Genomic DNA, 57,671 nt, shown 5'->3' with positions numbered 1-57,671 from the left:
TCATGCGGGTCACGAAATCAATCTCCACCGCCCCGAAAGTCGACCCGTTTTTCTCGGTCAAGGTAATCAGGATGCCTTTGCTGGTTTCCATTCGAAGCCTCCTTTCGCAGATGATCCGATGACAGTGCAGGCACTCTATGCCGAGAGGACGAGGCTGTCTGCTGTAAGAACTAACAGGTCTCCTCGCCCAGGCACTACACAGGTCTGGCCTTGAGATTACGCGCATACCAGGGCCGTTGCGGCACCCGACGGAACAGTTTGGAAAGCTTTTTGTCATCGCTGCCGAAGGTGATGCGCAGGGCCAGTTTCATGGTTTCCGGGTCCATCTCTACCGAGCGGCCAACCTGCAACCCAGGCGTGGTACTGCAGCCATGGGTGTCCGGGCCCAGCCAGGGGTCGGCGATTTCCACCCAACGGCCTGGGGCGAACCAGGGCACGCCGTTGACGTCCAACCGGCTCACTTCGCCTGGGTGGAAACGCTCGTGCGCCCGGAACCAGTCTTCGATACGGTCGTCGATCCAGCCATGGAACGCCCAGAATACCGGGTTCACGTGGGAGGAGAACGGATCGCCGAGGAAGTCGTTTTCCACTGCAAACCAACGCTGGGCGAAGTCGGCCTGATCGCGGGCGAACGGCACCGGGTGGCCGTTGGACGGGTCCCGAGGCACCGAGGCCCAGCGCATGTGCAGCCAATCGTGCAGGCCCAGCTCCACCTCCGAACCGAACTGACCCAGGGTCAGTTTCGACAGGTAACGCGGATCCCGGTAACGCGACTCCCAGACCAGGAAGTTGCTGTGGTAGGTCTCCGCGGTCTTGATGTCGCTCACCCATTGGGCGTATTGCTCGTCACCGGCGGCCAGCCAGGTAGGCGGCAGTGCCGTACCGTCGAGGTTGTCGAAATACCGGGCGAAACCCAGGCGATCACGGTCAAGCTCCGGCTGTGGCAAGGGAAAGCGCTGCCAGGACGGCAGCGGCTGGAACGCACGAGCCGTCCTCAGCATGTGCCGGTGCATGAAAAAGAAGTCGATGCCAGAGCCGTTACGGTCCTTGCGTGGGCCACGGGCGTCACGTTCCTGGTCGCGCGGGCCGGGCTGCCATCCAAGACCGCGCAGGGCGTTGCGTTTGTCTTCGTCCAGAGTGTGCCACTTGTCCCGCGAGGCGTGCCAGAGCTGGTGGAACAACCGATGTTCGGGCGACACCAGCCAGGCCAGCAGTGCGGGGCTCAGCGGCGTGCGTTCGCGGGCCTCGGGAAACGCTTGCTTGAGGGCGATGAATTGATTGTCGAGTTCCGGCAGGGCCGCCGACCGGTCCAGTCGCGACACGCGACCGCTGAGCGTGGCGCGACCGGCATTGCCGAAGCCGGCCCAGACCTCGTCCAGGGTCATGATGAATTCATAGTCCGGTGCTTCATGCTCGGCACTGGTAAGTCGCCAACTCAACTGCCTGGGGTCGTCGCCGGCCAGGTCGCCCAGCACCCGGTAACGAGGCTCGTCGCCCGTACGCAAGCGTTCGGCGGTATCCAGGCAACCCACCACCCCACGGCCCTTGTGGGCGATGTCGAGAAACAGCTGCAGCCCGTCGCTCGGCAGACCATCGACGCCGCCGTCGCGCCCGGTGAAACGGATCGTCCAGATACCGCGCAGCTTGTCGGCGCGACGCTGGCCCGCCACATCCGCCACATCGAATGAAGCCTCGCCGGGGGTGATGGTGGGGTCCGGCCGGGTCAGTTCGCGATGCCCGTAATAAACCGCAGGCACGGCGGCACCGGTCAGCGCCAGGCCTGCCATGAACCATCGTCGAGAAATCGTCATTGCCTTACCTGTGTTCGGGCCCTGGGGTGGGCTTTATCCAAGCTAGGACGATGGGTGGGCCGGCAAATTTAAGAACACTGCAGGGGGACTCACCGGCCACCTAAATTTCCCCGCCAACCACTCGTCCTCCCCAGATAGCAAAGGCCCCGCGCCTGTCCTTCCAAGGCGAACCAGATCGAGATCGGCAATGACAACACGACGTTCGAAAAAGGCTCTTTTCACCGGTGTGCCCCTGGCCCTGGCGCTGGTGGTCGGTGGCGGCCTCGCGGCCTGGGACCACTGGTGGCGGGACAACCCCGGCTACCCGGTCAAGGTCATGAAGCAAGCCCGGGAGCTGCACGAACGCCTGCTTTCCTTCGACAGCCACATCACCGTGCCGCTGGATTTCGGCACCGCCGGCAACGAAGCCGACAAGGACGGCAAGGGTCAGTTCGACCTGGTGAAAGCCAACCGCGGGCACCTGTCCGGCGCGGCCCTGACCATCTTCGGCTGGCCGGAATTGTGGAACGGCCCCAACGCCCCCCACAGGCCCACTGCCGGTTTCGTCGAAGAAGCGCGCAACCAGCAGGAGGTGCGCTACAAGATCATCACCGGCATGGTCCGCGACTTCCCCAACGAGGTCGCCATCGCCTACACCCCGGACGATTTCCGGCGCCTGCACGGCGAAGGCAAGTTCGCGATTTTTATCAGCATGCTCAATGCCTATCCCCTGGGCCACGACCTGAACCTGCTGGACCTGTGGACGGCGCGGGGCATGCGCATGTTCGGCTTCAGCTACATCGGCAACAACGATTGGGCCGACTCTTCGCGGCCGCTGCCCTTTTTCAACGATTCCGCCGACGCCCTGGGCGGTCTTTCCGACATCGGCAAGCAAGCCGTGGGCCGCCTGAACGACCTGGGCGTGATCATCGACGTCTCGCAGATGTCGACCCAGGCCCTGGAACAAGTCGCGCAGCTGAGCCGCACACCGCTGGTGGCCTCCCATTCGGCGCCACGGGCGATGGTGGACATCCCACGCAACCTCAGCGACAAGGAAATGCAACTGATCAAGGCCAGCGGCGGGGTGGTGCAGATCGTTGGCTTCTCCCAATACCTGCGCCCACTGACGCAAAAAACCCAGGACAAACTCAACGCCCTGCGCGCGCGCTTCGATTTGCCGCCATTGCCCAACCTGGCGATGGCGCTGATGCCAGGCGACCCGATCATCGCCGCCTGGCCGGAACAGCGGTTTGGCGAATACGCCGCCCAGCTCTACGGCATCCTGGAGGAAGAACCCAAGGCCAGCCTCAAGGACCTGGGCGATGCCATCGACTATGCCGTGCGCAAGATCGGCATCGACCATGTCGGCATCAGCTCGGACTTCAACGAAGGCGGCGGCGTGAAAGGCTGGGAGGACGTGGGCGACATCCGCAACGTCACCGCCGAACTGATCACCCGCGGCTACTCCGAAGCCGACATCGCCAAGCTGTGGGGCGGCAACTTCCTGCGGGTCTGGGACCAGGTGCAGAAAGCCGCCCGGCCAGCCGTGACCTCGAACCAGAAGGCCGTACAGCCATGAATGAACGCCGCACTTTCCTGAAACAGGCCGGGATTCTCGCCGCCGGCCTGCCACTGGTCGCCAGCCTTCCCGCGCCCGCGAGTGCCGACGCTCTGCCACGGTTGCCCCGAGACAAATGGGCACAGCTGCGCGCCTTGTTCGACCAGGACCCGGACTACCTGCATTTCTCCAACTTTCTGGTCACCACCCACCCCCGCCCGGTGCGCGAAGCCATCGAAAAACACCGCGCCGCCCTGGATAAGAACCCCGGCCTGTTGATGGACTGGGACCTGGGCGTCACCGAGGAACGCGAGGAGAACGTGCGGACCTGGGCCGGACGCTATCTGCAAGCGAGCCCGAAACAGATCGCCCTCACCGGCAGCACCACCGAGGGCCTGGCGATGATCTACGGCGGCGTTCAGGTGAACGCCGATCAGGAGATCCTCACCACCGCTCACGAACACTATTCCACCCACACCATCCTCGGCCTGCGCAATCAGCGGGACGGCACGCAGGTGCGCAAGATCAAGCTGTTCGAAAGCGCCCACAACGCCAGCGAGGCGCAAATCCTCGCGACCATCGACCGCAATATTCGTCCGCACACCCGCGTACTGGGCATGACCTGGGTGCATTCGGGCAGCGGCGTCAAGCTGCCCATCGACAAGATCGGCGCTCTGGTAGACAAGCACAATCAAGGCCGCAGCGATGCACAACGCCTCATCTACGTGGTGGACGGCGTCCATGGCTTCGGCGTCGAGGACCTCGATTTCCCGGCCATGAACTGCGATTTCTTCATCGCCGGCACCCATAAGTGGATGTTCGGTCCACGGGGTACGGGCCTGGTGTGCAGCCGCAGCGAAGAGCTCAGGTACGTCACACCGATCATTCCAACGTTCTCCGAAGCCACGGCATTTTCCACCGTCATGACGCCGGGGGGCTTCCACGCCTTCGAGCATCGCTGGGCCGCGGACGAAGCCTTCAAGCTGCACCTGCAACTGGGCAAGGCCGAGGTGCAGGCGCGCATCCATGCCCTCAACACCTACCTGAAAAAGCAGCTGCTTGCGAAGTCGCAAATCGAACTGGTCACGCCTCTGAGCCCGGAGCTGTCCGCCGGTTTCACCTTCTTCCGGGTCAAGGGCCGCGAGAGCGACGAGATCGCCGCCTACCTGATGAAAAACCGGGTGATCGCCGACGCGGTGCATCGCGACGCCGGCCCAGTGGTCCGCACCGCGCCTGGGCTACTCAATACCGAAGCCGAGATCGATCACTTCATGGGGCTGCTGAGCAAGACGCTCTGAACCGAACCTTTTTGATCTAATCGAGAGAGATGGATGAACAGTTTTTCGCTGAAGTTACTCCCGGCACTGACACTCACCGCCCTGCTGCCCTCCGGTGCCCAGGCGTCACAACCGGGCCAGGTATTCCGAGACTGCAAGGACTGCCCGCAAATGGTGGTGCTGCCCAGTGGCACCTTCACCATGGGCACCCCGGACGACGAAGTCGGCCGCGAGCCCGATGAAGGACCGATGCACCCGGTGACATTCGCCAGGCCCGTGGCCATCAGCCGCTTCCAGGTGCTCAAAGGCGAATGGTTCGCCTACCTCAAGGACACCGGCTACACGATGCCCGACGCCGACAAGCGCCCCGGCCGTGCCTGCAAGGCCGGCGTTCCCGACTACCAGGGCAGCGACCCGGGCAAGCAGTACACCGACATGCACCCGGCGGTGTGCATGAATTTCGACGAAGCCACTGCCTACGTGGCGTGGTTGTCGAAAAAGACCGGGAAACAATACCGCCTGGTCAGCGAGTCGTTGCGTGAATACGCGGCCCGCGGCGGCAGCACCGGCCCGTTCCCCTTCCCCTTCGATGACGGCAAGGATTACAGCATCGCCCAGCACGCCAATACCTACGGCGCGGGCGACGGCTACAACTTCACGTCCCCCGCCGGGCGCTTCGCGCCTAACGCTTTCGGGGTGTACGACATGCACGGCAACGTCTACGAATGGACGGCTGACTGCTACAACCCCAACTACGACGGCGCCCCGAGCGACGGCAGCGCCTGGCTCAGCGGCGACTGCAAGGCGCGGCGCATCCGCGGCAATGACTGGGGCGAAGCGCCGGTGTTCTCTCGCTCGGGCAATCGCAACGCGGTCTATCCCGATGCACGGGGCGATTGGCTGGGGTTCCGCGTGGCGCGGGATATGTGAACCATGACCGCCCTGCTCATTGCATTTTTCCCGCCTCGCGCCAACGCCTTGAACCACGGCCATCACCGGCCCTAAAAGGGAATCCCCCATGACCTCGAACTCCCGCGGAGCCCTGCGTGAAGTGCTCAGCCTGCTCAAGCCTTTCCGGCTCATTGTGGTGGCGTCGATTCTGCTCGGCATGCTGGGTGGCCTGAGCATCACCGCCCTGCTCGCCACCATCAACGACGCCTTGAATGCCGCGACCAAGCCCACGCCGCAGGTGCTGGCAACGTTCGTGGGCCTCTGCGCGGCGGCGCTGCTGACCTCGATTCTGTCGGACATCGGCACCAACCATGTCGGCCAGAACATCATCGCCAGCTTGCGTAAATCCCTGGGCAAGAAAGTCTTGCTGGCCCCCATCGAGCAGATCGAACGCTTTCGCAGCCATCGACTCATCCCGGTGTTGACCCATGACGTCAACATGGTCAGCAACTTCGCGTTTTCCTTCGCACCGCTGGCCATCGCCTTCACCGTCACCCTCGGTTGCCTGGCCTACCTGGCCTACCTGTCACTGCCGATGTTCGCGGTGCTGCTGGTGGCGCTGGTGATCGGCACCGTCATCCAGTACGTGGCCCGGGCCCGGGGCATCAGGGGCTTCGAAGCGGCCCGCGAGGCGGAAGACGCCCTGCAAAAGCACTACAGCGCCATCGCCGCCGGTGCCAAGGAACTGCGCATCCACCGTCCCCGCCGCCAGCGCATGTTCAGCCAGCGCATCGAAGCGACCGCCGATGACATCTGCGCGACCAACATCCGTTCGGTCAATACCTTCGTGGTCGCCAAGACCTTCGGTTCGATGCTGTTCTTCGTGGTCATCGGCCTGGTCCTGGCCCTGCAATCGCTGTGGCTGGGCACCGACAAGGCGGTGCTCAGCGGCTTCGTGCTGGTGCTGCTGTACATGAAGGGCCCGCTGGAATACCTGGTGATGACTTTGCCGGTCATCAGCCGGGCCAACATCGCCTTCAAGCGCATCGCCGAACTGGCCGAGCAGTTTTCCTCCCCCGAGTCGCACCTGTTGCTCGATGACAGGAACAGTCCCAGCCCGACGATCCAGCAGCTCGAGCTGCGCGATGTGCATTACGCCTTCCCGGCGGTCGACGGCAGCCAACCCTTCACTCTCGGGCCGATCAACCTGACCATCGCCCAGGGCGATATCGTCTTCATCGTCGGCGAAAACGGCGGCGGCAAGACCACGCTGATCAAGCTTCTGCTGGGGCTCTATCCCCCACAACGTGGCGATATCCTGCTCGATGGCCAACCGGTAACCGCCGCCCAACGGGACGATTATCGCCAGTTGTTCACGACCATTTTTGCCGACTACTACCTGTTCGACGAACTGGTCCAGGGCGACCAGCAGGTGCCTGAAGAAGCCAACCGCTACCTGGAGCGCCTGGAAATCGCCCACAAGGTCAGCATCCACGACGGCCTGTTCAGCACCACCGACCTGTCCACCGGTCAGCGCAAGCGCCTGGCCCTGCTCAACGCCTGGCTGGAAGGCCGCCCGGTGCTGGTCTTCGACGAATGGGCCGCCGACCAGGACCCGGTGTTCCGCCGGGTTTTCTATACGCAACTGCTGCCGGAACTCAAGGCGCTGGGCAAAACCATCATCGTCATTTCCCACGATGACCGTTACTTCGATATCGCCGATCAACTGGTCCGGATGCAGGCCGGTCGGGTCATCAGTGAAAAGGCCCCGCAGGCTTTTGCCTGAGCCGTCCCGACGCAATGCTGTCTACCGCGAGAACACCATGAACGAACTGCTAGATGATGATCTGCTGACGCTACTGCTCGATGAGGCCGAGGATGGCATGCCCGAAGGGCCCCGCCTGGACCGCGCGCCCTTGTCCTTTGCCCAGCAACGCCTGTGGCTGGAGCACCAGCGTGACCCGACCCGTTCGGCCTACAACTTGCCAAGGGCCCTGCGCCTGACGGGCGAGCTCGATGCCGATGCCCTGGAACAGGCGCTCAACCGCGTCATTGACCGCCACGACATCCTGCGCACCGCGATTACCGAAATCGATGGCGCGGCGGCCCAGGTGGTCGAACGCAACGCCAAGCTGGTCCTGCAGCGCGATGACCTCGGCGCGCTCGGCCACCAGGCACGGACCATCGAGCTCGCCCAGCGCATCGAGCAGCACGCCCGGCAACCCTTCGACCTCAGCCATGCGCCACTGATGCGAGCAACGCTGCTGCGACTGGACAGCGCTGAACATGTATTGCTGCTGAACATGCATCACATCGTCTCCGACGCCTGGTCCAACACGATTCTCATGCAGGACCTGACCCAGGCCTACGCCCGCGCCCTGCTCGGCGACGCTTCACCGTTGCCGGCCTTGCCCCTGCAATACGCCGATTACGCAGCCCACCAACGAGGCGAATACCTGCAGAGCACGGCCTGCCAGCGCAGCGGCGACTACTGGCGCCAGTGCCTGGGCCATGACCTGCCCGTTCTCGAATTGCCTCAGGATTTCGCTCGCGCCGCGAGCCAGCAGCACATGGCCGGACGCGTCCAGGTGACACTTGCACCGGCCCTGGCCCAGGCCCTGGAGACGTTTTGCCGACGCCAGGGGCTCACGCCGTTCGTGGTGGCGCTAGGCGCCTGGCAACTGTTGCTGGGCCGGTACGCCAACCAGAACGATTTCACCGTCGGCGTCCCCAACGCCAACCGCAACAGCCCTGAAAGCCAGGAGCTGGTGGGTTTTTTCGTCAGCAGCCAAGTCTATCGGGCGCAGCTCGATTCGACGCGCACCGTGTTGGATTTTCTTCGCGACCTGCGCGTGCAATCCCTGGCGGCGCTTGAACATGCCGACTACCCGCTGGAACTGATCATCGACCAATTGCAACGCCCCGGCACACAGAGTTCCAACCCGCTGTTCCAGGTCCTGTTCAACTGGCGCACCGGTACGCCCACGACATCGATGTCGATCCAGGATGGACTGGCGATGGAATTTCTGCCCACCGGCGACAATCAGGCCAAATTCGACTTGTCGCTGGATATCGATTATTCACCGCAGCAATTACTGGCGACGTTCGAATACAGCCGTGATCTCTACCGGACGGCGACCATCGAGCGCATGGCCGAGCACTGGCAAAACCTGTTGCAGGGCCTGATCGACACCCCGCAATGTGCATTGGGCGAACTGCAACTGCTGAGTTCCCGGGAGCGCCAACAGATCCTGGACGACTGGAACCGGCAACCGACCCAACTGCCCCGCGAGCGATGCCTGCACCACCTGATCGAAAGCCACGCGGCCACCACGGGCGACGCGATTGCCTTGACCTTCGAAGGGCAACACCTGAGCTATGCCGACCTCAACCGGCAGGCCAACCGCTTGGCCCATCGGCTGATCGCCGAAGGGGTCGGGCCCGATGTACTGGTGGGGATCGCCGCAGAACGGACACCCCAAATGATCGTCGGCCTGCTGGCGATTCTCAAGGCGGGCGGCGCCTACGTGCCGCTGGACCCGGCGTATCCTTCCGATCGCCTGGCCTACATGATCCAGGACAGCGGCATCACGCAGGTCCTGACCCAGGCGCATCTGCGTGATTCGTTGGCGTTGCCCGCCGGTACGGTCTGTCTGTCGCTGGATCCGCAGGACGTCGATGACGGATGTCCCGAGCACAACCCGGATGTGCCGGTGCACCCGGATAACCTGGCCTACGTGATCTACACCTCAGGCTCCACCGGCCAGCCCAAAGGCGCGTTGCTGGCGCATCACAACGTCACCCGTCTGTTCCAGGCCACGGACCGCTGGTTCAGTTTCGACCACCGGGACGTCTGGTGCCTGTTCCACTCCTACGCCTTCGACTTTTCCGTGTGGGAGATCTTCGGCGCGCTGTTGCATGGCGGCCGGCTGGTCGTCGTGCCCCATGTCGTGAGCCGTTCGCCGGAAGATTTTCATGCCCTGTTGTGCCACGAACGTGTCACCGTGCTGAACCAGACACCGTCGGCGTTCAAGTCGTTGTCGCAGGTCGCCTGTGCGTCACGGCAGCCCCTTGACCAGCATCTGCGGCAGGTGATCTTCGGCGGTGAAGCCATCGATGTGCAGAGCCTGCGCCCCTGGTTCGAACGCTTCGGTGACCGGACGCCACAGCTGATCAACATGTATGGCATCACGGAAACCACCGTCCATGTCACCTGGCGACCGCTGTCGATGCAAGACCTGGACAGCGAGGCCGCGAGCCCTATTGGCGAGCCCATTGTCGACCTGTCCTGGTATTTGCTCGACGCTCACCTGAACCTTGTCCCCAAAGGCTGCACCGGTGAGCTCTATGTCGGTCGGGCCGGCCTGGCCCGTGGTTATCACGGGCGCGCTGACCTGACCGCCAGCCGCTTCATTCCCGACCCCTTCGATCCGCTGCCGGGTGGACGCCTGTACCGCACCGGCGACCTCGCCCGCTACCGTGCCGACGGCAGCATCGAATACATCGGGCGTCTGGATCATCAGGTCAAGATCCGCGGCTTCCGCATCGAATTGGGCGAAATCCAGGCGCGCCTGCAAACGCTGCCGCCGGTGCAGGATGCCGTCGTGCTGACCCATGACGGCCCCGGCGGCCTGCAACTGGTCGCCTATGTGATTGCCGCGCAGCCCACCCCGGAACTGCGCGAAAGCCTGTTGGCCGCGCTCAAGGCGCAAATGCCGGACTACATGGTGCCCAGCCACCTGCTGTTCATCGACCGGTTCCCCCTCAATGCCAATGGCAAGCTCGACCGCAAGGCCTTGCCGGAGCCCGACGCCAACCTCGGCCAATCGCGCTACGTGGCGCCTCGCACCCAGTTGGAACAGGCCCTGGCGCAGCTTTGGCAGCAATCCCTCAGGGTCGAGCGCGTGGGCATCGACGACAGCTTCTTCGAGCTGGGCGGACATTCGATCCTGGCAATCGAGCTGATCGCCAGCCTCAAGGCACGCCTGGATATCACGGTGCGTCTGCAGGAGTTGCTGAGCCATCCGAGCATCGCCGAACTGGCCCTGTTCATCTCGCAGAAGCATCGCGAGCAAGCCCAGTGCCTGGTCGCCTTGAACAGCGCCCCCGCCAGCGCGCCCCAGTTGTTCTGCCTGCACCCCAGCGGCGGCATCGTGTTCTGCTACCAACCCCTGGCGCGCAAACTGCAGAATCGGGCGCGCACCTTCGGCGTCATGCACCGCGGCTTCAGCGAACCCCATGTGGGGCCCGAGGCCTGGGGCGAGATGATTGCCTACTACAGCCGGGAAATCGTCAAGGCCCAGCCCCAAGGCCCGTACTACCTGATGGGCTGGTCCCTGGGCGGCACGATTGCCCTGGACATCGCCGCGATGCTGGAAAGCCAGGGCCATACCGTCGGTTTCCTGGGCCTGGTGGACAGCACGATCCCTGAGCACCTGTACCCTGAAGCGTTGCCGCGTCATCGGCATTTGCCCGGCCAGGAAAAAACCGACCTGGCGTCCCAGGATCTGATCGAGGCCATCGAGTATTTCGACCTGCTGTTTCCGACACTTACGGAGCGCACGGCGGCGTATCGGCGTGAACATCCCGAGAGCACGGCCAAGGCCTTCCATGACTGGGCCGCCAGCCAGATCGAGCCAGGCCGCAGCGATTTGCTGTCGGTGGTGCAAAGCGTCAAGGAAGAGGTCATGAACGCCCAGGCGTTCTCGGTGCATGATCGTTTGCTGGAAGCTTTCGATGGGTACACCCTCAAGCCGGTGCGGGTCCGTCCCAGCTGCTGGTGGACGCAGGCGGAAAAAACTCCGGAAGAACTGGCCTTCTGCGAAGCCCTGATCCAGGCGCACAGCCTGACCGGTGAGCTGAACGGTTCGGTGCACTCGCCGTTGCGCCACCGTAGCATGATCTTCGATGACGCCTTGCTGGACTCGCTGGTCGAGACCTTCATGGGCAGTACCGTCAGCCCATAAGGCGGGATCGCCACAGCGCTTTGCCCCCTAACCCTTCAGCCATAAAAAAACCGACCTGCACAGGCGGGTAATGCCGGTCAGTTAAGGATCTAATGGCGCAAAATCTGTGGGAGCAAAGCTTGCTCGCGATTGGGGCGGGTCAGTCTACAACTGTGTCGGCTGGTCTACCGCTATCGCGAGCAAGCTCTGCTCCCACAAAGTTGCTGGTGGACGCAGGCGGAAAAAACTCCGGAAGAACTGGCCTTCTGCGAAGCCCTGATCCAGGCGCACAGCCTGACCGGTGAGCTGAACGGTTCGGTGCACTCGCCGTTGCGCCACCGTAGCATGATCTTCGATGACGCCTTGCTGGACTCGCTGGTCGAGACCTTCATGGGCAGTACCGTCAGCCCATAAGGCGGGATCGCCACAGCGCTTTGCCCACCAACCCTTCAGCCATAAAAAAACCGACCCGCACTCAGGCGGGTCGGTTTTTTATTGATGGGATCAGAACTGCGGGGTGTACTTCACGGTGAACATCATATTGCGCGGATCACCGAAGTTGTTGTTGCCGTTGAGCTCATTGTAACCGGGCGCAATGTACGTTTTGTCGAACAGGTTATTGAAGTTGACCGCCAGATCGATCTCCGATGTCAGCTGGTAACCGACGCGGGCGTTCCATACGGTATAGCCGGGGACTTCATAGTCTGCGAGATAACCCAGCGTGTGACTTTGGGTAGTGAAGCCCAACCCCGCACTGACGCGATTCCAATCGCCAGTGAACTTATAGTTCCCCCACATGCGCAGCATGTGTTTCGGCGTCCAGCTACTGAACACTTTGCCTTCTTTGTCTGGATCGTTCAGGTGCTTGGTGGTGTTGTAGGTATAGCCCGCGAACAACTCCAGGTTGTCGATCACTTCACCGCTGATTTCGGCATCGATACCCTGGCTCCGCACTTTTCCCGAGGCAGTGGAGCAGTTGAATCCTGTACAGCCGGGGATCGGGAGCGCACGGTTCTCATGGTCATAGCGGAAGACCGCCAGGGACGTGTTGACCCGACCATCCATCAACTCACCCTTGAGCCCGACTTCATAGTTGGTGCCCACGATGGGCTTGAGTACCGAACCGCTGGAATCGAGGTTGGTTTGAGGCTGGAACACATCGGTGTAGCTGGCGTATACCGCCCATTCACGGCTCAGGTCATAGACGATACCGGCGTACGGTGTAACCACTCCGGTTTCAGTTGCGGTGCTGGGGTCGTTGCGTGTGATCCCGGTTGACCTTTCGTTTTTCGACTTGTAGCTGAAGTCGTACCAGCTGACCCGGGAACCCAGGATCAGCGTCAGGTCATCCACCGGCTTGACACGCCAGGTGCCGTACAGGCCTTTCTGGCGGACATCGTACTTGCTGAGGACGCCCAAGCCACCCGCATTGATCAGGCTGTCATAGCTGATGTCCGGACGGTCATTGTCCAGATCGAAAATGGAGTCGTTGGTGTTGTTGAAGGTACGGGCGTATTTGTCATCGGTCTCCAACTGAGAGTAGTTGCCGCCCAGCATGACTTCCTGCTGCATCGACAGGGCTTCGAATTTGCCGGTCAGGTTCATGTCCAGACCGGACTTCTCGGACTGGAAATCGGTCACGAAGTCGGCATATTGCACACCGCTGCCATCAGGCAACAGACCACCGCCACGCTGGACTCGCTGGTTTTTCGCCTGGTTGTCCTCGGTCATGTGTACGGCGCCCACCTTGAACGCCCAGTCTTCGTTGAAGCGGTGCTCCAGATCGGCATAGGTGGTGGTGACGTTGATGTCGGAGCGGTTCCAGCGCGCGCCGGTGTAGGTCGAACGCGACACGTCCGGCATCGAGCCGTCGGCGTAGCGTGGCAGGCCGCGGATGTTGCCGCGGGATTCGCCCTCGGACCGGCTGACCGCCAGGCCCAGGGTGGTGGCCTCGCTCAGGTCGATGTCCAGCGCGCCGTACAGCGAGTGGGTCTTGTTCCATGCATGATCGATAAAGGAATTGCTCTGGTCTTCGTCGGCGACGATACGACCGCGGATAGTGCCGGCCTCGTTCAAGGGGCCGCCAGCGTCCAGTTGCAGGCCATAGTGGTCCCAGGAGCCGGCCTTGCCGGTCAGGGTCACGGTCGGGGCGCTCTGGCCACGCTTGCGTACCAGGTTGACGGCACCGCCGGGGCTGCCCGTGCCTTGCAGCAGGCCGGAAGCGCCGCGCAGGATCTCCAGACGGTCGAAGAAGATCAGATCCTGGGTCGCCCAGTTGCCCAACGAATAGGTGTTGCGCGGGATCGGTACGCCGTCGTACTGCCAATCGTCGATCTGAAAACCGCGCGACGACAGGATCATGCCCTGGCCAACGCCCTGCAGGCCAACGATGCCGGTGGTCTGGTTGACGGCGTCCTTGAGATCGACCAGGTTCTGGTCGTCCATCTGCTTACGCGTCATCACGGTGACCGACTGGGGGATTTCCTTGAGGGTGTGGGTGCCCTTGCCAATGGTCACGGCGTTGCTGGTGTAGGATTGACTGCCTTCGGTCGTCGCGTCCGGTGCTGTCGCCTTCACTGTGGTCGCCCCCAGCTCCAGGCCTCCCGCCGAGGAACCCCGCACCAGCATCAACGTGCTGCCCTCCACGCTGTAGCTCACGCCCGTGCCCTTGAGCAATTCGGCAATGGCCGCCTGCGGGCTCATCTTGCCGCTGACGCGGTTGCTTTTCAGGCCCGCCATATCGTCGGCGTTGTAGATCACCTGCTGATTGGTCTGCTGGCCGAACGCCTGCAACGCCTTGGGCAGCGATTGCGCGGGAATGTCGATGCTGACGTCTTCCGCCATCACCTGGGCGCTCAGTGGCAGTACGCAAACCAACCCCAGACCGGCCAACATCCGACGCGAACGCAGGCCGCGGGACATGACGAGTGCCTTGAACAGAGGTTTCAACTCATGAATGGATGACATCGTGCTCTCTATTATTGGTAGAAGTGAAAGGTCATGGGGCCGGAGGGCCCACCGCTCGCCAGTACCCGTGAACCCGCCCTGCCGACTGCCTTTGGCAATGGATCAGTGCGCGCTGACCGGCCCCTCCCCGGGCGCGGTCATCCGGCTGGACGACGGCAATTTTCCTGCTGGACAAATCCGCTGCCTGGGCTGCCCTGCCCGACCCGATTTGCCTACACACGTTAGTAAGACGCAGCACCTGGAGAAAACCGGAATGAGTTTATTTATCATTCACGTAACAAAATTTAAAAAAAGGCCGACGCGGTGAGGCGACGGCCTTTTTCCCTGCTTTGCGATCCTGTCGGGTCAGGTGCCTTGCGCGACCCGAGTGGAGTGTTGTAGCCGAGCCTGTTCGGTCAGGCGGGCCTTTTCCTCGGGACTCATCGCCTCCATGCGCAAGCGCACCTGGGCCATTTTTTCCAATTGTCCCGGGCTGCTTTCCAACGCCCGCATGGCCGACGCCAGCGACGCCACCGTCGGATGATCGAAGACCAGCCCCGGATGAATGTCGCACTGCAATAACTTGCGAATGCCGGCCACCAGCTTGATCACCAGCAATGAATGCCCTCCGGCGGCGAAGAAGTCGCGGTCGATGCCCAGACTTTCAAGCCCCAGCAATTGCGCCATGCGCGTGGCAAGCAGTTGCTCCAGCGCATCCCGTGGCGCGGCGTCTTCGTCATTCGCCGTTGCACCGGCCAACTGTTGCAACGCCTTGCGATCAATCTTGCCGTTGGCCAACCGTGGAAATTGCTCGATCAGTTGCAGGTGTGCCGGCACCATCACACTGGGCAGGCGCGCGCTCAGGCCGGCACGCACGGCGTCCAGCAAACCCGCCGACGGCCCCGACTGCGCCACCACAAAGGCCAGCAGCCCCTGTTCGGTCGACGCGGCCGGCAACACCTGCGCTTCGGCCACCCCTGGCAGGCGCAGCAGCTCGGCCTCGATTTCCGCCAGTTCAATACGGAACCCGCGCACCTTGATCTGCTGATCGCGCCGGCCGTGCAGCTGTATCGCACCGTCCGCCCGATAACGCGCCAGGTCACCGGTGCGATACAGCCGCTGCGCCGGATCGAAGGGACTCTGGATGAATGCTTGCCCGTCGGCTTCGGCGTTCAGATACCCCCGGCACAGCTGCGCGCCGCCCAGGTACAACTCGCCCAGCAGGCCCACCGGCGCCAGGCGCAGGTCGGCGTCCAGCACGTACACCTGGTTATTGCCCAGCACTTGGCTGAGCGCCGAACAATCGTCGGCGGCGCCGTCCAGCGATAACGGATGGATCATCACGCCCACCGTGGCCTCGGTCGGCCCGTAGTGGTTGAACACCCGGCAATCGCCACGCACCCGTGCGATGCGCTCGACCAACGTAGCCGCAATCGGTTCGCCACCCAGAATCACGGTCCGCGGCAGGACCGCCCGCTCACTGTCGAGCAGCGCTGCCAGGTGCGACGGCACGATTTTCAGGCAGTCGATGGCGTGGTGTCGCAGGTACTCGGCGAACAACGCGCCGTCCTGCATCTGCTCATCGCTGGCCACATGCAATGCCGCACCGTTGAACAGCGCACCGAACAAGGTCGTGTTGCCCAGGTCCGCCGCTACGGTGGAGCTGAAAGCGACGCTCCTGCACTGCTCGAGCCCCAACGCCTGGCTGGCCTGGGCGGTGTAGTTGAGCAATTGCCGATGCTCGATCACCACCCCTTTGGGCACGCCGGTCGAGCCGGAGGTAAACAACACATAAGCGATGTCGTTGCCCCGAGTGGCAAGTGCGGGCAACGGCACCGTCGACTGGCCGAGCTCAGCCAGGGTCAGCGCCATGTACGATTGTTCTTGCCAGGTCGGCAGACGCGTCGCATCGGTCAGCAACACCGTCGCGCCGGCCTGTTCCAGCATCAACGCCTGGCGCGCCTGGGGCCACTGCGCATCCAGCGGCAGATACGCCGCCCCCAAGCGCCAGCTCGCCAGCATCGCAATCACCAGGTCCGCCGAGCGCGGCAGGGCCAGGGCGACAATCGAACCGGCCTCCAGCCCCCGCGCCTTCAGGCCTCGCGCTACAGACTCGACCCGGGCTTGCAATTGTTGATAGCTCAATTGCCCATGGGCATCGCTCAGGGCGATGGCATCGGGCGTTCGGATCGCCAGATCGGCGATGCGCTGCGGCAGGTAACGGTTATCCGCCAACGCCTGCATCGTCGGGTTGATCGCCCGCAGGCGCTGTTCCTCGGTGGCCCCCAGCAGACTGAGCTGGGCCAGTGCCGTCCGCGGTGCCGCCAGGATCGAGGCCAGCAGCACGCCGTACTGTTCAAGCAGGGCATTGGCCGAGGCTGGCGAATAATGCGAACCGGCGTAACACAGATCGATGGCGGCAAGCCGCTGATCAGCGTGCAATTGAACCTGCAGCAGCAGCTCGAACGCATCGGCCTGGCCCTCGGTACACTCCGATGCGACCCAGTTCAAGCCGCCCATGTGCCCGGCGGGAATAGCCTGTTCCACGGTAAAGCCATAGGCCGGCCGCGCTGCGCCGGGCGACAGTTCCGGCGCCCAGTACTCCTGCCAGGTGCGATGTTCTTCGAGGCGCGCCGCCAGCGCTCCCAACCACTCATCGAACGGCGCGGTGGCAGGCAACGAAAGCCACAACGGTAAGGTTTTCTCGAACATACCCAGGGCATGGGCGAAATACTCATAGTCCTCGCGGCTGTCATGGCGCACGCCCACCAGGGCCTGTTCCAGACCGCTCAAACGGCCCAGCAGAAGCCACCACGCGCCTTGTAACAGCGTGGCCAACGGCTGGCCGAGCTGCTCGGCCAAACGCTGCAAAGCGTCACCCTGAGCAGGCGCCAGTGCCAGCGATACCCGCGTGTCGGCAACCCCCGCCTCTGCACTGGCACCGCGTTCAGCCAGCCATGGCGTGGCGATATCCGCCTGCACGCCTTGCAGATGTTGTTGCCAGTAGGTCCGCGCAGCGGCAGCGTCTTCATCGAGCACCACTTCACTGCGCCATTCCAGGTACTGGGCAAACTCGCCGGGCAGCTCGTCATCCGTTGCCTGGGCCGCGGCATAGGCCTGTTGGATTTGCTCAAGCAGCAGGTTCAAGGTTTGTGCATCGGCACTGTGGCGAGCGATGCCCAACACCAGTTGCCATCGCTGGGGCGCCAGGCGATGGAGTACGGCCTGGACGCCTTCCGATTCACCGACCACGAAGGCACGGCCCATCGATTCCTCGATCTGCACCTGGACGTCCTCGACCCGTTGCTCGCCAGCCTGTATCGCCAGCGGGAAGCGCCCGGCAGTAGCGGCGACCTGACGCCAACCGTGGAAACCGGCGACCTTGACCAGACGCGCCAGCAACATTGGCTGCTGCGCCACCAAGGCATCCAACGCAACCTGCAAGCGCTGCGGATCGAGATCGCCCTCGATGCCCACCTTCAACCAGCGCAATGCCTCGCCACAAGTCGCCGTGTTCGACAACTGCTCCAGTACCCGTTGTTGCTCGGGTGTCAGGGCGAAACCCGGATCCTGTGCGTCCATCATGACCTCGTTCATGCTCCGACTTCCTCGGTATTCAATGCGCCCTGGGCGGTTTGCATAGCGGCCGGCGGATGTTCCAGGCTGCTGCGGTCGTACATGTCGCCCATGGCAACCACGATCTTGCGGGGACCTTCGAACGGATCGCGGGCATGGGCCACCAGCATGTTGTCCAGCAGGATCACATCGCCTTTGCGCCAGTCGAAACGCACCGCGCAGGCTTCGTACAACTGGCCAATGCGCTCCATCACCTCGTCTTCGATCGGTGTGCCGTCGCCGTAGTAGACATGCCGGGGCATCCGCTCCAGGCCGTACATCGACAGCAGGTCCTCCCGCACGTCCGGGTCCAGCCAGTAGATGTGATGCAACTGCACCTGGTTGAAGAACGACTTCTCACCGGTGATCGGGTGCGTGATGATCGCGGGCCCCGGCGTGCGGGTCTGCAATTCGTCGTTGTCGAGCCAGCGCCATTGGATGCCGCCGGCCCGGCAACGGGCCTCGACTTCGCTGCGGTCTTCGGTCTTGAAGAAGTGCTGCCACGACACGTCGAGCTTGTCGGTGAAGGTGCGCACGTAGAGCAGGCCCTTGTCCTCGAATTTCTCGCGAAGGTCGGCCGGCAGTTTTTCGTACATCAACCGGCAATCCACCACCGGGGTCGCACCTCCCACCGGCGCTGCCTGCTCGCAATAGAACATCTGCTTGCGTGGCCAGCGGTCCTGATGGGAGCTCTCGTTATGGAACAGGATCATCTTGCGCTCCGGGTAAGGCGTGGAGCGGTAGGTGTTCTTGCCCCCTTCCTTCTTGGGCAGGTCGCCGTACTGACCGTAAAGGCCCGGCTGTATGGCTTCGGCGAATGCTTCGAAGCCCTGGATGCCATCCAGCTCGAAACCGCGGAAGAGAATGCCGGCATGCTCGGCCAGCTTCTGCTCGATCAACGGCCGGTTCTGCTGGATCCACTCGATGACATCCAGATGGGGCTCTGCCGGCTCCAGCATCAACGGGAATCGCTGCGGCGCCGCCACCAGCGATTCACGCACCCGTGCCGGGCGGGCCTTGGCCAGCGGTGTCACGGAGCGTTTAAGAAACTTGCCCAGTTTATCGGCCTTGGGCCCCGGGACGGTGGCAGGCTTGACGGCTGCCGCCAAGTTGTCGACTGGCATGCTGATAGCTCCCAATTGAATGTCCTGATCAGCGACGATCTGTTCCAACAGGGCCGTCCAGGCCTGGATCAGGTACTGAATGCGCTCGTGTCCGAACAAGGTTGTGGCGAATTGCCAATTACCGCGCAATTGCCCTTCTTCTTCGTCAACGAACAGCGCCATGTCGAATTTAGAATGGGTCTCAAGCGCAGGCAGGAACTCTACGCTCAGCCCCGCCATGGAGCGGGTGCGCACCGGCACGTTGTTCATCACGAACAACACCTGGAGCAACGGGTTCATGCCTTTGTGGCGGGGGACCCCGGACACGTCGACGATCTGATCGAATGGCACATCCTGATGCTCCAGAGCGCCAAGCAGGTCATCCTGGGTCTGCCCCAGGAACCGTGCGAACGTGGCGTCGGCGGCAAGGCGAGAACGCAGCGGCAACACGTTGACGAAGAAGCCGATCAGGCGCTCCAGCTCGGGTCGCTCACGACCGGCCACGTCCACCCCGATTACCACGTCCTGCGCACCGCAGACGCGATGCAACAGTACCTGGAAGGAGGCCAGCAACGTGCTGTACAAGGTGACGCCAGCCGCGCCCGACAACCGGCGCAAGGCCTCGCTCAAGGTCGTGGACAGTTGGAATTGCAGCGCATCGCCGTCATAGGACGCGGCCTGGCCACGCGGGCTGTCAAGCGGCAGGCTCAAACGCCCCTCGTAGCCACTGAGCCGCTGTTTCCAGTACTCGGCCTGGCGCGCCAATACGCCTTGTTCTTCCAGCGCCTGTTGCCACAACGCAAAGTCCTGGTACTGAACCTCCAGGGGCGGCAGCGGCATCGGTTCGCCCTTGAGGGACGCCTCGTAGGCCTGCACCAGTTCGTTGATCAACAGACCCATGGACCAGCCATCGGAGATGATGTGATGCATGGCGAACAGCAACACATGCTCGGTCGGTCCCAAGTGCAGGATTCGCCCACGCAGCAGCGGTGCCTGCTCCAGGTCGATCGGCATGCGCGCGTTTTCCAATGTCGCCTGGGCCACCCGCTCGCGCTGGGCGCTGGGGGAAAGGCCGGACAGGTCGATCACCGGGAAGTCCAGTCGGACCTCATCGGCAATCAACGCCACCGGATCTCCTTCGTCGTCCTGGGTGTACGCGGTGCGTAGCACATCGTGGCGACGGACCACTTCGGCGAAGCTGTCCAACAGACGCGCCACCGACAATTCGCCGCACAGGCGCAACGCCATGGGCATGCCGTACGCCGAGGTGCCGCCGGACAACTGTTCGGCGATCCACAGCCGTCGCTGTACCAACGACAGCGGCGCCGAACGCCGCGGTCCGTGGGCCACCAGCCGGATTCCGTTGGAGTCCCCGGCCCGCACCGGCCCCTCTACGGCGCCAGCCATCAGGGCCGCCAGCGCCTTGAGCTGCGGATGGTCGAACACATCACGCAGGCTCAGCGGATAGCCGGTCAGCTTGCGCAGGCGGGAGACCGCCTGGGTCGCCAGCAGCGAATGACCGCCGCGCTCGAAGAAATGGTCGTGGCGCCCGACCTGCTCCACGTCCAGCACTTCTTGCCAGACAGTGGCGATCCGTTGCTCCAGTTCGCCCTCCGGCATCGCGAAGCCTGGCTGCGCCTGGCTGGCATCGAAGCGCGGCAGGGCCTTGCGCTCCAACTTGCCGTTAGGGCTGACCGGCATGCGCTCCAGCACGAACCAGTGCTGCGGAACCATGTAGTCGGGCAAATGCTGGCTCAAGTGGGCCTTCAACGCCTGCTCCAGCTCTTGGCTGACAGTGCCGTCGCCGCCCAGCCACGCTGGCGACTGCGGCACCACATAGCCCACCAGCAGCGTGCCGTCCTGGGCGATGACCACGCTTTCACGGACCTCGTCATGCTCGGTCAGGCGCGCTTCGATCTCCCCCAGCTCGATGCGCAAGCCACGGATTTTCACTTGATGGTCCATGCGCCCGGCGTACTCGATGACGCCATCTGCGCGATAGCGCGCCAGGTCGCCGGTCCGGTACAACCGCGCACCGTCGCCGAACGGGCTGGTGACGAATCGCTCGGCCGTCAGCGACGGGCGACGATGGTAGCCGCGCGCCAGGCCTTCACCGCCCAGGTACAACTCGCCCGTCACGCCCACGGGCACTGGCGACAGGTCGTGGTCGAGGATAAACGTGCCCAGGTTGGCGATCGGCTGGCCGATCGGCACCGCGTCCCGACCTTCATCGACGCAGGTCCAATGGGTCACGTCGATGGCGGCTTCGGTGGGGCCGTACAGGTTGTACAGGCCGGCAGCCGGCAGTTTGGCGAACACTTGCAGTTGGGCATCCACCGGCAGCGCTTCGCCGCTGCAAATAATCCGCTTCAGGCTCTGGCAACGACCGACCGCCGGATCCTGCATGAATACCTGCAACATCGACGGCACGAAGTGCAAGGTGGTGATCCGCTGCGCGGTGATCAGCTCGATCAACTGCTGCGGATCGCGATGAGCCCCTGGAGGCGCCATTACCAACGTGGCGCCGGTCAGCAACGGCCAGAAGAACTCCCAGACCGATACGTCGAAGCTGAAGGGAGTCTTTTGCAGCACACTGTCGCCTGCGTCCAGCCGGTAGGCGTCCTGCATCCAGCACAACCGGTTGACCAGGGCCGAATGGCGGTTGCCGGCGCCCTTGGGCTTGCCAGTGGAACCGGAGGTGTAGATCACGTAGGCCAGGTTTTCGCCTTGCACGGCGACCTCGGGATTGGCGTCGCTGCACCCGGCCAGCCAGTCGCCCGGCTGATCCAGCACCAGACTGAGCAAACCCGTCGGCACAGGCAGTTGGTCAAGCAGATGACGCTGGGTGAGCAGCAATCCGATGCCGCTGTCTTCGAACATGTAGGCCAGGCGATCCTGAGGGTATTCCGGGTCCAGCGGCACGTAGGCACCACCGGCCTTGAGAATCGCCAACAGTCCGACCACCATTTCCACCGACCGCTCCACGGCGATGCCCACCAGTACATCCGGGCCGACGCCCTGCGCCATCAACCGATGGGCCAGGCGGTTGGCCTGGGCGTTGAGTTCGGCATAACCGAACCGTTGCTGGCCGAAGACCAGCGCGCAGGCGTGAGGGGTTTTATCCACCTGTTCTTCGATCAGACGATGCACGCTGCGGTCGAGCGGGTACGCAGTGGCGGTAGCGTTCCAGCCCTGCTGAACCGCCAGCTGTCCGGCATCGAGCAATGACAATTGCCCCACCCTGCGCTCGCCGCCGAGAACGATCTGCTCCAACAGGTGCACCAGGTGCTGGCCGATGCGGGCAACGTCCCCTGGCGCGAAGCTGGCGCGGTGGTAACTCAAGAGCAGCGACAGCGATTCACCCAGGTTCACCGCCAGGGTCAGCGGGTAGTTGGTTTGTTCATGGTTCGCCACCTCGCCGAAACGCAATGTGGCCGGAGCGCCCTCTTGCAGCGCCTGGGACACCGGGTAGTTCTCGAACACCAGCAAGGTGTCGAACAGTGCCGCACCGCCCTGTCCGGCCCAACGCTGGATATCGAACAGCGGTGTGTGCTCATGTTCACGCAGGCTCAGGTTTCGTCCCTGGACCTCCCGCAACCATTGGCCGACGCTGTGCTCCGCCCGTGGGCTTCCGATTACCGGCAAGGTGTTGATAAACAGCCCGATCTGTTGCTCAACGCCGGCAATGGACGCGGGCCGGCCGGCCACCGTGGCGCCAAAAGCGACCACCGATTGCCCGGTGCAGCGTTGCAGCAACAACTGCCAGGCAGCTTGCACCAGGGTGTTGACCGTCACCTTCTGCTCTCGGGCAAAAGCGTGCAACCGCGTGGTGGCGTGCTCGTCGAGCGATTGTTCGTACTCGCCATGGCCGACGCCTGCCTCACTGCGCGAGTCCCGGGCAAAGACCCCCGCCAGCTGCGTCGGTTCGTCCAGCTCGGCCAGTTGCGTGCGCCAGAACTGCTCGCTCGCCAACGGATCCTGGAGCGACAGCCACTCGATGTAGTCCCGGTAGCGTCCGGCCGGCCGCGCCGGTGCCTGGCCGCTGTAGCGTTGCAGCACTTCACCAAGCAACTGCGATTGGCTCCAGCCGTCCATGAGGATGTGATGGCTGGTGTAGATCAGGTGATAACGGTCCTCTGCCACACGCACCACCACCAGGCGCAGCAACGGCGCCGCGTCCAGCGAGAAACCTTGCTGGCGCTGGTCCAGGGCCAGCGCGTCCAGTTCTGTGGACAGGCTGGGGTTGGATTGCCAGTCATGGAACAGGAACGGGACTTCCACTCGCTTATGCACCACCTGCAAAGCCCGCTTGAAGTCGCCCTCCCAGGTAAAACGGCTGCGCAGCACTTCATGGGCGTCCATGACGGCCTGCCAGGCCTGGCGGAAGCGCTCGACTTCCAGCCCCTCGACGTCCACCCGCAATTGATTGATGTAGTGACCCGCCTCTTGTTCATAGAGGGTATGGAACAGCATGCCCTGCTGCATGGGCGACAACGGATAGAGGTCTTCGACCTGCCGAGGCGCCAGGGCCAGGGCATCCAGTTGGGCCTGGGTCAAACCGGCCAGCGGCAAGTCCGACGGTGTGAAGCCTTGGTGCTGCGCCTGGCAGCAATGCTCGATCAACACCTGCAACTCGTGACCATAATCCGAGGCCAGGGCCTGGACGGTCGCCTCGTCGAACATGTGCGCACTGAAGGTCCAGTCGATGCTCAGCTCGCCCGCGTAGACGCTGCCATTGAGCGTCAGCCAGTTGTCCAGCGGCGCCAGGGGACTTTGTGCCGTGCCCGACGATTCACTGGCCGGGACGAACAGCCCGTCCGTGTCATCGGCGAACCCGTTGTCGAACTGGCCCAGATAGTTGAAGGTGATGCGCGGCACGGGCAGCGCCGCCAGGGTGCGACGGGTCTGCTCATCGCCCAGGTAGCGCAGCACGCCGAATCCGAGCCCCTTGTCGGGGATAGCTCGCAATTGTTCCTTGATGGCCTTGATCGAATCCGCCGCGGTGGCCGCCGGGGTCAGGCGCACCGGGAACAGGCTGGTGAACCAACCCACGCTACGGCTCAGGTCCAGGTCGTCGAACAGCGCCTCGCGGCCATGCCCCTCCAGTTGAATCAAGGTCGAGGCTTCGGCGGTCCAGCGGCCGATGACCCGGGCCAAGGCCGTCAGCAGCAAATCGTTGACCTGGGTGCGATAAGCCGCCGGCGCTTGCTGCAAGAGGCGTTGGGTCTGATGCTTGTCCAGACGCGTCTGGACCTGCGCGGCATGGCATCTGAGCATTTCCCCCTGAGGGCGATCACATGGCAGGTCAGGGCGAGCGCCCTCCAACTGATCTTGCCAATAAGCCATCTGGGCCTGTAGCGCTGCACTGCCGGCATGGGTCTGCAACCGTTGCGCCCAGGCCTGGGTGGAGCTGGTCTTGACGGGCAGCGTCGGCGTCTGTCCGGCTTGCAGTTGGGCATAAGCCTGTTGCAGGTCTTCCAGCAGAACGCGCCAGGAGACGCCGTCCACCACCAGGTGATGGATCACCAGCAACAGCCTCTGGCTGCCATCGGCCAGGTTCGCCAATACGCCGCGCAACAACGTGCCGCCGTCCAGAGCAAGACTGCGCTGGGCCTGTTCGGCCAATGGCTCGAATGCCAAGGCATCGGCCACTTCGGCGGTCCACAACAGAGGCGATCGTTGCCAGACCGTGTGCTGCTCGGCGAGCGTGCGATGGCGAGCGATCCAGCCGTCATCCTCATGGATGAACGCGAGCCGCAAGGCATCGTGATGGGCCACCAGCGCCTGCAACGCCTGCTCCAGATGCCCGGCGTCTACCGGTCGCTTGCCCTTGAGCAGCAGCGACTGATTCCAGTGGTGAGGCTCGGCCATGTTCTGTTCGAAGAACAACTGTTGGAACGGCAGCAGCACCGTATCGCCCGTCACCGGGCCCTGGTCGATGCCCGGACCGCCGTCGCCCCGGCTCGCCACACCCGCCAGGCCCTGGATGGTCTGGTGGACGAACAGGTCCTTGGGACTGAAATGAATCCCGGCCTGGCGGGCCCGACTGACCACCTGAATGGAGATGATCGAATCGCCCCCCAGCTCGAAGAAGTTGTCCTGGATGCCCACCTGGTCGCGCCCCAGCACGCTTTGCCAGATGTCGGCCAGCGCCTGTTCGATGGCTGTGCGCGGTGCGATGTAGGCTTTGGGCGTGGCGCTGGTATCGGCCTTGGGCAGTGCCTTGCGCTCCAGTTTGCCGTTGGGGCTGACCGGCATCTTTTCCAACCACAGCCAGTGCTGCGGCACCATGTAATCGGGCAGGGCACGGCTCAAGTGATCCTTGAGGCGCTCTTGCAATGCCTGGCGAACGGCGTCATCGGCGGCCAGCAGCTCGACGCGGGCCGGCACCACGTAGGCCACCAGCAGAGCACCGTCCTGGGCGATGACGACGGTTTCGCGCACGTCTTCGTGCTCGGCCAGGCGCGCCTCGATTTCGCCCAGTTCGATGCGCAGGCCACGGATCTTCACCTGGTGATCCATCCGCCCGGCGTATTCGATCACACCATCGGCGCGGTATCGCGCCAGGTCACCGGTGCGGTACAGCCGCTGCCCCGGGCCGAAAGGTCCGGTGACGAAGCGCTCGGCCGTCAGCGCGGCGCGGCGGTGGTAACCACGGGCCAGGCCCTCGCCCGCCAGGTACAACTCGCCTATTACGCCCACCGGCACCGGGGCCAGTTCATCGTCCAGGATGTAGGTGCCCAGATTGGCAATCGGCTGGCCGATGGGCACGCTGTCGCGACCTTCCTCGACGCACGTCCAGTGGGTCACGTCGATGGCCGCCTCGGTCGGGCCATAGAGGTTGTACAGGCCGGCGGTCGGCAGCTTGGCGAACACCTGTTGCTGCGCATCCACCGGCAGGGCTTCACCGCTGCAAACAATGCGCTTGAGGCTGGTGCAATCGGTCACGTGAGGATCTTGCACGAAAGCGTGCAACATCGACGGGACGAAGTGCAGCGTGGTGATGCGGTGTGCGGTGATCAGCTCGATCAGTTGAGCCGGGTCGCGATGAGCGCCCGGCGCGGCCACCACCAGGGTGGAGCCGGTCATCAGCGGCCAAAAGAATTCCCACACCGACACATCGAAACTGAACGGCGTTTTTTGCAGCACGCTGTCCGTGGCATCGAGCCCATAGGCCTGCTGCATCCAGCACAGCCGGTTGACCAGCGCCGAATGGCGGTTACCCGCGCCCTTGGGTTTGCCGGTGGAACCGGAGGTGTAGATCACATACGCCAGGTTCTCACCGTGGACGTCGACCTGTGGATCGCTGTCGCGACCGGCATACAGGCCATCGTCAGGTTGATCCAGCACCAGGCTGTGCATCCCTGTCGGGATCGGCAGCGAATCCAACAAGTGTTGCTGAGTCAGCAGCAGGCCGATGCCGCTGTCCTCGAACATGTAGGCCAGGCGTTCACGAGGGTATTCCGGGTCCAGCGGGACGTAGGCACCGCCGGCCTTGAGGATCGCCAGCAGCCCTAGCACCATCTCCACGGAACGCTCCACGGCGATGCCCACCAGCACGTCCGGGCCGACGCCTTGATCGATCAGCCGGTGAGCCAGTCGATTGGCCCGGGCGTTGAGGTCGGCGTAGGTCAGACGTTGCTCGCCGAAGATCAGCGCCGGGGCATCCGGATTGCTGCGCACCTGCTCTTCGATCAACCCCTGCACCGTGCGTTCGAGAGGGTAGCGAACCGTCGTCGCGTTCCAGTCGACGAGCATCCGCCGACGCTCTCCAGCCTCCAGCAAGGTCCATTGCGCCACGGGGCGATGCAGGTCCTGCACCAGACTCTGCAACAGGTTGAGCCAATGCTGACCCATGCGTTCGATGGTGGCCGGTTCGAACAGATCCGTGGCGTAGGTCAGGGCCGCGTGCAAGCCTTGCGGGCTGTCGACGGTGTCCAGGCTCAGGTCGAACTGGGCGGTGCGTTGTGCCCAGCCAATGGGTTCGACCGTCAGGCCCGGCAATGCTTCGGCGAACGCGGCGACGTTTTCGGCGCGATGATTGAACATCGCCTGGAACAGCGGGCTGTGGCTCAAGTTACGCTGCGGCTGCAAGGCATCGACCAGTTGCTCGAACGGCAGGTCCTGATGCATCTGCGCCGCCATGGCCGTCTGCTTGAGCTGTTGCAGCAGGTCGGCCCCGCTCAGATCACCGTGGAATTGGCCTCGCAACACCTGGGTATTGACGAAGAACCCGATCAACCGCTCGGTTTCCAGCCGCTGGCGGTTGGCGATCGGCACCCCGACGCGAATGTCGGACTGTCCGCTGTAGCGATGCAACAAGGCCTGGAAGGTACCGAGCAGGAGCACGAACAACGTGACGTTTTCCCGCCGGGCCAGTGCCTTGAGGGCATCGCTCAACGAAGGATCGATCACAATGGGCAAACGCGCGCCCCGCAGGCTTTGCTGCGCAGGACGCGGATGGTCGGTGGGCAATTCCAGCAACGGCTGTTCGCCGCCCAACTGCCCGGTCCAGTAGGCCAGTTGGCGATCCCGCTCGCCGGCCTCCATCCATTGTCGCTGCCAGACCGCATAGTCGGCGTACTGCACCGACAACGCAGGCAACTGCACAGGTCGCTCCTGAACGAAAGCCGAGTACAGGCTCATCAGGTCATCGACCATCACCTGCAACGACCAGGCATCGGCGACGATGTGATGCACGGTCAGTACCAGGATGTGCTCCCGGTCGCCCAGCGCCAGCAACGCCACACGCAGCAACGCGTCGTTCATGAGATCGAACGGGCCTTGGGTCTGGTGTTCGAGGAACGCCTGGATAGCGGCCTCGTCTTGTTCGTCCAGGCGCTGCTCGACGAAACTGACCTGGCCCTGCGGGCGGATCACCTGGCAGGTGCGTCCATCGTCTTCGACGAATGCCGTGCGCAAGCTTTCATGGCGCTCCACCAGCGCTTCGAAGCTGCGACGCAGGGCGAGCTTGTCCAGCGCACCGCGCAGGCGCAGGGCCGTCGGAATATTGTAGGCGGCGCTGTCCGGGTCCATTTTCCACAGGAACCATTGACGCTCCTGGGCAAACGACAACGGCAGCGGCTTGTCTCGCGGCACTGGCACCATTGCCGGCGCATGTTCGCCCCGGTCGACATCGAGGGCGCCGACAAAATCCTGCAACGTGCTGTGTTCGAACAGGCTGCGCAGCGGCACTTCGATCCCCAGTGCCCGCCGGACCCGCGACACCACTTGGGTGACCAACAGTGAGTGGCCGCCCAGGTCGAAGAAGTTATCTTCCAGCCCTACCCGTTCGAGCTTGAGCATCTCTTGCCAGATCGCCGCCACCTGTTGCTCGCGGTGGCTGCGGGGCGCCACGTAGGCCCGCTGCACATCGCGGGCATCCGGGGCAGGCAAGGCCTTGCGGTCGATTTTGCCATTGGGCGTCAGCGGCAGTTGCGCCAGGAACAGCAGGTGCGCCGGGACCATGTACTCGGGCAACTGCGCCTTGAGCGCAGCCTTGAGTGCAGTGCGCGCAGCGGCCTCGCCTTCGTAATCCGCCCCCGGATTGACGGCAGGTACCACGTAACCCACCAGTTGCGCGCCAGTCGGGCCTTCATGGGCGATCACCACGGTTTCACGCACGCTGTCCTGGGCCAACAGCGCCGCTTCGATCTCACCCAACTCGATGCGCAGGCCACGGATCTTGACCTGATGATCCATGCGCCCGAGGTACTCGACCACGCCTTCGGCCCGATAGCGGGTCAGGTCGCCGGTGCGGTACAGCCGCTCGCCGCGGGTGGAAAACGGGTCCGGGACAAACCGTTCGGCGGTCAAGGCCGGACGCTGGAAGTAACCGCGGGCCAGGCCTTCACCACCGATGAGCAATTCACCCGGCGCGCCGGGCGGGTTGAGGGTCAGGTCGCTGCCGACGATGTACAGCGCTGTGTTGTCCAGGGGTTTACCCAGGAACGGACGGCTGTTTTCGGGGTTCAACGGATGCACCGCCGACCAGATGGTGGTCTCGGTCGGGCCATAGAGGTTCCAGACCCTGGGCGACAGCGTCAGCAGCCGTTGCGCCAGTTCCTGGGGCAACGCTTCGCCGCCGCAGAGAAAGGTACGCCCGGCCAACAGCGGCGCCTGTTCATGATCCAGCAGCATGCGCCAGCTCGAAGGCGTAGCTTGCAACACGGTGACATCGTGACGTGCGATCAACTCCAGTACCGCTTGCGGATCCTGGTGCACGTTCTGACCGGTCAGCACCACGCTGGCGCCGGCGCACAGCGGGCCATAAATCTCCAGGCCAAAGATGTCGAAGGAGAATGTGGTCAGCGACAGCATGCGGTCGTCGGCCGTCAGGCCGGGTTGGGCGATCATGCTGGTGACGAAATTGCTCAATGCCCCGTGGCGCACCATCACGCCCTTGGGTTTGCCGGTGGAACCGGAGGTGTAGATCACGTAGGCCAGATGCTCGCCAGTGAGGGGTACCCTCGGGCATGCGTCGCAGGCCTCCTGTAGCGTGGCGTCGGGTTGGTCCAGCAACAGGGCCGGGAGGGTCGCTGGAATAGGCAACACCGCCTGCAAGCGGGCCTGGGTCAACAGCAACCGGATGCCGCTGTCCTGAATCATGTAGGCCAGGCGATCCTCGGGGTACGCCGGGTCCAACGGCACGTAGGCACCGCCGGCCTTGAGGATCGCCAGCAGCCCGACGATCATCTCGACGCTGCGCTCCAGCGCGATGCCCACTGGCTGGCCGGGCGTCACGCCCAGGGCGATCAAACGATGGGCGAGTTGGTTGGCGCGCCTGTCCAGTTGCCTGTAGGTCAGGGCCTCTCCATCGATTGTCAGCGCCAAGGCGTCCGGGGTCTGGCAGGCCTGCTCGGCGATGCGTTGATGCACGCATTCAAGCTCAACGCCGTGGTCCACCGTCCGACGCCAGTCCTGCTGCGTCTGGCGCTGCTGGTCGCTGTCCAGCAGCGGCAGTTCACCGATCCGTTGCTGCGGCGCCTCGACAATACCTTGCAGCAGCTGCTGCCAGTGCCGGGCCAGCCGTTCGATGGTCTGTGGTTCGAAGAGGTCGGTGGCGTAGGTCAATTCCGCGGCGACACCCTGCTCGGTTTCATACGTGCCCAACGTCAGATCGAACTGGGCGGTGCGCCCTTCCCACACCAGGTCCTCGATGCCCAGTTGCGGCAGTTGCACTTGCCGGTCCTGGACGTCGCGGGCGGTCTGGTGGTTGAACATCACTTGGAAAATCGGGCTGTGGCTGAGGCTGCGCTCCGGTTGCAGCGCCTCGATCAACTGCTCGAAGGGCAAGTCCTGATGGGCCTGGGCGGCCATGGCTGATCGCTTGACCTGATCGAGCAAACGATCGAAAGGCAGTTGTCCGTCGACATGGGCGTTGAGCACCTGGGTGTTGACGAAAAAGCCGATCAGGCGCTCGGTCTCGACCCGGTTACGGTTGGCCACCGGCACGCCGACGCGGATCTGCGGCTGGCCGCTGTAGCGGTGCAGCAAGGCCTGGAACGACGCCAGCAGCACCATGAACAGGCTGGCCCCTTCGCGTTGGGCCAGTTGCTTGAGCGCTGTGACCAATGGCGGCGGCAGGTCCAGGTCCAGCCGTGCGCCACGGAAGCTCTGCACGGGCGGGCGCGGATGATCCAGAGGCAACTCCAGCACCGGCTGTTCATCGCCCAACGTCTCGACCCAGTAGGCCAACTGCCGCTCACGCTCGCCAGCCTCCAGCCAATGGCGCTGCCAGATGGCGTAGTCGGCGTACTGCAAGGGCAATTCCGGTAACGACAGCGGCGTGCCGACAGTCTCGGCGCCATAGTGACGGACCAGCTCATCGACCAGCACCTGCATAGACCAGCCGTCGGAAATGATGTGGTGCTGGATCAGCACCAGCACATGGTCGTCTTCGGCGACTTTCAACAGGGAAACCCGCAGCAACGGCCCCTGGCGCAGGTCGAACGGGCGTGCGGTTTCAGCCTCGACGAAGGCCTTGATGCTGTCGTCCTGACTGGCCGGGGAATTCGCGGGCAAGGATTCGAGGCTGATACGCAGCGGCATCTGTCGGTGGATAACCTGCACGGTCTGCTCGTCCCGCTCGATGAACGTGGTGCGCAGGCTCTCATGGCGTTCGACCAGCGCATTGAAGCTGCGCTCCAGGGCCGGCACGTCCAGCCGACCTTTGAGGCGCAGGGCACTGGGAATGTGATAAGCCGGGCTGAGGGGATCCATCTGCCACAGGAACCATTGGCGTTCCTGGGCGTAGGACAGCGGGATATCCTCGAACCCGGAGCGCACCTCGGGGATCGGCAGGTTGGCCGGCGAGACGCCCTCTTCGAGCATCTTTTCCAGGTACAGCCTGCGTTTGTCCAGCGGCAGAGTGATAAAGCGCTTGGCAATCCTCAAAGCAACACTCTTGTCCATCAGACTTCCTCCATTTCATCAAGCAGGGCTTCCAGCTTGTTCAGTTTCTGTTCATTGATTGGCCCGCCGCCGGAGTCGAGTTGCGCGACGAAATCCTTCAGGACGGGGTGCTGGAAAATCAGTTGCGGGGTCAGGGTCAGCCCCAGTTCGAGCGCCATGCGCGAGACGGCGTTGACCGCCAGCAGCGAATGACCGCCCAGCTCGAAGAAGTGATCGTTCAGGCCGACGCGCTCCACCGTGAGCACCTGGGCCCAGATCGCCGCGACCTGTTGTTCCCGTTCACTGGCCGGGGCCACATAACCGGCCTGCGACAGGCCGCTCTCCACGGCGGGCAAGGCCTTGCGGTCGAGCTTGCCGTTCGGGGTCAGGGGCAGTTGGTCGAGGAACAGCAGGTGGGCCGGGACCATGTAGTCGGGCAGATGCTCCTTGAGTCCGCCCTTGAGTCGGTCGCGCACTGCACGCAGGTCTTCGGCGTCCCGGTCCAGCGCAGGCGCCACCACGTAGGCCACCAGTTGCGGGCCTCCCGGCGCGTCCTGGGCCAGGACGGCCACCTCGCGTACCTCCGGTTGAGCCAGCAGCCGCGCTTCGATTTCCCCCAGCTCGATGCGGAAGCCACGGATCTTCACCTGATGGTCGATGCGTCCCTGGTATTCGAGCACGCCATCGGCGCGGTAACGGCACAAGTCACCGGTGCGGTACAGGCGCTCGCCGGTGGTAGAGAACGGATTGGGGACGTACTTCTCGGCGGTCATCGCCGCTCGCCCGAGGTAGCCACGGGTGATGCCCGCGCCGCTCAGGTACAGCTCCGCCGGTACTCCCTGGGGCACCGGCTGCAGACCGGCATCCAACAGGTAGCTGGCCGTGTGCTTGAGGGGACGGCCGATGTTCGCCGTGCCGTCGACGGAGCGCCGCGCCCAGGTGGAATAGGTGGTGTCTTCCGAAGGGCCGTAGAGGTCGTAGACGTGTTCGACGCGGGTCGACTGATACAGCGCCTCCACCAGGCTCTGCTTCAGTGGCTCGCCCGCCAGGTTGATGATGCGCACGCTGGCCGGGATATCGCCGCTGCGCTGCAACGCGGCGATGGCCGACGGTACGGTGTTGACCAGTCGCACCTGATCCCGCGCCGGCAGGTGCGGCAGCTCCAGGGCATTGCGGGCGATGACCAGTGAGCCGCCATTGGCCAGGGTCACGAACAGCTCCCACACCGACAGATCGAAGCACACCGAGGTCGAAGCCAGTACCCCCTGGATGTCGTCGCGGCTGTAGACCGAACGGGACCAGTCGATCAATGCCAGCACGTTGCGATGGGCAATCGCCACGCCCTTGGGCTTGCCGGTGGAGCCGGAGGTGTAGATCACATAGGCGAGGTTGTCCGGGCTGACCGTGGTACGTGGCGCGCTCAGTGGATACGGCGTCAGGTCGAGCCGGTCGAGCATCAGCACCGTCGTGTCGACCGGCACGCTCAAGGTCATCGCCACGGCCTGCTCGGTCAGCAGCACACGGGCACGGCTGTCGTCGAGCATGTAGGCCACGCGTTCTGCCGGGTAATCCGGGTCCAACGGCACGTAGGCGCCGCCGGCCTTGAGCACTGCCAGCAAGGCGACCAGCAGGTGTTCGGAGCGCGGCATCGCCACGCCCACCCGAACCTCCGGGCCCACGCCCAGTTCGATGAGCTTGTGGGCCAGGCGATTGGCGCGGCCATCCAGCTCGCTGTAGCTCAGGCGGGTATCGGCGAAGATCACTGCCAGGGCATCCGGCGCGGCTTCGGCCTGGCGAGCGATCACCTCGTGCACGCACAGTGTTTGCTCGAACGGTGCGTCAATCGGGTTCCAGTCGTGGGTCAGGCGCTGATGCTCATCGAACCCGAGCATCGACAACTGCCCCAGGCAACGTTCGCCCTGGCCGGTCATCTGCCCCAGGAGTTGGGCCAGATGCGCCGCCAGCCGCGCCACGGTGTCGGGCTGGAAACAGGCGCGCTGATAGCTCATGTGCACCGACAACTGCCGATCCAGGCTCACCAGCAAGGTCAATGGATAACTGGTCTGCTCCCGAGTGGTCGCCGGGCCGAAGCGCAGGCCTTGCGGCGCGCCCTGTTCCAGGGCCTGGGCAATCGGGTAGTTCTCGAACACCAGCAGGCTGTCGAACAGCGCGTCACCGCCCTGCCCGGCCCAGCGTTGGATGTCGAGCAGCGCGGTGTGCTCGAACTCCCGCAGCGCCAGGTTCTGCCCTTGTACCGCTTGCAACCAGCTGTCCAGGGATTGCTCGGCCCGTGGGCTGGCGATCACCGGCAGCGTGTTGATGAACAGGCCGATCTGCTCTTCGATACCCGGCAAGTCCGCCGGACGACCGGCCACGGTCGCGCCGAAGGCCACGGTGGCCTTGCCGGTGTAACGTTGCAACAGCAGCAGCCATGCCGCTTGCACCAGGGTATTGACGGTGACTTTCGACGTACGGGCGAACGCCTCCAGGCGCCGGGTCAGCGGCTCATCGAGCAACTGGACATGATCGCCGTAACCGACGCCACTGTCTTCCGACCGAGGCATGGTGTCGGCCAGCCGCGTCGGTGCCTCCAGGCGTTGCAGCGCGGTTTTCCAGAACGCTTCGCCAGCGGCGGAGTCCTGGCGTTGCAACCAGGCGATGTAATCCCGATAGCGGCTGCTCTGCACGGCGACACGCTGGCCGCTGTAGCGTTGCAACACCTCGCCGAGCAACTGCGAGTTGCTCCAACCGTCCATCAGGATGTGGTGATGGGTGTAGATCAGGTGGTAGCGCTGTTCATCGAGGCGCACGATGGTCAGCCGCAACAGAGCCGGCGAGTCCAGCGTCAATTGCCGACGCTCGGCATCGGCCAGCGCCTGCAAGGTTTCATCGCCCTGCGCAGCGTCCCGCAGGTCATGCAGGCGGTAAGGCAGTTCCAGGTGTTTGCTGACCCTTTGCAGCGGCTCCGGCAGATCCCCCAACCAGACGAACTGAGTGCGCAGAATGTCATGGGCGTCCACCGCCGCCTGCCAGGCCTGGCGGAAGCGCTCCGGATCCAGCCCCTCGACGTCCAGGCGCAATTGGTTGATGTAGTCGCCACCGGCCTCGCTATAGACGCTGTGAAACAGCATCCCCTGCTGCATCGGCGACAGTGGATAAATGTCCTCGACGGCCCGGGATTGCAGAACCAGAGCATCCAATTTCGCCTGGGACAGACGCGCCAAGGGGAAATCCGAGGGCGTTACACCGCCATGAGCGCTGTCACAGCAATGGGCGATCAGCGCGGTCAGTTCCTGCTGGTAGTCATCCGCCAGGCGTTGGATGGTCGCGACGTCGAACCGCTCGCCACTGAATGTCCAGCTCAGCGCCAGCTCGCCATTGAGCACCTTGCCGTCCAGCGCCAGCGGGCTGCCCAGCGGGCCTTGCAGGTTCAGCTCTTCACCGCCGCTTTCACCGGTGGGCACGAACAACGCGTCGTCGCGGCCATTGAAACTGGCATCGAACTGGCCTAGGTAGTTGAACGTCAGTGATGGTGTCGGCAAGCCCTGCAAGGCTCGACGCGTGTCGGCATCGCCCAGGTGCGCCAGGGCTCCGAAGCCGATGCCTTTGTGGGGAATGGCCCGCAGCTGTTCCTTGATCTGCTTCAGCGAACTGCCGAGGTCGGCGACGGGCGTCAGCCGCGCCGGGTACAGGCTGGTGAACCAGCCGACGGTGCGGGTCAGGTCGATGTGGGCAAACAGATCTTCCCGACCGTGGCCCTCCAGTTGCACCAACACACTGTCGTCGCCGGTCCAGCGCACCATCACCCGCGCCAGGGCGGTGAGCAGCAGGTCGTTGACCTGGGTGCGATAGGCTGCCGGGGCGTGTTGCAGCAGTTGTCGGGTCAGGGTTTTGTCCAGTTGGCTGCGCACCACATGCGCGTGGCTATGCTGCTGCCCGCCCTCAGGGTGGTCCCAAGGCAACGCAGCCCCAACACCGTGTAACTGCTGTTGCCAGAAGCCCGATTCGGCCTGCAACGTGGCGCTGGCGGCATAGTCCCGCAACGCTTCGGTCCAGCGCTTGAGAGCGCTGGTCCTGGCCGGCAGGTGCAGCGCTGCGCCGGCCTGAAGCTGCCGATAAGCGCTTTGCAGGTCTTCGAACAGGATTCGCCAGGACACACCGTCCACCACTAGGTGATGCACGATCAGCAGCAGCCGTTGAGTGCCATCGGCGAGGTTCGCCAGCACCGCCCGCAGCAGCGTATCACCGCTCAGTTGCAGGCTGCGTTGGGCCCGGTTGCCCAGATCTTGGAGCGCGGCAAGGTCAGTCACTTCGGCCTGCCAGACCAACGGTCCGGCGGCCCGTGTGTCCACATCACGGTAGCGCGCGGTCCAGCCTTCGCCTTGCTCGATGAATTCCAGGCGCAGGCTGTCGTGATGGGCGACCAGCGCCTGCAAGGCCTGCTCCAGCACAGAAGCGTCCAGCGCCTGGGTCGGCTTGAGCATCACCGACTGGTTCCAATGGTGGCGGTCGGGAATCGGTTGGGCGAAGAACCATTGATGAATCGGCAGCAGCGCGGTTTCGCCGGTTGCCGGCTGCTGGTCGATCACTGGCGCCGCCGCGCCGGTCTGCGCCACGGTGGCCAGTGCTTCGAGGGTCTGGTGCTGGAACAGATCCTTCGGTGTGAAGTGAATGCCGGCCTGACGGGCGCGGCTGACCACCTGGATCGACACGATGGAATCGCCGCCCAGCTCGAAGAAGTTGTCCCGCAGCCCCACCCGACCGAGCTTGAGCACGTCCTGCCAGATGGACGCCAGTTGCCGTTCCAGCGCACTGCGTGGCGCCACATAGTCCTGCTGCAATTGGCCGACGTCGGGTTTGGGCAGGTTCTTGCGGTCGAGCTTGCCGTTGGGGGTCAGGGGCAGGCATTCGAGCACCAGCAGATACGCTGGGACCATGTGCGCCGGTAACGTCGCCTGGAGCTGTTCGCGCAGTTGCCCGGCGAACGCCTCAGGCGCGCTGACCGACTCGTCTGCCACCACATAACCCACCAGGCGCTTGCCGCTGCCGGCAGCGCCTTCCTGGGCCACGACCACCGCTTCGCGCACGCCCACCAGGGCTTGCAGGCTGGCCTCGACCTCGCCCAGCTCGATACGGAAACCGCGGATCTTCACTTGGTTATCGATGCGGTCCAGATAGTCGAAGGTGCCGTCGGCCCGTTGGCGCACCAGGTCGCCGGTGCGATACAGCAAGCCACCGACACTGAACGGGTCAGCGACAAAACGCTCAGCCGTCAATCCCGGACGGTTCAGGTAACCCCGGGCCAGGCCCGTGCCGCCCAGGTAAAGCTCACCGGCCATGCCTTGGGGCAGCAGGTTCAAGTCCGCGTCCAGCACGTAGGCGCTACGGTCGCCGATGCGGCTGCCGATGGGCGCATACGCGGCGCCGCAGGTCACGTCTCGACCGGCTTTCCAGATCAGCGGGGTGACCACGGTTTCGGTCGGGCCATAGCCGTTGATGATGAAGTCCGGGTCGAGGGCGCGCTTGACCCGTTCGAAACCGGCGTTGGGCACCGCGTCGCCGCCAAAGCAATAGACGCGCATCTTGGGCGGGTTGCCCTCGCGTTCGGCCTGTTCGGCCAACTGTTGCAGGTACACCGGTGGGAAGGCCGCCACGGTCACGCCGTACTCGCGCATCGCCTGACAGGTCTGTTCCGGGGTCCACAAACTGTCGTCGCGAATCAACAGCGAAGCGCCATGGGTCAGGCTGGTGAGCCAGCGCTCATGGGCGCCATCGAAGGCGAAGGACATGAAGTGGAATTCGCAGTCGCTGTCACGCATTTCATAGCGTTCGCCGATGGCCTGGCAGTGCATTGTCAGCGGACCATGGGCCACGCTCACGCCCTTGGGGTTGCCGGTAGAGCCGGAGGTGTAGATCACGTAGGCCAGGTTTTGCGGATCGACCTGGACATCGGGCGCATCGAGAGGGTGTTGACGCAGGTCCAGGCTATCGAGTTCCAGCACCTGGGCGGCCCCCTCAAGCGGCAGCTGCGCCGACACCCGCGAATCGGTCAGCAACAGCGCCAACCCCGAATCATCGATCAAGTACGCCAGTCGTTCGCGAGGATACTGGGTGTCCAGCGGCACATAGGCACCGCCGGCCCTGAGCACCGCCAGCAGCGCGACGATCACCCCTTCGCTACGGGGCAAGGCCACGCCGACGCGGGTTTCCGGGCCGACGCCTCGGGCGATCAGCGCGTGGGCCAGTTGATTGGCCCGACGCTCGATCTCGCCATAGCTGAACCGTTGTCCGTCGAAAATAACCGCTGTGCGGTGGGGCTTGAGCGCCGCCCATTGGGCGATTCGTTGATGCACGGAGAGATCGGTCGGGTATGGCTGCGGATGGTTCGCAACCTGCTGACGGGCCTGTTCTGCGTCGCTGACCAGGGCGATCTGCCCCAGGTTGCGGGTCGCCGATTCAGCGAAGGCTTCCAGGAGGTGGGTCAGATGCACGCTGATCTCGTCGATGGCCGTCGGGCTGAAATATGCCCGTTCGAAGCTGTAGTGCAGCGCCAACGTCTGGCCGAGGGTCACGGCTACGCTCAACGGGTAATGGGTCTGCTCCCGATGAACGACCTCGCCGAACACCAGCCCCTGCCCGGCGCTGTCCTGCAGGGCCTGGGCAACCGGATAGTTTTCGAACACCAGGATGTTGTCGAACAGCGCCTCGCCGCCCTGCCCGGCCCAACGCTGGATGTCCGCCAACGGCGTGTGCTCGAACTCCCGCAGGCTCAGATTCTGCGCCTGCACCGCTTGCAACCATTCACCGACCGATTGATCAGGACGCGGCGCAGCGATGACCGGCAAGGTGTTGATGAACAACCCCACTTGCTGCTCGACGCCCGGCACATCCGCCGGACGCCCCGCCACGGTGGCACCGAAGGCAACGCTGTCGTGGCCGGTGTAGCGTTGCAGCAACAGCAGCCATGCCGCTTGCACCAGCGTGTTGAGGGTGACTTTCTGCTGGCGGGCGAACAGCTCCAGTGCCTGGGTCCGGGTGGCATCCAGGGTCTGGAAATGATCGCCATGGCCATGCTGGCTTTCGCCGGCGGACATCACCCGCGCCAGGCGGGTCGGCTCTTGCAGGGTCGCCAGTTGCGCGTCCCAGAACGCCTCGCTGCGTTGAGGGTCCTGGCGTTGCAGCCAGGCGATGTAGTCGCGGTAGCGACCGACACCGGCGGCGGGCACGCGACCGCTGTAGCGCTGCAGCACTTCGCCCAGCAGTTGGGCGTTGCTCCAGCCGTCCATCAGGATGTGATGGTGGGTGTAGATCAGATGCCAACGGTCGGCTTCGGTCCGCACCAGCACCAGGCGCAGCAACGGCGCCTGACTCAGATCGAAGCCTTTCGCTCGCTCATCCTCGGCTAGCGCGGCAAGGGCCTGCGGCTGCTCGGCACGGTCACGCCAGTCCAGCACCGTGAAGGGTACCGGGACCTGCTTGTGGACCATCTGCAACGGTTGCTGCAAGTCGCCCTGCCAGACGAAGCCGCTGCGCAGGATGTCCTGCGCATCGACGCACGCCTGCCACGCCCCGCGGAAACGCTCGGCATCCAGGCCTTGCACGTCCACCCGCAGTTGGTTGACGTATTCGCCTGCGGCCTGCTCGTAGAGGGTGTGGAACAGCAGCCCTTGCTGCATGGGCGACAGCGGATACAGGTCGTCGAGTTGACCGCTGGGTACAGGCAATCCGTCGAGTTGCGCCTGGGTGATGCGCGCCAGCGGGAAATCCGACGGTGTGGCTTGCGGCACGACCAGTTGGGCACAATGTTCGATCAGTGCCTTCAGCTCGACGGCGTACTGGTCGACCAATTGCTGCACGGTCGCATTGTCGAACATCTCGCGGCTGAACCCCCAGCTCATCGTCAGCTCGCCGCCATACACCTGCCCTTCCACGGTCAGCCAGTTGGCCAGTGGCGCCGTGGGATCCTGCGCGACGCCACTGCCTTCGCCGGACGGCACGAACAGCGCCGACTCATCGAACTGGCGGTCGAACTGGCCCAGGTAGTTGAAGGTGATGCGCGCGGGCGGCAGATCCGTCAGTTCGGCTTGCACCGCAGGCGCGGCCAGATAGCGCAGCACGCCGTACCCCAGACCTTTGTCCGGAACACCGCGCAACTGCTCCTTGATCGATTTGATCGAACCGCCGAGATCATCGGTGGCGGTCAGCTTCACCGGGTACAGGCTGGTGAACCAACCCACCGTCCGGGTCAGGTCGATGTCATCGAACAGGTCTTCACGGCCATGACCTTCCAATTCCACCCGCGTGCCCGGCTGCCCGCTCCAGCGGCTAACGGTGCGAGCCAGCGCGGTCAGCAGCAGGTCGTTGACTTGGGTGCGGTAGGCCGCGGGTGCCTGTTGCAGCAATTGCCGGGTCAGGCCGGCGTCCAGACGCCATTGGATCTTCGCACCATGGACATTTTCCAGGCTGCCTTGCGGGCGGTCGCATGGCAGGTCCTGCGCGCCCTGGTGCTGGGCTTTCCAATAGGCCAACTGGTCGTCGAAACGCGACGCTTCGGCGCTCAGGCGGGCGGTCCAGTCCTGGAACGCACTGGTCTTGGCCGGCAGCGTAACGCCGCCACCCGCCGCCAACTGCTCGTAGGCCTGCTGCAAATCTTCCAGCAATACACGCCATGACACGCCGTCCACCACCAAGTGATGGATGACCAGCGCCAGCCGCTGGCTGCCATCGACCAGATTGACCAGCATGGCCCGCACCAGCGGCCCTTCTTCCAGGGAGAGGCTGCGCTGCGCGTCGTCGCACAGGGCATTCAACTGCTCGACGGATTGGGCATCGCGCAGCCACAGGCCGGCGCTTTGCAGCAGCGGCCCATGGACTTGCCGCCAACCGTCCGCGCCTTCGACGAAGCGCAGGCGCAGGGCGTCGTGATGATTGATCACGCAGGTCAGCGCCGCATCGAGCCATTGTTCATTCAAGGGCTCGCGAGGGCTCAGCAATAACGATTGGTTCCAGTGCTCGCGGGCCTGCATCGACCGCGAGAAAAACTGCTGCTGGATTGGGCCGAGCAGGGCATCGCCGGTGACCGGTCCCTGGTCCACGGCGCTCTGATGATCGACGCTCGCGACCCGCGCCAGGGTGCGCACGGTCTGGTGCTGGAAAAGATCCCGTGGGTTGATGTGAATACCGAGCTGTCGCGCACGGCTCACCACTTGGATGGAAATGATCGAATCACCGCCCAGCTCGAAGAAGTTGTCTTCGAGGCCGACCCGCTCCAGCCCCAGGACGTCCCGCCATATCTCTGCCAACGCGATTTGCAGCGCATCCTGTGGCGCGACGAAGACTTGCTGCGGTGCGGCATCCGGTTGCGGCAAGGCCTTGCGGTCCAGCTTACCGTTGGCCGTGACCGGCAGCCTGTCCAAGGGCATCAGGTAGGTCGGCACCATGTATTCCGGCAGGCTGCCCAGCAACCAGGCCTTGACGTCCTGTTGCCACTGCTCCGGCGGCTCGGGATTTTCCAGCACCAGATAACCCACCAGGTGCTTGCCGTCCTGCACCAGCACCACTGCCTCACGTACCAGCGGGTGTTGCGCCAGCCGGGTTTCGATTTCGCCCAGTTCGATGCGCAGGCCGCGCAATTTGACCTGATGGTCGAGGCGGCCAAGGTATTCGATCACGCCGTAGGCGCGCTGGCGTACGCGGTCACCGGTGCGGTACAAGCGCTCGCCGGCCTGGAAGGGGCACGGCACGAAGCGCTCGGCGGTCAGCGCCGCACGTCGGTGATAACCACGCGCCAGCCCTGCCCCACCCAGGTACAACTCGCCTGACACACCCCAAGGCACGGGTTTCAATTGAGCATCGAGCACGTGGGTGCGCAGGTTGGCGATCGGCTGCCCGATCGGCACGATGGAGGCGCCTTCGTCGACACAGGTCCAGTGGGTCACGTCGATGGCCGCTTCGGTCGGACCGTAGAGGTTGTAGAGCCCCACGTCAGGCAATTTGGCGAAGACCTGATGCTGGGCATCCAGCGGCAAGGCTTCACCACTGCAAACGATGCGCTTGAGTCCTGCGCAGGCTTCGACCCCCGGCTCATGAATAAACGCCTGCAGCATCGACGGCACGAAGTGCAGCGTACTGATGCCGTATCGGTTGATGGTCTCGATCAACTGCAACGGGTCGCGGTGTGCCCCTGGCGCGGCCATCACCAGACGCGCACCGGTCATCAGCGGCCAGAAGAACTCCCACACCGACACGTCGAAGCTGAACGGGGTTTTCTGTAATACCGCGTCGCTGCCGTCGAGGCCGTAAGCCTGCTGCATCCAGCACAAGCGGTTGACCAACGCCGCGTGGCTGTTGCCCGCGCCCTTGGGCCGACCGGTGGAGCCGGACGTGTAGATCACATAGGCCAGGTTCAGCGGATCGACCGCCACCTCGGGCCGACCCTCGCTGTAGCCATCGAGCCAGCCGGCCGGTTGATCGAGCAGGATCACGGCCACGCCCTCGGCGGGCAGCTCCGCCAACAGCGAGCCCTGGGTCAGCAGCAAGGCGATGCCACTGTCTTCGATCATGTAGGCCAGGCGCTCCCGTGGGTACTCCGGGTCCAGCGGCACGTAGGCGCCGCCAGCCTTGTGAATCGCCAGCAGCCCGACCACCATCTCCACCGAGCGTTCGACGCAGATCCCCACCAGGCTGTCAGGCCGTACGCCGCGCTCACGCAGCAGATGGGCCAGTTGATTGGCGCGGGCGTCGAGCTGGGCGTAGGTCAGGCTGTGCTCGCCGAACGACACCGCCACCGAGTCCGGAGTGCGCGCCACCTGCGCTTCAATCAACTGATGCATGCACCGGTCGGTCGGGTAGCGCTGGGCGGTGGCGTTCCAATCGTGCACCAGTGCCTGGTGCTCGTCGGCATCGAGCAGCGGCAGTTCGCCGATGCGTTGCAACGGGTCGGCAACCATCGCCGCCAGCAAGCGCAGCCAATGCCGCGCCATGCGTGCGATAGTCGCGGCTTCGAACAAGTCGTTGGCGTACGTCAGCGCGGCGTGCAGCTTGCCGGCCTTCTCGAAGGTGTCCAGGGTCAGGTCGAACTGGGTGGTTCGGCCTTGCCAGTCGATCATGCCCAATTCCAGCCCGGACGCGGTGCTGATCGTGGTGATGTCGGCCACGTGCGGCTGGTGGTTGTACATCACCTGGAACAGCGGCGTATGGCTGAGGCTGCGCTCCAGTTTCAAAGCCTCGACCAGACGTTCGAAAGGCAGGTCCTGATGGGCCTGGGCACCGAGGGCCGCCTCTTTGACGGTTCGAAGCAAATCGACAACCCGCGCCTGCCCGTCGAGCGGGGTGCGCAGTACCTGGGTGTTGACGAAAAAGCCGATCAAGCCTTCGATTTCATCACGATTGCGGTTGGCGATTGGCACGCCGACACGGATGTCGCATTGGCCGCTGTAGCGATGCAGTAGCACATTGAACGCACCGAGCAGGAACATGAACAGGGTGACGCCCTGCTGCTGGGCAGCACTGCGCAGTTGATCGGCCAGGACGCCATCGATGGCGAACTCATGACGGCTGCCGCGATAGCTCGGCATCACCGGGCGCGCATGATCGGTGGGCAGTTCGAGGACCGGATGCTCGTCGCCCAGTTGCGCCTGCCAGTATTCCAGTTGCCGCGCCTGTTCGCCCGCTTCGAGCCAGCGGCGCTGCCACAGGGCGTAGTCGCTGTACTGGACCGGCAACGGCGCGAGTCGCGGTGCCTGCCCCGCTTCATGGGCGTCGTAGCAGCGAATGAATTCGTCGATCAGCACGTTCATCGACCAGCCGTCCGAGACGATGTGGTGCAAGGTCAACAGCAACACATGCTCTTGCTCAGCGAGCTTGAGCAGCTTGACCCGCAACAGCGGCCCGACCGCCAGATCGAACGGCAGCAGCGACTGTTGCTGAGCCGCCTGGGCCACCGCCCGCTCGCGCTCGTCGGCGGGTAACGCAGCGAAATCCTCTTGCTCGATCACCAGCGGTGCCGTCATGGGCACTTGCAAAAGACTGTCATCGGCCTGGCGCTGGAACACCGTGCGCAGGGTTTCGTGACGGGCCATCAGGGTGGCGAACGCCTGCTCCAGTGCCGGCAGATTCAAGCCCCCCTTGAGCCGCACCGCTCCCGGCAGGTTGTAGGCGCCGCTGTGGGGGTCCAATTGCCAGAGAAACCACATGCGCTGCTGGGCATAGGACAGGGCCCGGCGATCCTCGGCCTCGACGCCCTGAGGAATCGGGAAACCGCTGAATTCCACGCCCTCCTTCTCCAGCGCCGCCAGGAACATCCGGCGCTTTTCCAGGGGCAACCCGATAAACCGGCGAGCAAGTTTCAAGGCGTCTTCAGCATTCATTTTCTAGGTATCCGGGATCAGTGGGCACAAGGCACAAAGGCAAGTCGTCCCTTTAAAACGAATGCAGACCGGAAAAATTAGCGTTTGAGAATGAGTGTCAGAAGAGGGGTGGAACGAGGATTTTGAAAACGATGCAGATACTCCATGTGGGAGCAGGCTCGCTCCCACACAGGCTTGTATGCCTGGGCATCAAATCACGCGCTGATCGCCAAGCCATGGCGCCGATGATGCACGCTCAGTTGCTCCTTGATCAGACGCAGCACCCTGACCTCATGCTCATGGATGAAGAAGTGTCCGCCGGCCAGCATATCCACGGAGAAACTGCCCGAGGTTTCCCGGCTCCAGCCGATCAACTGTTCAGTGGTGGCTTTGTCGGCGGTGCCGCCCAACACATGTACCGGGCAGTTGAGCGGTGGCCGCACCCTGGGCTGGAAACGACCGCACATGAGAAAGTCCGCCCGCAGGACTGGCAAGGTCAGCGCCATCAGTTCTTCGTTCGCCAGCACCTCCTCGCTCGTGCCGTTGAGGGTACGCAACTGGTCGATCAGTTCGGCATCGGTCTTCGGTTCGGCAAAGCCACGGTCGTAATCGGCCCGCATCGTCGGCGCAGCGGTGCCCGAGGCAAACAGCGCCACCGGCTCAGGGCAGCCTAGCTCGCGCAAGGCATGGGCGATCTCGCACGCCAGCAATGCGCCCAGGCTGTGACCGAACAGGGCATAGGGAGCCTGGAGCGTCGGGCGCAGCTCCCGCGCCAATTGCAGCGCCAGCGGGCCCATGTCGGTGTGCAACGGCTCGGCGAAACGCGCCCCGCGTCCCGGTAGCTCGACCGGTTGCACGCGCAGCCATTCGGGCAACTTGCGCCGCCAGCGGTTGTAAACCATCGCGCTGGCGCCGGAATAAGGCAGGCACAGCAGGGTCAGTGGGGTCACAGCAGTTTTCTCCGAACGGTGGTGTATGAAAGATAACGAAATGGCAATACATTGAATTAGTCACATGCGCCGTCGACGCGCCATCTTATATCGACTGCTCCTATACTGGCGGCACCTCGTCCTGCCCACTCTGAAGGAGCCCGTCATGAGCTGGTCCGCCAAACAATATGTCACGTTTGAACAGGAACGCACCCGCCCGGCCCGGGACCTGCTCGCTGCCATCCCTGCGACGCAGGCGCGCTCGGTGATCGACCTGGGCTGCGGCCCCGGCAATTCAACCGAACTGTTGGTGCAGCATTTCCCCGACGCCACGGTGCGCGGCCTGGACAGCTCCGCTGACATGGTCGAGGCTGCCCGCCGACGCTTGCCCGCCGTTGCGTTCGACACCGCCGACATCGGCCAATGGGACGAAGCCGGCCCGTTCGACGTGATCTTTGCCAACGCCGTGCTGCAATGGCTGCCCGATCACGCCACGTTGCTGCCGTCACTGGTGAACAAGCTGGCGTCGGGCGGCAGCCTGGCGATCCAGATGCCCGACACCCTCCACCAACCCTCCCATCGCCTGATGCGGGACATCGCCGCCAGCGGCCCCTGGGCCAGCCAATTGGCCCGTGCGGCGGACTCGCGTACGGAAGTGGAAGACGCCAGTACGTACTACTCGATCCTCAAGCCCCACTGCGCCCGCGTCGACGTATGGCGCACCACCTACCACCATCCGTTGGCTGATGGCGCGGTGGGCGTGGTGGAGTGGTTCAAGGGCAGTGGCTTGCGACCGTTCCTCGACCCGTTGGATGAGGCGCAGCGTGAGCAATATCTGGAGCAGTACCTCAAGGCGATCGAACAGGCGTACCCGACGCTGGACGATGGTTCGGTGCTGTTGCCGTTTCCACGGGTATTTATCGTAGCTAGCCGAGACTAAATTGTTGAGCCGGGTTCTCGTCATCTGCTAAGACCAAAAACAGCAAGAGTGACCGCCGTGGACCTGCACACCATCCTGGGCAAACTATTCGCCAATGCCGGCGCCGTTGGTATCGAAGGCGTTTTCCAATTCGTGTTCGGGCCTCAACAGGCGTACTGGTCCGAGGTCAAGGCCAGCAGTCGTACCGAGGCCGGCCGGCACACCAGCCCCGACGTGACCATCGAGGTGGCGGAGCAGGATTTTCTCGGGATCATGGCCGGTATGGCGAACGTCGAGGAGTTGTTCGCCAGCGGTCGCTTGAAGATTGGCGGCAATATGGGGCTGGCGACCCTGCTGCCGCAGATCATCGAGCATGCCCGTCGCGGCGCTGGCGCGGCGGAAAAGGTCGACATGAACAAACGCTACCCCACCCCACCGCGCTTCAGCGAAAGACTCACCGCCAGCCTGCCTACCCAGCGCAGCGTGGAGCGCCGCCCGCGCAGCGAGTTGTCGGTTCAGGAGTTCCAGTCGCGCTACCTGCCCCATGGCATTCCGCTGATCATCAGCGATGCGCTTCAGGACTGGCCGCTGTTCAAGCTCAGCCGCGAAGAGTCCCTGGTACATTTTGCCCAACTGCAAGGCATCACCCGCCACGGCGACTACGTGAAAAAGACCTTCTCAACCGAACGGGACTTTCGCTCCACGTCCATGGCCGACTTCATCGCTTCCCTCGACAACCCGGCCCCCAAGGACGCCGACGGCGAACCGCCAGCCTACATGGGGAACAACATTCTGCCGGCGCAACTGATGGAACAGATCAAATACCCGCCCTACTTCGACCCGTCGCTGTTCATCCCGCCGCGCATCTGGATCGGTCCCAAGGGCACCCTCACGCCGCTGCACCGCGACGACACCGATAACCTGTTCGCCCAGGTCTGGGGCCGCAAAAGCTTCATCCTTGCCGCCCCCCATCATCGCGAGGCCCTGGGCACCTGGTCAACGGCGCCCCAAGGCGGGCTGGACGGCTGCGACTTCAACCCGGACGCGCCGGATTATCAGCGCTTTCCCGATGCCCGGAACGTGACGTTCATGCGCATCACACTGGAGGCCGGGGACCTGCTGTTCCTGCCCGAAGGCTGGTTCCACCAGGTGGAGTCGGTGTCCACATCGCTGTCGGTGAATTTCTGGGTGAATTCAGGGCGGGGTTGGTAACGGGAGGCGAGACACACTGCTTTTGCGTTCTGCAAATGAACTCCAAACGTCTCGCACCAGTCAGCAGGTAAGGCCCTCCATTCAAGGTGCTGAACCATGCAGATATCTCTCGCCCGACAAGTCGCCCTTGTCACCGGCGCCAGTTCCGGCATCGGCGCCGGCTCGGCCAGGGCATTGGCGGCGGCCGGTGCCACCGTGGTGCTCAATTACCATTCCAGCGCCGGTCCGGCCGAAGACCTTGCCCGTGAAATCAACGACAACGGCGGCCGCGCCATTGCCATTGGCGCCGATGTGTCGAAGGAGCAGGACGTCGAGCGACTGTTCGCCGAGACGCTGGACGCCTTTGGCACGCTGGACATTCTGGTGGCCAACTCCGGCCTGCAAAAAGATGCCGCCGCCGTCGACATGACCCTGGACGACTGGAACACGGTGATCGGCGTCAACCTCACCGGCCAGTTCCTCTGCGCCCGCGCCGCCCTGCGGATTTTCAACCGCCAGGGTATCCGCCAAGGTGTATCCCGGGCCGCCGGCAAAATTATCCATATGAGTTCAGTGCACCAACGCATCCCCTGGGCCGGCCACGTCAATTACGCGGCGTCCAAGGGCGGTATCGACCAACTGATGCAGACCCTGGCCCAGGAAATCAGCCACCAGCGCATCCGCATCAACAGCATCGCTCCCGGAGCCATCCGCACGGCCATCAATCGAGAAGCCACCGAAGGCGAACAGGGGCGAAAGCTGCTGGAGTTGATCCCTTATGGTCGCGTGGGGGATGTGGAAGATGTCGCCAACGCGGTGGTCTGGCTGGCGTCGGACCTGTCCGACTATGTGGTGGGCACGACGCTGTTCATCGATGGCGGGATGAGCCTTTATCCGGGGTTTCGTGGCAATGGCTGAGTATGACGAACCCCAGAGCCCCATCGAGAACCACGGCATCATCGGCGACATGCGCTCCGCCGCGCTGGTCAACGACCAGGGCAGCGTCGATTTTTTCTGCTGGCCGGAATTCGACAGCCCGTCGATTTTCTGCTCACTGCTGGACACGCCCGAAGCGGGCATTTTCCAGCTCGCTCCCGACTTGCCGGACGCCCGTCGCCAGCAGATCTACCTGCCCGACACCAACGTCCTGCAAACCCGCTGGCTGAGCGATGGCGTGGTGGTGGAAATCACCGACCTGCTGCCCATCGGCGACAGCGAAGATGATCGGCCGGTGTTGATACGCAAAGTGCACATGGCGGTCGGTCAGGCGACGTTTCGCATGCGATGCGCGGTACGCCATGACTACGCCCGGGCCGCCACCACCGCTCGCCAGGAGGACGCCGACATCTGCTTCGAAGCACCGGGACAACCCAGCCTGCGTTTATGTTCGGACCAGAACATGACCCTGGAAGGCAACGCGGCGGTGGCCGGTTTCACCCTGCAGCAAGGCCAGAGCGCTGAATTCTTGCTGGGCGGCATCGATGATCCGAGACTTACGGACGACGCCAGCGCCCTGTGCCTGGAACGGACCCTGGCGTTCTGGCGCGGCTGGATCGGCCAATCCAACTACCGCGGGCGTTGGCGGGAAATGGTCAACCGCTCCGCCCTGGCGTTGAAACTGCTGACCTCGCGCAAACACGGCGCCATTCTCGCCGCTGCCACCTTCGGCCTGCCGGAAAGCCGTGGTGGCGAACGCAACTGGGATTACCGCTACACCTGGATCCGCGACGCCTCATTCACCGTCTATGCCTTCATGCGCCTGGGCTTCGTCGAAGAAGCCAACGCCTACATGCGTTGGTTGCGGGGTCGGGTCAGCGATTGTCGCGAACAACCCACCCGCCTCAATATCCTCTACGGCCTGGATGGCCGGCTGGAACTGCCGGAAACCGAGTTGCCGAACCTGAAGGGTTTCGGCGATGCGCAGCCGGTGCGCATCGGCAACCTGGCGTACGAACAGGTGCAACTGGACATCTTCGGCGAGCTGATGGACGCCGTGTACCTGGTCAATAAGTACGGCGAGGCGATTTCCCATGAAGGCTGGAAGCACACCGTCGACGTGATCGACCAGGTCTGCGCCATCTGGCAGGAAAAAGACGTGGGCATCTGGGAAATGCGCGGGGCCAAGCAACATTTCCTGCATTCGCGGCTCATGTGCTGGGTGGCCGTCGACCGCGCCATCCGCCTCGCCGTCAAACGCTCCCTGCCCGCGCCGTTCACCCGCTGGGACGAGACTCGCCAGGCGATCTACAACGACATCTGGACGCATTTCTGGAACGACGAACGCCAGCATTTCGTCCAGTGCCTGGGCAGCACTGCCCTTGACGGTTCGATGCTGCTGATGCCGCTGGTGCGCTTCGTCAGCGCCCGCGATCCGCGTTGGCTGTCCACCCTGGACGCCATTGAAAAACACTTGGTGCGCGACGGCATGGTGTATCGCTACCGCAACGACGACCATCCGATCGACGGCCTCAGCGGCAGCGAGGGCTCGTTTGTCGCATGCTCGTTCTGGTACGTCGAATGCCTGGCCCGGGCCGGCCGCGTGGAAAAAGCCCAGCTGGAATTCGAACAACTGCTGCGTTATGCCAACCCGCTGGGGCTGTACGCCGAAGAATTCGACAGCCACGGCTATCACCTGGGCAACACGCCCCAGGCCTTGAGCCACCTGGCACTGATCAGCGCCGCCAGCTTCCTGGATCGCAAGCTGAGCGGGGAGAAAAATCACTGGCAGCCGTGAGGAGTGTCAGTCATGCCTCCATCGCGGGCAAGCCTTGCTCCCACAGCTGCGCCTCTGAGAGCAAGGCTGTTCTCACAGAATGCCGCCGAACCTGGGGAGCAAGGCTGTTCTCACAGGATGCCGCCAGACCTGTGGGAGCAAGGCTTGCCCGCGATAGCGCCATCAACTGCACTACAAAACTCAGCGCCCTGCCACTTCGACATCATCCAGCGCACGATTCGCCAGCAGCGTCCCCAACTCGATCAACTGCTGAATCCCCAGCGCCACATGCCGCCGGGAGCCCTCCAGCTCGAACGCCAGGTCACAGACCAGCGCATTGGCCGAGGCCAGGGTTTCGCTGAGGCTGACCAGCACCGATTCGGTGTTGAGGCCCGGCACCACCGCGAAGACCTGGCCGTTTTGGGTATCGGGTTTGTCCACAGGTGCCGGTGACAAGTGAACCTTCAGCGCCCGGTCGGCGGCTTCGCGGAGTTTTTTTGAATCGAGGGTGGTGTAGGCGCCGAGGTTTTCGGCTTTCGGGGGGTTGGGGGTGATCTTGACCATGATGAAGCTCCATTCAAAAGTGGAGCTCGCCATTTCCGCGACCAAGCAGAAGGTGGCGAACTGTACGCAGGTTGGTCGACCAGGGAATGGAAACCCGGCAGGGCCCGAAGCCCTCCCACGCACAGCCAGCCATAAAGCAGACAGCCGCTCTCGCGGCACCGTGCGCCATTCTAAACCCGGACGACCAAGCCCGGTCGCTGATTTTGCAGCGACCGGCAAAGCCTATCCCCACCGCTTCCGACCCGACAACCGCCAGAACTCGTCGGAAATTTCCGGCTCGCCTATTTTCTTGTAGGAACACCACACCATTGTGGCGAGGGGATTTATCCCCGCTGGGCTGCGCAGCAGTCCTAAAAGCACGCAACCGAGAACGTCAGGTCGAACGAATAGGGGTGTTTACAAGGGGCCGCGTTGCGGCCCAGCGGGGATAAATCCCCTCGCCACAAGAAAAACATCACCGACTCCAGCCATTTATCGCGCCATCGCCTCGCAGGTTGCCAGTCCGCCCAACCCCTCCTAAGATCGATGCGCTACGGGTGCAGCGGAGCTGCCCGATAAAACCCGATTCAAGGATTAGGCATGACCCACGTGAAACGAACCATCGACACCCCGCCCCGCACGGGCCTGACCCGGGAAGCGCTCTGGGAAGGCCAGGACAAGGGCTTGATCAAGTGCTGGGAAATCGGCCGCGACCGGGCGCTGAAATTTCCGGAACTGGCACAACGCTGCCTGGCTGGGGAGTTGCCCGTATTGGGCTGGAAAGGCGGCGTCAACCGCAGCCTGAAGAAAAACGAAAAATTCGGTTGCCTCAAATACCTCGCCCAGTGGCAGGGGCTGCGCGGTGAAGACCTGGACATCGACCTGTCCCAGGAACGCACGCTGACCTGCACCCGCACGAAGATGATCGTGACCTTCACGCCGGACCGGGCCAAATACGTGAATCAGGAACCCGCGTGAGCGTAACCGGGTGCAGTCGGAGGCCGGTATGAACCTGGATTCCAAGGTCAATTTCGCGGTGACGCCGCTGTTGCGCATCGCCTATGAAGAGCACGGCCCCATCTCGGGCGAGCCGGTCATTCTGCTGCATGGCTTCCCTTACGACCCCAGGGCCTTCGATGAAGTCGCCCCGGCCCTCGCCGAGCGCGGCTACCGGGTCATCGTGCCCTACCTGCGTGGCTATGGCCCGACCCGGTTCAATAACCCGGCCATCATCCGCTCCGGTCAGCAAGCGGCGCTGGCCCAGGACCTGCTGGATCTGATGCACGTCCTGCATATCCCCCAAGCGGCGCTGTGCGGCTATGACTGGGGCGGTCGGGCAGCCTGCATTGTGGCGGCATTGTGGCCAGAGCGCGTACGCTGCCTGGTCACCGGGGATGGCTACAATCTGCAGAACATTCCCCAATCGACCCAGCCGTTGGACCCGGCCACCGAACATCGCCTGTGGTACCAGTACTATTTCCACACCGCCCGCGGCGTTGAAGGCCTGACGCAGAATCGACGCGAGTTGTGTGAATTGCTCTGGCGCTTGTGGTCACCGACCTGGAAACACGGCGCCGAACTGTACCCGCTGAGCGCTCCGTCCTTCGACAATCCGGACTTCGTCGACGTGGTGATCCACTCCTATCGGCATCGCTTCATGTACGCACCAGGGGACCCGACCCTGGAATGGTTGGAGGAACAACTGGCGGCGCAACCGGCCATCGGTGTGCCGAGTATTTCCCTGTGTGGCGCCGACGACGGCGTCGGGCCTCCATCCGAACATGACGAAGACGCCGGCCATTTCACCGGTTTCTATGAGCGCCGGGTGCTGGCCGGCGTTGGACACAACGTTCCCCAGGAGGCGCCTGAAGCGACGCTCAGGGCCCTGCTGGATCTGCTTGAGGGCTGACCGCGAATCGCTCGCGATAGGCCTGGGGTGTGACGCCCATGGCCCGCAGAAAACTGCGGCGCAGGGTTTCCTCGCTGCCAAAACCACAATGCACCGCCACCCGCTTGATCGGCACAACGGTGTCGGCCAGCAACCGGCGGGCAGTTTCCACACGGATCAACTCCACCGCCCGCGCCGGTGTCTGGCCGGTTTCGGCGCGGTAGTGCCGCACAAAGCTGCGTTCGCTCATGCCCGCCTGGGCGGCCAGGTGGGGCAGGCCCAGGTCTCGGGTGAGGTTCTCGGCGATCCAGACATGCAATTCGTCAAACCGACTTCCCTGGTTCTGTAGCGATAGCGTCACGCTGAATTGCGACTGCCCACCAGGACGCTTGAGAAACACCACCAACTGCCGGGCAACCTCCAGGGCCGCGGCGCGACCCAAGTCGTCTTCCACCAGTGCCAGGGCCAGGTCGATGCCGGCGGTGACCCCGGCCGATGTCCAGACCGGACCGTCGTTGATGAAGATCGGATTGGGTTCGACCCGCAGTTGCGGATGCTGTGCGGCCAGTTGTTCACAACGGGTCCAGTGGGTGGCCACTCGCCTTCCGTCCAACCAGCCACTGGCGGCCAGCAGGAACGCCCCGGTACACACCGAGGCTACCCGCCGCGAACGCGAACCTTGCGCCTTGACCCAGGCCACCAGCGCCGGATCCTTCGCGGCCTCGTACACCCCCCAGCCACCGGCGATCAACAAGGTATCGCTACCTTCGCTCGGCAGCGGCTGGGCCAGCAACGCCAAGCCCGCCGAAGACACTACTGCCCCGCCACCGGCCGCGATCACCGTCGGCGCATACGGCAACGGCAAGCCTTTCTGGCGGGCCAGGTCATTGGCCGATGCGAACACCTGCAAAGGCCCGGTGACATCGAGCACTTGCACGTTGGCGAAGGCCAGCACATGAACGGTTTTCGGCGGATTGGGCATATTGGCGTAATTCGTGGGTTTATTGGCGAGTACGCCAGAGCCTACGGCCCTAAAGTTGAGTCGTCCAGCTCTCGGGCATCATCACAAGGAGAACGCACCATGACATTACAGATCGGCTTGCTGTTGTTTCCGCAGGTCCAACAGCTGGACCTGACCGGCCCTTATGACGTACTGGCCTCGTTGCCGGACGTGAAGGTGCATCTGATCTGGAAAGACCTGGCCCCGGTCACCGCCAGTACCGGTCTGGTTCTGCTTCCCACCATCACCTTCGACGATTGTCCGAAGCTCGACGTGATCTGCGTCCCTGGCGGCACGGGCGTCGGGGCGCTGATGGAGGATGCGCAGACCCTGGCGTTCATCCAGAGCCAGGCGGCTCACGCCCAATACGTCACCTCGGTGTGCACCGGTTCTCTGGTACTCGGCGCCGCGGGACTGCTGCGGGATAAACGCGCTACCACCCACTGGGCCTATCACAGCCTGCTGCACACCCTTGGGGCGACACCCGTCCAGGAGCGTGTAGTACGCGACGGCAACCTGATCACCGGTGGCGGCATCACGGCAGGGATCGATTTTGCCTTGACCCTGGCGGCCGAGCTGTTCGACCGGGACATGGCCGAGTTGGTCCAGCTGCAGCTCGAATATGCCCCTGCCCCGCCGTTCGAGTCGGGGAGCCCGGATACCACGCCGCTCCATGTACTGGAAGAAGCCCGCCGGCGTTCGGCGGAGTCGTTCCGGGTACGCTCGCAGATTACCCAACGGGCTGCGGAGCGGTTGGCGTTGGCGTAGCAGTCGCTTCCTATCGGATCGGCCTCTGTGCCTACGGAAATTTTCCCCGTATGTCACAGAGGCCGTTCTGACGTTGACTCAGTCCGTTTTAGAACGGGCTGGCGGTGGGCCGTACGATCAGTTCACTGACATCGACATCCGCCGGTTGCTCGATGGCGTAGGCAATCGCCCGGGCAATCGCCTCCGCGGGAATCGAGATCCTGCGGAATTCACGCATCTCGGCACGGCCACCTTCATCGGAAATACTCTCGGCCAGTTCCGACTCGGTCACGCCAGGGGAAATGACCGTCACCCGCACATCACCGCCGACCTCCTGACGCAGACCTTCGGAAATGGCCCGCACAGCAAATTTAGTGGCGCAGTACACGGCGGCGGTCGGGCTGACGGTGTAGGCGCCGATGGACGCGATGTTGATGAACTGGCCGCTGCGCTGGCGCTGCATCAACGGCAGGCCGGCCGCGATGCCGTGGAGCACGCCACGGATGTTGACATCTATCATACGATCCCATTCCTCGACTTTCAGCGCCTCGAGCTTGGAAAGCGGCATGACGCCGGCGTTGTTGATGATCACGTCGATCCGGCCGAAATGTTCGACGGCGAAGTCGACCAGGCTCTGGACATCGTCACGACGGGTCACGTCCACGGCTTTGCAGATAGCCTGCTGTCCACTGGCTTCGAGTTCCTGGACCAACGCTTGCAAGCGATCGACACGCCGTGCGCCGAGCACCACACGGGCCCCACGGGCAGCCAGCAGGCGTGCCGCGGCTTCACCAATCCCGCTGCTGGCACCCGTGATGACCACTACTTTGTTTTGGATATCGGACATGATGGTTTCCTCGTCTGGATGTGTTGGCCCCCCGGTGGGAGCGTTTCGACAGATCCAGATTAGGGAAGCGACCGAGGCTGGGGTTAGCCGGATCCTCTTGCCCGCTTGCACGATCCTGTAGCGATAAAAGCGACGCTGGTCGCCAGCCTCGCAATCGGCTTTACTAGCGCGATCCATTCATTTGGCCAGGGAGATTTGATCGGCATGTCGGTATCCACATCCATACAAATTGCGCCAGACGACGGCCTCAACCAGCGCCGGGCCGAACTGGCGGACCTGATGAAACGTTTTGCGCCGGAAAATGGAGTGTTCCCTACCGCCATCGGCGCGTTGAACCTCATTCGCAGCGACGAGCCCACCGAAGCCCTGCACCTGGTGCATAAGCCTGGCCTGTGCGTGATCATCGAGGGGCGCAAGGAAGTACGTCTGGCAGATGAATGCTACGTCTACGATCCGCTCAACTATCTGGTGGTCTCCGTGACGCTGCCGTTGGCCGGCCAAGTGATCGAAGCCAGCCCCGAGCGACCTTACATGTGCATTCGCCTGGACATTGACCCGGCACAGGTCTGCCGCCTGATCGCCGACGCCTGCCCCATCGGTGTGCCGGCGCAACGGAGTGGACGTGGGTTGTTCCTGGACCGCATCGACGTGCCACTGCTCGACGCTATGTTGCGCCTGCTGCGCTTACTGGAAACTCCGGACGATATCGCCACCCTCGCGCCACTGGCCCAGCAGGAGATTTTCTACCGGCTGTTACGTGGTGCCCAGGGCCAACGCTTGCATGAAATTGCCATCCCGGACACCCAGGCCCATCGCATCAGCCGCGCCATCGAGTGGCTTAACAACCATTACGCCGAGCCGTTGAGCATCGATAGCCTCGCCCAGATGATCAATCTCAGCCCTTCGGCGTTGCATCACCGCTTCAAGGCCGTGACTGCCATGAGCCCATTGCAATACCAGAAACAGCTACGCCTGCAGGAAGCCCGACGGCTGCTGCTTTCGGAGAACAGCGACGTTTCGTCAATCGGCTACAAGATGGGATATGAAAGCCCTTCGCAGTTCAGTCGCGAATACAGCCGTCTATTTGGCGCCTCTCCGAGCAAGGACATCGCCCGCCTGCGTGCACTGACGTTGCAGCCCAACAGCGCCTGATCGTGACACTTATTCAAAGCCGAAAAAAAACCCGCCGAAGCGGGTTTTTTGAGGACCAATTTGACTCCCTGTCTGGCATTCCATGCCTGGTCCCATCATCCATGACCCCAAGCACTCCCTGTACTCAGTGGATGGACACAGATTAGGCCCATCTCAGGTGTGGCAAAAGACGAGAAAGTAGCGTCGATCTGTAAGCGTTTCGCTATACAGCCTCACCTGGGCTTTTAATAGGCGAAAAAAAACCCGCCTAAGCGGGTTTTTTCCAAGACCATTACGACTCCCTGTCGATAGCCATCCTGGCAAGGTCGATCGTCCCTGATCCTGAGCACTCCCTGTGCTTCAGTGGATGGGTGCAGATTACGCGTCGGATCCAAAGTGAAACAGACGACATAGCTACCATCTTGTGTAAGACATTTGCCATAGCGCACTTCCGCAACCCCCTAGTGGTCTCAGGTATGACCTGCGGTTAAGTCGCTGGAATCAGGATTTGGTCAGAAATTCCTCGATTTTGGCCATCTGTTCGTCCCAACCACGGCTGTCCATGCGAAAAGCCTTGAGTCGGCGAGCTTCAGGAATACCGTCGAATCCCGACTCTATCACCTTGAGCAAGGTGCCACCGTTCATGTCCTCCAGTTCGAATTGCACCCGGGTTTCGGGTTCCTGGGAGTAATCCACCTCAGGCTCGACCGCGTAGGGGTGCCAGCGAAACGAGAAGACTCTCTCGGGCTCTACCCGTTCAACCGCCACGTCCCAGGTGAGGTGCTCGTAACCGGGATAAGTAATCCTTCCCTGGGTGCGTTCACCCGCCACAAAGCGTTTGCCTTCCAGCGCTACTCCAAACCATTGGCCAAAGATTTCGGCATTGGCCAAGGCCCGCCAAACCTGAGAGCGCGGCGCCTTGAGCAGGATCTTTCTTTCAATGCGATCGGATGAATGCATAGGTCACCTCCTGTGTTCAACAGTAGGTCTGTAAGACCACACGGCCCACCAGAAAGTTGTATCTGTCGAGCGGTTTGGCAGTGCGGTGACGTTAAAGCGGCCTGACCCGATGTACACTCCTCTGCATTTTTTAACCCCTCAAGGAGAGATCAACATGCCTCCACGCTTGCTGCTGACCCTGGCACCGCTGCTTTTTGTCAGCATCGCCCAAGCTGACGATTGCGCCAATGCCACCACCCAGGGTGAGATGAACCAATGCGCGGCCCAGGCGAAGAAAGCCGCCGACGACGAGCTGAACAGCCTGTACAAGCAAATCACAGCACGTTTGAAAGACAACCCCGAGGCCAAGCAACTGTTGGTCAAGGCACAACGAGCGTGGATCGGCTTTCGCGATGCCGAATGCAACTTTTCCGCGTCGGGAGTCGAAGGTGGTAGCGTCTATCCACTGATCTACGGCAATTGCATCACCGCCCTGACCAAGGCGCGAGTCGAAACCTTCAAAACCTATCTCAAATGCAAGGAAGGGGATTTGAGCTGCCCGGTACCTGAGGCTTAACAGGTGTGGGAATAAAAAAGGATGACCTTGCAGGGGCATCCTTTTACCAGCATTCGAGCGCATAAAAAACAAAACCCCTACCTGCATCAGCAGATAGGGGTTTCGGAATTTAATCTTGACGATGACCTACTCTCACATGGGGAAACCCCACACTACCATCGGCGATGCATCGTTTCACTTCTGAGTTCGGGATGGGATCAGGTGGTTCCAACGCTCTATGGTCGTCAAGAAATTCGGTAGCCGGCGCGTGCCATACGGTCACGTTCCAGCAAATGGGCATGCGATAGTTTGTGTGTGCCTTACGAACAAGTCCGAACTTTCGGTTCGTTTCGTCTTCACAACACCGCAATCTGGTCTCTATCGAGACCCAAATTGCTTGGGT

At 63.3% G+C, this 57,671-nt stretch carries 26 protein-coding genes and 1 rRNA gene (1 of these 27 running past the window's edge); 15 read left to right on the top strand and 12 right to left on the bottom strand.

Annotated elements, in window-relative coordinates:
* On the bottom strand, window positions 1-91 hold the 5' end (the start) of the coding sequence (locus AD666_RS03240) for a hypothetical protein (RefSeq protein ID WP_053147507.1). It extends 215 nt beyond the left edge of the window; only the first 91 of its 306 coding nucleotides appear in the window; the start codon lies at window positions 89-91; the stop codon falls past the left edge of the window.
* A 103-nt stretch (window positions 92-194) separates the two neighbouring features.
* Window positions 195-1,811, bottom strand: coding sequence for a hypothetical protein (locus AD666_RS03235; RefSeq protein ID WP_053147505.1), 1,617 nt, complete (start codon window positions 1,809-1,811; stop codon window positions 195-197).
* Window positions 1,812-1,998: 187 nt separating this feature from the next.
* Between AD666_RS03235 and pvdM the strand changes: the two genes are divergently transcribed.
* The 6 genes from pvdM (at window position 1,999) to AD666_RS03205 (ending at window position 11,875) form a co-directional block, all read left to right on the top strand.
* Window positions 1,999-3,369 carry a pyoverdine-tailoring dipeptidase-like protein PvdM gene (gene pvdM, locus AD666_RS03230; RefSeq protein WP_053147503.1) on the top strand — a complete coding sequence of 457 codons (1,371 nt, stop codon included), beginning with the start codon at window positions 1,999-2,001 and terminating at the stop codon, window positions 3,367-3,369.
* Window positions 3,366-4,646 carry an aminotransferase class V-fold PLP-dependent enzyme gene (locus AD666_RS03225; protein ID WP_053147501.1) on the top strand — a complete coding sequence of 427 codons (1,281 nt, stop codon included), beginning with the start codon at window positions 3,366-3,368 and terminating at the stop codon, window positions 4,644-4,646. Before pvdM ends, AD666_RS03225 begins: the two co-directional genes overlap by 4 nt.
* Before the next feature lie 33 nt (window positions 4,647-4,679).
* On the top strand, window positions 4,680-5,555 hold the full coding sequence (locus tag AD666_RS03220) for a formylglycine-generating enzyme family protein (protein WP_053147499.1): 876 nt from the start codon (window positions 4,680-4,682) through the stop codon (window positions 5,553-5,555).
* Window positions 5,556-5,643: 88 nt separating this feature from the next.
* Window positions 5,644-7,302 carry a cyclic peptide export ABC transporter gene (locus tag AD666_RS03215; protein WP_053147497.1) on the top strand — a complete coding sequence of 553 codons (1,659 nt, stop codon included), beginning with the start codon at window positions 5,644-5,646 and terminating at the stop codon, window positions 7,300-7,302.
* A 37-nt stretch (window positions 7,303-7,339) separates the two neighbouring features.
* Window positions 7,340-11,482: a non-ribosomal peptide synthetase gene (locus AD666_RS03210; RefSeq protein WP_053147496.1), complete on the top strand. Its 4,143-nt coding sequence runs from the start codon at window positions 7,340-7,342 to the stop codon at window positions 11,480-11,482.
* Window positions 11,483-11,611: 129 nt separating this feature from the next.
* Window positions 11,612-11,875: a hypothetical protein gene (locus AD666_RS03205; protein ID WP_053147494.1), complete on the top strand. Its 264-nt coding sequence runs from the start codon at window positions 11,612-11,614 to the stop codon at window positions 11,873-11,875.
* Window positions 11,876-11,965: 90 nt separating this feature from the next.
* Here AD666_RS03205 and AD666_RS03200 read toward each other — a convergent pair whose 3' ends face one another.
* The 5 genes from AD666_RS03200 to AD666_RS03180 form a co-directional block, all read right to left on the bottom strand.
* On the bottom strand, window positions 11,966-14,428 hold the full coding sequence (locus tag AD666_RS03200; protein ID WP_053147492.1) for a TonB-dependent receptor: 2,463 nt from the start codon (window positions 14,426-14,428) through the stop codon (window positions 11,966-11,968).
* Between the two features lie 345 nt (window positions 14,429-14,773).
* Window positions 14,774-18,004 (bottom strand): amino acid adenylation domain-containing protein, encoded by a 3,231-nt coding sequence (locus AD666_RS03195; RefSeq protein WP_053147490.1) that lies wholly within the window; start codon window positions 18,002-18,004, stop codon window positions 14,774-14,776.
* Window positions 18,001-31,539 (bottom strand): non-ribosomal peptide synthase/polyketide synthase, encoded by a 13,539-nt coding sequence (locus AD666_RS03190; RefSeq protein WP_053147488.1) that lies wholly within the window; start codon window positions 31,537-31,539, stop codon window positions 18,001-18,003. The genes AD666_RS03195 and AD666_RS03190 overlap by 4 nt, the downstream gene beginning before the upstream one ends.
* Entirely contained in the window at window positions 31,539-43,886 is a 12,348-nt protein-coding gene (locus tag AD666_RS03185) for a non-ribosomal peptide synthetase (RefSeq protein WP_053147486.1), read from the bottom strand. Before AD666_RS03185 ends, AD666_RS03190 begins: the two co-directional genes overlap by 1 nt.
* Before the next feature lie 194 nt (window positions 43,887-44,080).
* Window positions 44,081-44,815 (bottom strand): thioesterase II family protein, encoded by a 735-nt coding sequence (locus AD666_RS03180; RefSeq protein WP_053147484.1) that lies wholly within the window; start codon window positions 44,813-44,815, stop codon window positions 44,081-44,083.
* 145 nt (window positions 44,816-44,960) lie between these two features.
* Between AD666_RS03180 and tam the strand changes: the two genes are divergently transcribed.
* The 4 genes from tam (at window position 44,961) to AD666_RS03160 (ending at window position 49,638) form a co-directional block, all read left to right on the top strand.
* Window positions 44,961-45,734, top strand: coding sequence for a trans-aconitate 2-methyltransferase (tam, locus tag AD666_RS03175; RefSeq protein WP_053147482.1), 774 nt, complete (start codon window positions 44,961-44,963; stop codon window positions 45,732-45,734).
* A gap of 57 nt (window positions 45,735-45,791) precedes the next feature.
* Window positions 45,792-46,925, top strand: a complete 1,134-nt coding sequence (locus tag AD666_RS03170; RefSeq protein WP_053147480.1) for a cupin-like domain-containing protein — start codon at window positions 45,792-45,794, stop codon at window positions 46,923-46,925.
* 96 nt (window positions 46,926-47,021) lie between these two features.
* The gene (locus tag AD666_RS03165; protein WP_053147477.1) at window positions 47,022-47,822 is read left to right on the top strand and encodes an SDR family oxidoreductase; all 801 of its coding nucleotides are present in this window, start codon (window positions 47,022-47,024) and stop codon (window positions 47,820-47,822) included.
* The gene (locus tag AD666_RS03160) at window positions 47,815-49,638 is read left to right on the top strand and encodes a glycoside hydrolase family 15 protein (RefSeq protein WP_053147474.1); all 1,824 of its coding nucleotides are present in this window, start codon (window positions 47,815-47,817) and stop codon (window positions 49,636-49,638) included. The genes AD666_RS03165 and AD666_RS03160 overlap by 8 nt, the downstream gene beginning before the upstream one ends.
* A gap of 180 nt (window positions 49,639-49,818) precedes the next feature.
* Here AD666_RS03160 and AD666_RS03155 read toward each other — a convergent pair whose 3' ends face one another.
* Window positions 49,819-50,181 (bottom strand): DUF6124 family protein, encoded by a 363-nt coding sequence (locus AD666_RS03155; protein ID WP_053147472.1) that lies wholly within the window; start codon window positions 50,179-50,181, stop codon window positions 49,819-49,821.
* A 579-nt stretch (window positions 50,182-50,760) separates the two neighbouring features.
* Here AD666_RS03155 and AD666_RS03150 point away from each other — a divergent pair.
* Entirely contained in the window at window positions 50,761-51,138 is a 378-nt protein-coding gene (locus AD666_RS03150) for a hypothetical protein (RefSeq protein ID WP_053147470.1), read from the top strand.
* Between the two features lie 28 nt (window positions 51,139-51,166).
* Entirely contained in the window at window positions 51,167-52,069 is a 903-nt protein-coding gene (locus tag AD666_RS03145) for an alpha/beta fold hydrolase (protein WP_053147468.1), read from the top strand.
* Here the strand turns inward: AD666_RS03145 and AD666_RS03140 are convergent.
* Window positions 52,038-53,030, bottom strand: coding sequence for a GlxA family transcriptional regulator (locus AD666_RS03140; RefSeq protein WP_053147466.1), 993 nt, complete (start codon window positions 53,028-53,030; stop codon window positions 52,038-52,040). The genes AD666_RS03145 and AD666_RS03140 overlap by 32 nt on opposite strands.
* A 99-nt stretch (window positions 53,031-53,129) precedes the next feature.
* Here AD666_RS03140 and inhA point away from each other — a divergent pair, with 99 nt between their 5' ends.
* The gene (inhA, locus tag AD666_RS03135) at window positions 53,130-53,816 is read left to right on the top strand and encodes an isonitrile hydratase (protein ID WP_053147464.1); all 687 of its coding nucleotides are present in this window, start codon (window positions 53,130-53,132) and stop codon (window positions 53,814-53,816) included.
* Between the two features lie 88 nt (window positions 53,817-53,904).
* Here the strand turns inward: inhA and AD666_RS03130 are convergent, their stop codons facing one another.
* Window positions 53,905-54,642, bottom strand: coding sequence for an SDR family oxidoreductase (locus tag AD666_RS03130; protein WP_053147462.1), 738 nt, complete (start codon window positions 54,640-54,642; stop codon window positions 53,905-53,907).
* A 204-nt stretch (window positions 54,643-54,846) separates the two neighbouring features.
* Here AD666_RS03130 and AD666_RS03125 point away from each other — a divergent pair, with 204 nt between their 5' ends.
* Window positions 54,847-55,794: an AraC family transcriptional regulator gene (locus tag AD666_RS03125; protein WP_053147460.1), complete on the top strand. Its 948-nt coding sequence runs from the start codon at window positions 54,847-54,849 to the stop codon at window positions 55,792-55,794.
* A gap of 480 nt (window positions 55,795-56,274) precedes the next feature.
* Here AD666_RS03125 and AD666_RS03120 read toward each other — a convergent pair whose 3' ends face one another.
* Window positions 56,275-56,733 carry an SRPBCC family protein gene (locus tag AD666_RS03120; RefSeq protein ID WP_053147458.1) on the bottom strand — a complete coding sequence of 153 codons (459 nt, stop codon included), beginning with the start codon at window positions 56,731-56,733 and terminating at the stop codon, window positions 56,275-56,277.
* Between the two features lie 154 nt (window positions 56,734-56,887).
* Between AD666_RS03120 and AD666_RS03115 the strand changes: the two genes are divergently transcribed.
* On the top strand, window positions 56,888-57,289 hold the full coding sequence (locus AD666_RS03115; RefSeq protein WP_053147457.1) for a lysozyme inhibitor LprI family protein: 402 nt from the start codon (window positions 56,888-56,890) through the stop codon (window positions 57,287-57,289).
* 113 nt (window positions 57,290-57,402) lie between these two features.
* Here AD666_RS03115 and rrf read toward each other — a convergent pair.
* Window positions 57,403-57,518, bottom strand: a 5S ribosomal RNA gene (rrf, locus tag AD666_RS03110).
* Window positions 57,519-57,671: the final 153 nt, after the last annotated feature.

It is taken from the genome of Pseudomonas sp. Pf153 (assembly GCF_001269775.1).
Lineage (GTDB): Bacteria > Pseudomonadota > Gammaproteobacteria > Pseudomonadales > Pseudomonadaceae > Aquipseudomonas > Aquipseudomonas uvaldensis.
Note: the sequence above shows the minus strand (reverse complement) of the source record. Positions and strands in the feature narration are given on the sequence as shown.

Bases quoted from the DNA above. Each gene is read 5' to 3' on its own strand.
- AD666_RS03210 (WP_053147496.1), top strand. From the start codon at position 7,340: ATGAACGAACTGCTAGATGATGATCTGCTGACGCTACTGCTCGATGAG.
- AD666_RS03200 (WP_053147492.1), bottom strand. From the start codon at position 14,428: ATGTCATCCATTCATGAGTTGAAACCTCTGTTCAAGGCACTCGTCATG.
- tam (WP_053147482.1), top strand. From the start codon at position 44,961: ATGAGCTGGTCCGCCAAACAATATGTCACGTTTGAACAGGAACGCACC.
- AD666_RS03145 (WP_053147468.1), top strand. From the start codon at position 51,167: ATGAACCTGGATTCCAAGGTCAATTTCGCGGTGACGCCGCTGTTGCGC.
- AD666_RS03165 (WP_053147477.1), top strand. From the start codon at position 47,022: ATGCAGATATCTCTCGCCCGACAAGTCGCCCTTGTCACCGGCGCCAGT.
- AD666_RS03195 (WP_053147490.1), bottom strand. From the start codon at position 18,004: ATGAACGAGGTCATGATGGACGCACAGGATCCGGGTTTCGCCCTGACA.
- AD666_RS03140 (WP_053147466.1), bottom strand. From the start codon at position 53,030: ATGCCCAATCCGCCGAAAACCGTTCATGTGCTGGCCTTCGCCAACGTG.
- AD666_RS03185 (WP_053147486.1), bottom strand. From the start codon at position 43,886: ATGAATGCTGAAGACGCCTTGAAACTTGCTCGCCGGTTTATCGGGTTG.
- AD666_RS03235 (WP_053147505.1), bottom strand. From the start codon at position 1,811: ATGACGATTTCTCGACGATGGTTCATGGCAGGCCTGGCGCTGACCGGT.
- inhA (WP_053147464.1), top strand. From the start codon at position 53,130: ATGACATTACAGATCGGCTTGCTGTTGTTTCCGCAGGTCCAACAGCTG.
- AD666_RS03155 (WP_053147472.1), bottom strand. From the start codon at position 50,181: ATGGTCAAGATCACCCCCAACCCCCCGAAAGCCGAAAACCTCGGCGCC.
- AD666_RS03225 (WP_053147501.1), top strand. From the start codon at position 3,366: ATGAATGAACGCCGCACTTTCCTGAAACAGGCCGGGATTCTCGCCGCC.
- pvdM (WP_053147503.1), top strand. From the start codon at position 1,999: ATGACAACACGACGTTCGAAAAAGGCTCTTTTCACCGGTGTGCCCCTG.
- AD666_RS03115 (WP_053147457.1), top strand. From the start codon at position 56,888: ATGCCTCCACGCTTGCTGCTGACCCTGGCACCGCTGCTTTTTGTCAGC.
- AD666_RS03215 (WP_053147497.1), top strand. From the start codon at position 5,644: ATGACCTCGAACTCCCGCGGAGCCCTGCGTGAAGTGCTCAGCCTGCTC.
- AD666_RS03150 (WP_053147470.1), top strand. From the start codon at position 50,761: ATGACCCACGTGAAACGAACCATCGACACCCCGCCCCGCACGGGCCTG.
- AD666_RS03190 (WP_053147488.1), bottom strand. From the start codon at position 31,539: ATGGACAAGAGTGTTGCTTTGAGGATTGCCAAGCGCTTTATCACTCTG.
- AD666_RS03220 (WP_053147499.1), top strand. From the start codon at position 4,680: ATGAACAGTTTTTCGCTGAAGTTACTCCCGGCACTGACACTCACCGCC.
- AD666_RS03130 (WP_053147462.1), bottom strand. From the start codon at position 54,642: ATGTCCGATATCCAAAACAAAGTAGTGGTCATCACGGGTGCCAGCAGC.
- AD666_RS03120 (WP_053147458.1), bottom strand. From the start codon at position 56,733: ATGCATTCATCCGATCGCATTGAAAGAAAGATCCTGCTCAAGGCGCCG.
- AD666_RS03160 (WP_053147474.1), top strand. From the start codon at position 47,815: ATGGCTGAGTATGACGAACCCCAGAGCCCCATCGAGAACCACGGCATC.
- AD666_RS03125 (WP_053147460.1), top strand. From the start codon at position 54,847: ATGTCGGTATCCACATCCATACAAATTGCGCCAGACGACGGCCTCAAC.